Below are 57671 nucleotides of genomic sequence, written 5' to 3'. Positions count from 1 at the left end.
AGGCGTACCACAGCCTTTTACTAGCTATTAAGCATGAGGTTGGCGATTGCCGGGAAACAATTGTTGCTCCAAGATGCGGATCAAGAGTTCTAAGATGTAAATGGTCGGCATTTGCGAAGCGGCATCATAGATTCCATGATTACGGGGAATCGTGTGCTTGTGGACAAAAACATAATCTGATAGCTGGGCAATGGGACTGGTTTCATCGCTAGTGATACAGGCAGAGGTAAAATCGGGTAGCGGCTTAAAATAAGCAGCGCTGTCTAAAAGATCCACCGTTTTACCGGAATTCGTAATATAGATCAACATATTTTTAGGGGAATGCTGTAAGCGCGTGTGGAGGGGATAGTATAGATTGTCTAAAGCAAAGCTATTTAGCCCTAGCGTCGCCAAGCGCAGAGCGCCATATTCGGCGATGACTCCGCTGATACCGATGCCAATCAAGACGATGCTATCCATTTCTTGTAACTTCTGGGCAAAGGCAGTTAGGCGGTCCTCTAAATTAGTAGAAAAGTTATTTTGATCTAGCAGTTGCATAACCGCTGTCCGGTAATCAGGCTGTCCAGAATCATCTGTTTTAGGTTGATTTTTTAGGTAGGTCTTTAGTTCTGGAAAACTGTCAAATCCTAATTTGCGAATCAAACGCATGACCGATGACGTGGAAGTATGGGTCTCTTGCGCAATTTCCCGCAAGGTTTTTTCTGGAATCGTTCGGTGTTCCAGAATGATATAATTATAAATGGAAGCATCGGTTTCAGAAAATTGAGGGATCTTATCAAAATGTTCGAAAAGCATCAAACTCACCTCGTTCTAGTAGACTGTTCTGAGTGTATATGTAATAGCCGTGGTGCGGCTAATCTTAGTAGCATCATACCACATTTTTTTTAAGTCACGATTGCTTTATCAAGTAGGATAGAAAAAATTCACAAAACAATATAATTTTTCCGGATGATTTGTTATAATGTTATAAAAGAAAGAGGGTTGTATGATGTACGAGGTAGTGATCAAGCATGGTCGCACGATTAAAGGCGAGCCCTTAGAGATTGCCTTGCAGGGTGATAAAATCGTTCGGGTTGCCAGTGAGATCCCAGAAGCAGCGACAACGATTGTGGATGCAAGCGGACTGTACCTCTCTGCTGGCTGGATCGATGATCATGTCCATTGTTATGAGAAAATGACGCTTTATTATGACAGTCCTGATGAAATAGGGGTTAAAAAGGGTGTTACCACCGTCATTGACGCGGGGACGACCGGAGCAGAAAATATTGGCGATTTTTATCCATTAGCACAGGCTGCGCAGACCAATGTTTATGCGCTGTTGAATATCTCAAAATGGGGTATCGTCGCACAAGATGAGTTGGCCGATTTGAGCAAGGTACAAGAAGCGCTAGTACGAGAAGCTTTAGCAACCTATCCTGAGTTTATTGTAGGAATCAAAGCTCGCATGAGTAAAACGGTGGTAGGTCAAAATGGCATCAAGCCACTAGAGTTAGCTAAGACGATTCAAGGAGAAAATCGGCATCTGCCTTTAATGGTCCATATTGGTTCGGCTCCGCCAACCTTAGCAGAAGTGCTGGCACGTCTAGAAACTGGCGATATCATGACCCATTGCTTTAATGGCAAAACCAACGGCATCTTGGACCAAGAAACAGACCAAATCAAATCATTTGTTTGGGATGCTTACCGGCGTGGCATCATCTTCGATATTGGTCATGGTACCGACAGCTTCAACTTTCATGTAGCGGAGCAAGCGTTGAAAGAAGGGTTGAAGGCGACGTCCATCAGTACCGATATTTATCATCGCAATCGCGAAACAGGGCCAGTCTATGATTTGGCAACGACGATGGAAAAGCTCTATGTGGTAGGGTATGCTTGGGATGAAATCATTGACCGTGTGACGCGGGTACCGGCAGAAAGCTTCCATTTGCAAGGTAAAGGTAGTTTAGTAGAAGGCTATGATGCAGATGTGACCCTTTTCCGTTTAGTGGCAGAATCTAAAACGCTGACGGATTCCAATGGTGAGACCCGAGTGACTGATACGGTGATTCAACCAGTTAAAACGATTATTGGAGGAACGATTTATGACAATTGATTTAGCGAAGTTTGATTTGCGAGAAGTCATCAATGCCTCAGGCCGGATGACGATCTTAGGTGTTTCTAAAGTTTCTGAATCTGTTTTGGCAGCCCAACGTTTCGGCGGTGAACATTTTTTTGAAATGAGTGAACTGAGTGTCCAAACGGGTAAGTATTTAGCGCAGCTGTTGAAGGTGGAAGATGTGCAAATCGTTTCCTCAGCTTCGGCGGGAATCGCCCAAAGTGTAGCGGCAGTTATTGGAAAAGGTGACAGCTACCATGTTTATCACCCTTACAGTGAACGAATCAGCCAACGTGAGATTATCCTGCCTAAAGGACACAATGTGGATTATGGAACGCCGGTAGAAGTCATGGTAGCTCAAGGTGGCGGTAAAGTAGTGGAAGCAGGGTACGCGAATATGTGTACACCAGAGCATATCCAACAGATGATTACACCAGAAACAGCGGCAATTTTATATATTAAGAGCCATCATACTGTCCAAAAATCAATGTTGACGGTATCAGAAGCAGCCGAAGTTGCCCATCGCCATCAGTTGCCATTAATCGTTGATGCCGCGGCAGAGGAAGATTTGTTTAAATATACCCAAGCTGGTGCCGACTTAGTTATCTATTCTGGGGCTAAAGCAATTGAAGGTCCCAGTGCGGGGATGGTAATCGGTAACGGGAAACTTGTCGGCTGGGTTCGGCAGCAAGGTGCCGGCATTGGGCGGGCGATGAAGATTGGCAAGGATAATATTCTGGGCTTTACGCAAGCGGTGGAAGATTATCTCGCCCACGGTCCGGAAGATGGTGAATCCATGCAACAACGCTTGACACCTTTTGTGGAAGCCTTGGGGCAAGTCCCGCACTTAAGTGCTAAAGCGGTTCAAGATAGTGCTGGTCGAGAAATTTACCGAGCAAGTGTGACCGTCAGCGGTCCTAAAACTGCTAAAGAAGTCATCAAGGAACTAAAGGCGGAGGATCCAGCCATTTACACCCGCGAGTATCAGGCCAATAATGGCATCATCGAATTTGATATCCGCTCCGTCAATGCTACAGAAATGGAAAAAATCGTACAACGGTTACGAACAATTATGGGGGAATAGAAAATGTCATTAAGTCCAAATTATTTAGAAGAACGTATTTGTTTAAATGTATTAGCTAATTCAGTTGAAAATGCCCAAGCTTGCTATGCTGCTGCTGAAGGCCACGTTGTGTTAGGTGTCCTGTCTAAAAATTATGACAGCGATGAAGCGGCGATTGCAGACATGAAAAAGTATCAAGCAGTAACTAATAATGCTCTTTCTGTCGGCTTAGGTGCTGGTGATCCCAATCAAAGCCAAATGGTTACACGTATTTCAGAAGTTTTGCAACCGCAACATGTCAATCAAGTATTTACGGGTGTCGGGGCATCACGGGCTCGTCTTGGTCAAAAGGAAACAGTCATCAATGGTTTGGTTTCACCAACTGGCAAGGTTGGCTACGTGAATATCGCTACAGGTCCGCTAAGCTCACAAGCGCCAAGTGGTGAAGTGCCAATCGAAACAGCCATCGCGCTGTTGAAAGATATGGGTGGCAGTTCTATTAAATACTTCCCAATGAAAGGTTTAGCTCATAAGGAAGAATACCAAGCAGTTGCCGAAGCTTGTGCCAAACATGATTTTTACTTGGAACCAACTGGTGGGATTGATTTAGAGAACGTGGAAGAAATCGTCCAAATTGCGGTAGACGCCGGCGTGAAGAAAATCATTCCCCATATTTACAGCTCCATTATCGACAAAGAAACAGGCGATACGCGTCCTGAAGATGTGGCAACACTTTTAAACATCATGAAAAAAACTTTGCAAAAATAATTTGATTTCCCGTTTGCCAAGACAGGCAGGCGGGTTATTTTTTGCTATACTGGGGATAGTTTGAAAGGAGAGATTTGGATGTATGCAGTAACATGGGATTTGGATTCGATTTTCCCTGGCGGTAGTGATTCACAAGCCTTGAGAGAACGTCTAACAAAATTAGCGGCGCAAGTGGCGGAATATCAGGCCCTCGTCTCTGACTGGGAACCACAGCAGGCGACAGTCTTGCCAACACTGATAGAAAAACAAGCGGTGGCCCAACGAGGCTTTAGCCAATGCGGCAGTTTTATCAATGGTTTACTTTCGGCGAATGTCAATGATAGTAAAGCCAAGATATTAATGGGCGACTTGATGAAAATGACGCCAAAATTTCAATTGGCAGATACGATTTTAATGAAAAAATTCAGTGAAGTAGCAGATACAGATTGGCAAAAAGTTATGGCGGAACAAAGTCCCGGTTTAGCTTTTCGTTTGAATGAATTGCGCCGCGATGGAGCACGTTTATTATCAGAAACAGAAGAAAATATCATCAATACGTTAGCCCTGGATGGTTTGAATGCTTGGAGCCAACATTATGATACTTTAGTGGGCACCATCCAAATCCCTTATGAAAAAGACGGGGAAACGCAATGGTTGTCAGCTGGTCAAGCCTTTAACAAAATGATGGGGGATCCAGATAAAGAAGTTCGGGCTGATTTGTTTGCTAAATGGGAAAAAGCTTGGGGCGAAAAAACCGATTTATTTGCGGATACCTTGAATCACCTCGACGGTTCGCGTCTTTCTGGCTATCATTTCCACGGTATCGAGGATTATTTAGAGGAGCCGCTAGAGTATAATCGCCTCCAAAAAGAAACCTTAGAGGTTATGTGGGCGACGATTCAAAAGAATAAACAGCCTTTTGTGGATTATTTGACCCGCAAAGCTCAACTTTTTGGTAAAGAGAAAATGGATTGGCAGGATCAAGATGCTCCAATTATTTTGGGGGATTTAGAGGAAAAAACCTTTACCTTTGATGAAGCAGCCGATTTTATTATGACGAATTTCACTAAATTCAGTCCCAAAATGGCTAGCTTAGCTAAGACAGCCTTTGATAATAGCTGGATTGAGGCAGAAGATCGTCCCGGAAAACGTCCGGGGGGCTATTGTACTGAGTTTCCAGAAAGTCAGGAATCACGTATTTTCATGACCTACAGCAACTCTATCAATGAAGTAGCAACTTTAGCCCATGAATTAGGCCATGCTTTCCATAGTAGTGTCTTGTGGGATTTACCGCAATTAAACCAAGACTATGCCATGAACGTAGCCGAAACTGCCAGCACCTTTGCGGAGTTAGTAGTGGCGGATGCTACCTTGAAGGAAGCACAAACACCAGAAGAAAAGATCAATTTGATTGATACGAAGATGCAAAATGCGATTGCGATGTTTATGAATATCCACGCGCGCTTTATTTTCGAAAATAAATTTTATAGCGCCCGTCAAAAAGGTTTGGTCAGTGGCGAAGAGATTACCGAAATGATGCTGGCGGCTCAAAAAGAAGCTTATGCAGAAGGCTTAAACAGCTATCATCCGCATTTCTGGGCAGCGAAATTGCACTTCTTTATTGATGATGTGCCATTCTATAATTTCCCTTATACCTTTGGTTATTTGTTCAGCATGGGCATTTATGCGTACGCGAACCAACAAGGTTCGGATTTTGAAGACCAATATATCGCCTTGTTAAGAGATACTGCTTCTATGACAACGGAAGAGTTAGCTCAAAAACATCTACAAGTTGATTTAACGAAACCAGATTTCTGGCAAGCTGGTATCGACTTAGTTCTGAAGGATGTCGCCGATTTTATGGAATTGACGGAAAGCTATTTATAAGAAGTAAAGCAACCTATAACAAAAAATGGACCCGATCTTTGTGATCGAGTCCATTTTTTATGGTTAAATTATTCAGCTACTTTAACTTCGCCGCTTACAGAAGCGCCGTCTTTGTCAAGAACTGCTGAGTCTTTAAATTCTTGTTTGTCGAAAGTAATGTTACCTTCTACTTTAGAGCCATCTAATACAAAGCCGTTTGCTTTAACTTCAATGTCGCCTTTAACAGTTCCGTGAACGATGTTCAAGTTTTCTGATTCAACGACTACTTTAGGAGCAGTGATAGTATATTCAGCTGTCACTTTACGGTTTTCGTCTTGTGCATACAAGGCTAATTTACGGTAGATTGCGTTAGCAGCGTCCCCTTTGTCATGGAATTCGCCTGCGATAGTCAAATCTTTATCAAAAGTAATATCGCCAGTTACCCCAACAATCCAGTTTCCGTCAGCGCTTAATGCTTTTTCAATAACGTCTGCTTTGTCGCTTACTGAAGCACTTGTTGTTACGTCAGATGAAGCGGCTGTGCCTGATGATGCCATTTCAGTAGATGAAGCTGAAGAAGCAGATGAGTCAGAAGAGTTGTTGTTGCCACCACATGCTGCTAATAATCCTCCTGCTACAAATAATGAAGCTGCTAATGTCACTAATTTCACGCGTTTCATATAAAAGTCCCCTTTTACTATTTTTTACTGCACTTCTAGTGTAGCACGTCTGAAATAATAGTCCTAAAGGTATGCTTGCGTCAACTGAAAAGGTCTAGAACTTAAGAAAAAATATAGAAAGTTTTCTTTTGTGAAATCATTTGTGAAAATAGCGTTGCAATTCGCAATGTGTCATACTAACAGTGGAGGGAAAATATATGAAGATTTTAATTGATGGAGATGGTTCGCCAGTCAAAGAGGCGACGATTGCTTTAGCCAAGCAATATCAGGTGCCAGTCCAACTGGTCACGACCTTTGATCACTATAGTCAAAAAAACGCGGCGGAGGATGTTGACGTCATTTATGTCGATCGCGGAGCAGAGGCGGCTGATTACAAAATTGTAGGGCTGGTGCAAAAAGGCGACTTAGTGGTAACACAAGACTATGGGTTAGCTTCGCTAGTGTTAGCCAAAAAAGCACGGGCACTACATCAAAATGGTCAGGAATATTTGCCGGAAACCATTGATTTTCTACTGGTCCAACGCTATGAAAGTGCCATGATCCGTAAAGCGGGCAAGCATACCAAAGGTCCCAGAGCGTATACGGAAAATGACCGTGAACAGTTTAAACAAGCCTTGATCCAGATTTTAGAGGAGTTGACGGCTAAATGAAAAGAGACTATATAATCAGACCATTACGGGAAAATCCTGAAGAACTGCCTGTTTTAGCTCGCTGGTTCCATGAAAAGTGGCAGGTTCCCCTAGCTGCCTATGAAGCAAGCATGGCGCAAGTCGGAACAACTGGGATTCCTCAATGGTATGGTGTTTGGCAGGAGAACCAGTTGATTGCCGGAGCCGGTGTGATTGCCAATGATTTTCATGAACGTCTGGATCTAACCCCTAACATTTGTGCGGTTTACGTTGAACCGCAAAATCGTGGTGAAGGAATTGCCGGCGAATTATTAGCCTTCATTTGCGCCGACCTGAAACGCATGGGTTTTCAACAGTTGTATTTGTTGACGGATCACACCGATTTTTACGAACGCTATAACTGGCACTTTTTAGAAATGGTGGCCGAAAATGGTGATACCTTTGCGCGGATGTATCAAAAAAATTTGCTAGAGTAAAAAACGACTAACCCCTAGAGGTTAATCGTTTTTTTTAAACCTTAAAAGTTTCTCGCAAAATTTGATAGATTCGTTTAGTGTCTGTCGGTGTGCCTCGTAACTCATAGTCTGCCAAGACGGGTACAGCAAATTTTTCGGCGTATTGCTTAGCCGTAAGGCAATATTGCCAATTGAAATTTTTATTGCCACTGCCGACAATGCCTACGCATTGGGCCGCATTGGTGCCAAATTCGATATATTCACCTAGCGCATTGGTAATGATTTCGTCAGTACCGTTATCTAAGCCATTACCGCCATCTAAATAAGTCGGGACAAAAGCGGCGAAGGGTTCAGTTTCCTGCGCTGGGGGTGTTTGGTCGCTAATTTCAGTTGCATGAATCAAAGGTGCTTTTTCATCTTCCTCGTGGGCTTTTTCAGCGTAAGCGGTCAAGGAACGAATAAAGGCACGGGTATTGCCGGACATGGAAAAATATAAAATATTCATCAAAAAACGCCTCCTGTTCCAGATTGTACCATAGAACGGGAGGCGAGAAGCTTAATGAAGAATTTTCTCAATTTGGGTTAATTCTTCGTCAGAAAAAGTCGTATTTTTTAAGGCAGCTAAGTTATCATCAAAGTGCGGAATTGTCGTCGTACCGACAACTACTGAAGTCATGGTTTCTTTCCGTAAAAGCCAAGCCAGCGCCATTTGTGAGAGGGTTTGCCCCCGTTGTTGCGCCAAGTCATACAGATCATGGAGCCGCTTTTGAGTCTTCGCTTGACTGTCACCTTGTAAAATATAGGCGTTAGTCCGGTGAATCGGAAAATCATCTGGAATTTTTTGACTGAATTTATCACTTAAAAGTCCTTCAGCAAGTGGCCCGTAAGCAATGGCACCTAGCTGATGTTCTTCCAGCAAATCAAACAGTCCGTCCTCTTCCACTTCACGGTTCAGCATATTATAAGACATTTGATGGATCACAAAAGGCGTGCCCTTTTTTTCAAATAAGGCAATCATCTTTTTAGTATCTTCGGTAAAGTAATTGGAAATGCCGATGTACAATGCTTTTCCTTGGCGGACTAAGAGATCCAAGGTTTCGGCGGTTTCTTCAAAAGGCGTGTTGGGATCAGGACGGTGGCTGTAAAAGATGTCCACATAATCCAAGCCCATCCGTTTTAGACTGGCGTCCAAACTAGCGTAGAGATACTTCTTCGAACTAAATTCGCCGTAAGGACCAGGGTGCATGTAGTAACCAGCTTTGGAGGAGATAATCAGCTCATCGCGGTAAGGCATCAAGTCAGATTTTAGAATTGCACCAAAATTAGTTTCAGCACTGCCGCGACTAGGTCCATAATTATTGGCTAAGTCAAAATGAATGATGCCCTCATCAAAGGCGTGGAGAACTAAATCCCGCGTGTTGGCTAAAACACCTTGGTCACCGTGACCGCGCCAAAGGCCTAAAGAGACTGGTGGCAATAAGAGTCCGGAGTTCCCCGCTCGGCGGTAAGTCATGTGGTCGTAACGATTTTCGTTTGCAAGATACATCTTCATGCTCCTTTCTTTTCTCCCTTTAGTCTACCATGTTCCGCAAGAAAACAGTTGTCTGAAAATTTCTCCGTGTCCCTCAGGCAGATTTGTGCTAAAATGTGTTAGAAACTGAATAGTGGGAGGAAAACCTTTTGAAAATTGTGCTCTTATATGGCGGAAAAAGCGCAGAACATGAGGTATCAATCTTATCGGCTTTCTCAATCTTACAAGCCATAAGTTATAACTTTTATGAAGTCCAATTGGTGTTTATTGCCAAAGATGGCCGTTGGTATAAAGGGCCGTTGCTGACTGAAAAACCAGTGGACGATAGTGTGATGCAATTAGCGGATGGTCAGGAAATTGCCCCTTGTGCAATCAAGTCAGAAAATACGATTGTCTTTCCCGTCCTTCATGGACCAAACGGTGAAGATGGTACCATCCAAGGCTTCTTGGAAACGCTGGATATGCCTTATGTCGGTGGCGGTGTTTTAGCGAGTGCTTGTGGAATGGATAAAATCATGACCAAACACCTGCTGCAAGTAGCGGGGATTCCCCAAGTACCATACGTACCGGTGATCCGTAATGTCTGGCGAGAAAATCCAAAGCAAATCTTTGAACAATGCGAAGGTTCGCTAATTTATCCAATGTTTGTTAAGCCTGCTAACATGGGTTCTAGTGTTGGTATCAGCAAGGTTGAAAACCGGGAAGAGCTGCAAAATGGGTTGTTGGAAGCGTTCCGTTATGATCAACGAGTAATCGTGGAACAAGGAATCGATGCTCGAGAGATTGAAGTAGCAATTTTAGGCAACGAAGATGTTCGGACGACCTTTGCCGGTGAAATCGTTAAGGAAGAAGCCTTTTATGACTATAATGCGAAATACGTGGATAATACGATCAAAATGCAGATTCCGGCTGAAATTCCGGAAGAAGTGCAAACCAAGGCACGAGACTATGCCAAACGGGCTTATATGATCTTAGATGGGGCAGGCTTGAGTCGTTGCGATTTCTTCTTGACCCATAAGAATGAGCTGTTCTTAAATGAGTTGAACACCATGCCTGGTTTTACTGAATTCAGTATGTATCCCTTGTTGTGGGAAAACATGGGCATCCAATACAACGACTTAGTGGAAGAAATCATCCAATTAGGTCTAAACCGTTACAACCAACGAAAAAATTTAGTGATTGAACACTAATAGCACAGGCTGGACCAATAGGTTTGGCCTGTTTGATTATGGAGGGAAAACTGATGGAACTATCTTTTTATGAGATCGCGGGGGCAGTCGGCGCCACCAATGATTGGCAAGCTTGGCCAGATTTTTCAGTAACCGGCGCAGAATTCGATAGTCGCAAATTGGCTCAGGGGGGGCTTTTTGTCCCTTTAGCCGGTACCCGCGACGGGCATGATTTTCTAGCGGCGGCGGTAGCCAAGGGTGCCGCTGCAACCTTGTGGAGCCGCGAAACGGCGCCTGAATTACCTTATTTACAGGTGGAAGACGTATTGACGGCGCTTCAACAATTAGCAAAATATTATTTGCAAAAAGTCGCACCCCAAGTGATTGCGATTACCGGCAGTAACGGTAAAACTACCACTAAAGATATGACGGCGTCCGTCTTAAGTACCGCTTTTAACACTTATAAAACTCAAGGAAATTACAACAATCAAATCGGGGTTCCTTATACGATACTGCAGATGCCCGCTGCAACAGAATGCTTAGTATTGGAAATGGGCATGGATCATGCAGGAGAAATCAATGAGCTAAGTCGTTTAGCTGAGCCGGACATCGCCGCAATCACGTTAATTGGAGAATCTCATTTGGAACATTTTGGTAATCGTAGTGGAATCGCCAAAGCCAAGATGGAGATTGCCAATGGCTTAAATGAACTGGGGGTTTTGATTGTACCGGCGGACGAACCACTGTTAGCGCCGTTAATGGTGGATTTAACCCATCCTTTGATTACCTTTGGCTTAGATGAAGTGGGCGATGCCTCCGCAACGGTAACGGAACAAGCGCAGTTTCACACCAAATTTACCATGACGCGCTTTCCAGGGACAGAGTTCACTATCCCGCTACCTGGCGTCTACAATGTGCGCAATGCCTTAGTAGCCGGTATTATTGGCAGTCAATTAGGTCTGACGGCGTCGCAAGTTGCAGCCGGTTTAGCCAATATCCAAGTTACGAAAAATCGGACGGAGTGGGTCAAACGTCACGATGGTCTGGAGATTTTAAGCGATGTTTATAATGCCAATCCAACCGCAATGGCGCTAGTCTTGGATAGTTTCAGTGACATCGACGCCCCTGCTAGAAGAATAGCCGTTTTAGGAGATATGTTGGAATTAGGGCCGGATTCTGCAGCTTTACACGGTGGTATGGTGGATCACTTAACGCCAGAGAAGATTCAATTGGTCTATTTATATGGCCGGGAAATGGCGCATCTTTACCAACGATTAGTCCCCATCTATGGCAAGCAAGTGCAGCATTTCCTAGACAAAGAAGCGCTGATTGCTAGCCTGAAGACGGTTGTTCAGCCCACAGACCGCTTAGTGGTCAAAGCCAGCAATGGTATGGGTCTCAATGAAGTGGTGGCGGCTTTAATGGCGGAATGAAAATAGCTTTGAAAAAGATTGATATTTTCAAGAAAATATGTTAATATGATGTGTTGCTTATTTTTCAGGAGTATTCGTAGCGGACGAGTGCTCTCGGGCAGCTCGTTTCCAATCAGGAAATGGAAAAGAATACTTAGGAGGATAACATTTGAAATTTAAAGAACTTGGTTTACAACCAGAATTATTATCAGCAATCGAACGCTCAGGTTTTGAGGAAGCAACCCCAATTCAGGAAGCAACAATCCCTTTGGCTTTAGCAGGCAAAGACGTGATTGGACAGGCCCAAACAGGAACTGGTAAAACAGCAGCCTTTGGTTTGCCAATGCTTCAAAAAATCGACGCAACGGAAGCTGTTTTACAAGGATTAGTCATTGCCCCAACACGGGAATTGGCGATTCAAACACAAGAAGAATTATACCGCTTAGGTCGTGATAAAAAGATTCGGGTCCAAGCTGTTTACGGTGGTGCCGACATCGGCCGTCAAATCCGTGGCTTGAAAGACCGTCCACATATCGTTGTAGGGACACCAGGTCGTCTATTAGACCATATTAACCGCCGTACTTTAAAATTAGGAACTGTGGAAACATTGGTTTTAGATGAAGCCGACGAAATGTTGAACATGGGCTTTTTAGAAGATATCGAAAAAATCATTCATGAAGTACCGACTGAAAGACAGACGTTACTATTCTCCGCTACTATGCCAGATGCTATCAAACGCATTGGTGTGAAATTTATGAAAGAGCCTGAACATGTGCGCATCAAAGCCAAAGAAATGACGGCTGACTTGATCGACCAATTCTATGTACGGGCGAAAGATTACGAAAAATTTGATATCATGACCCGCTTGTTAGACGTGCAAACACCAGAATTGACTATCGTTTTTGGTCGGACAAAACGTCGGGTAGACGAATTAGCTCGTGGTTTGGAAGCTCGCGGTTACCGCGCAGAAGGTATCCACGGCGACTTGTCTCAACAAAAACGGATGAGCGTTTTGCGTTCATTCAAGAATGGTAACCTAGACATTTTAGTGGCAACAGACGTAGCTGCTCGGGGCTTAGATATCTCAGGCGTCACTCACGTGTACAACTACGATATTCCTCAAGATCCTGAAAGTTATGTTCACCGTATCGGCCGTACAGGTCGGGCTGGTAAAGGCGGGATGTCCGTAACTTTTGTTACGCCGAATGAAATGGGCTACTTACATGTGATCGAAAACCTAACCAAAAAACGGATGACACCTTTGCGTCCACCTAGTGAAAAAGAAGCCTTTAAAGGACAACTAGGCCAAGCAATGGAAGAAATCACGGATAAAATGGCAGAAAACGGCTTAGAACGTTATCTGAAATCAGCTGAAGAGTTGTTGGAACAATACAGCGCCGCTGATTTGACAGCATTATTGTTGAAGACGATCTCTAAAGATCCAGCAGATGCAGTACCAGTGAAAATCACGCCTGAACGTCCATTACCACAAACAAAACGCAGTGGTGGTAAAGGTGGCGGTTATAAAGGCCGTGACAATAATAAACGTGGCGGCGGTCGCGGTGGTAACGGCGGTGGCAGTGGTCGTTATCAAAAAGACAATCCTCGTGGCAAGGGCCGCAACTCTAACGGTTACAAGAAAAATAACCGTAAAGGTTCTGACAAAGGATTTGTAATTCGTAATAACGCACAATAGGAATAAGCAACAACAACAGTCTTCGTGAAATCGCGAAGACTGTTTTTTTGATGCAAAATAAGACAATGCCGTGGCTGACTGGGCAAGCATTGTCTTAGTAAGTTTATGGTGAGGCTTGTTATGGTGATTAGCTGTTCTTTCGCAGCACTGGCTGTTCAAAATGGCGATACAAGTGATGTCCTGCTAACCCGAAAAGGAGTGGGCCGGCTACTAGCCAGAGGCTTTGCGTATAATTACCTGCCATCATGGGTTCATATAGTTGGAAGCCCACCGCGACTAAAATCGAGGAGCAAACTGCTAAACTGAGGCAACATGCTTGATAGTAATGGCGACTTTTTTTCATAAAGAAAGGATAGCTAAAGGCAACCACAAAGTAAGGCAATGCCCGGGCGATATTGGTCATATAGGTTAATTGATTAAATAAGTGACTCATTAATGGATTATTTAGGGAAAGAATCAAAATGCCAATGGCGATGGCGGCCGCTTGGACCCATAAAGCAGCGGCTGGCATCTGTTGGGAATTTAGCCGAGTCCAACGAGTGGGCCAGATAGCTTTTGGTGTGCCTTGAATCAAACTTTTTAAAGGGGCATAGGTGATCGAGGACAAAAGTCCCAAATAAGAAATCACCAAGGTTAAAGCCGTATAGCGAATGAAAATTTGGTAAAGCAGTTGGCTGCTATTCGTTGATAAGTGCAGGCTAGTAGCTAACGACTGGGCCAGACTGCCCATTAAGCCGTACATTAAATTACCTAGATGTAGTTGATCCGTTTGTCTAAGAGAAGTTAAATCATTGGCGCCACTCCAAAGAATGATACCGGCAAAATACAGTAAAACAATGGCCCCAGCGCTAATAATCAAGGCCCGGGGAAACCGACGCTTGTCGCCGCCAGTTTTATCGGCCAGGCTAGCTACGGTGTCTAGCCCGCCAAAGGCTGTGATGGCAAAAATAAAAAACGGCAACTGCGAAAGTAAGGAATCGCCTGTTCCGGCAAAAAAAGTAGGTGCTTGAAAACTTTGTTGCAGATTACGCAAAAAGGAGGCCGGCTGTTGTACAATAAGGATAGCATTTGCCAGAGTTGAAAGTAGTAAAAGGCCCAGCATGACAATCCCACTGCGAAGTAAAAAGCGCAGGACGGTTTGAAAGCCGCGACTAATCAAATAGGTCAAGCTAAAGACCGCCGTGATGGCGAGAACCGCAATCCAAATATTGGTAGGCAGGCCAAACCAGGTGGCTTGCTGGGTGATATCTTGTCCAAAAAATAAAATTGATAAAGGAATCAATAGCTTCATAAACAAGCTGACGATCCAGGTGAAATAGCTGCAATACCAAAGAAAGGCGGTAATAAAGGCTGCTTTAGGAGATAAGGAATCTTTTAGCCAGTCATAGATTCCGCCCGCCTGTTTTGCGTAAGTGCGGGTATAGCTAGACACAATCAAAGTATACGGGATAAAATAGCAGCAACTGCTAATGAGGAACCACAGGAGAGACTTGGTCCCCATCATAAAGAAAGCTGTTGTCATACTTGAAAATGAAAAGACCGTCGTGGTGATGATCAACACGAGGGTTTGCATAGATAAGCGCTGATTCAATGCGGAAACCTCCAGGGAGATGATGCCCTCATCTTAGAGGGTTTTTACAAGAGAAGCAAGCGCGTTGGGAAAAATTAGGGAATTGGAGTAGTGAATAATGTCACAAATACAAAGCTGGCTGGATCAGCACCTTGCAGCAACTACATATGATTTTTTAGGAGTCGCTACCAATATCGCCCCGGCCGCTGCTCCGAAAGTGATTCGTTGGCAATATGTCGCCGGCAATCAATCCAGTGCCTATCAAGGGATTCGGCTGCAAGTCGGCCGCGGAATCGCCGGCATGGTATGGCGCACAGCCCGTTACCAATTGGATGAAGATATTTTTCAAGACCGGGAAAAATTGATTGAATATCCCATTGCCCGTTTAGAATCCTTAGATGCGGCTCTAGGAATTCCAGTGATTGTGGCCGAAGAAGTGGTGGCCATTTTTCTGATTGGGATGCGTACCAGCTATCACTTTACGACAGCTGAAATCCAACAAGGGCTGGTCTGGGCCAAGGAGCTGTCAGCTTTGTGGGAGGCAGAACATGCTTGATACTACGTTACTGACGAAACTGCAAAGTCCGGTATGGCTGTTACAAACCACGGGAACTTTCGCCAATCCAGCAGCCCAACAGTTTGAAACCCAGTATCTTTTCTCGATAAAGGCGGTCCTAAAAGCAGCCCAGGCCGAGAAAATAACCGCGTTACAGGAAGGGAGCGCCTTCCCGCTATTCTTGGAGAAACGCAATGGCGATATGAGCCGCTTTACTGCTTATTTGACACCAGTGGGGTCAGACACTTTGTTGGAGATTCACGGTTATCAAGACGGCCATCGTTTACTGGACCGGGTTATGATTGATTATATGAATGAGGCGCGGGAAAAAGAGCGGAAAAAGATTGCTCAAGATTTGCATGATGGCATCGCGCAGTCTATTTACAGTTTGATGCTGGAGACCCGTAACCTTCGCTGGACGGCGCCGGAGCAACAAAATGAACATTTTAAAAGCATTGACCGTCATTTTAGCGAAGTGTTAGCTGAAATCAAGCAAATCGCAAAGGAACTGCGGCCTACGATTCTGGATGATTTAGGTTTGATTCCGGCGTTGGAACAGTTGGTAGAGCAAGTCCGGGAACAAACGGGCTTTGTGATTGCCTTTGAGCGGCAAGGTGCTATTCATCCTTTGTCCAAAGATGCGGAAGTTGCAGTGTATCGAATCGTTCAAGAGGCCGCCAGTAATGCCATTAAGTATTCGGGAGTTAACGATGCGCGTTTGACCTTGTTTTTCCAAACGCAGCAGTTATTGATCAGTTTTACGGATCAAGGCCGCGGCTTTATCATCGATCAGCAACCAAGCCTAGGCTTACGTAATATGGAAGAGCGCGCTCATGCCATTGGCGGGACCTTTGCAATTGCAACACAGCTGGAAAAGGGTACTCATTTGACGATTACAGTCCCTTATCAGGAAGGAGAAGTAATATGAAATTATTCATAGCAGATGATCACGCGCTAGTGCGGAACGCCCTGAGTTTTCTACTGAATGCCCAGCCTGATATGGAAGTAGTGGGGGACGCTGCCGACGGACACGAAGTTTTCATGAAATTAGAACAGCTGCCGGTGGACCTCGTTTTGATGGGCATCAGTATGCCCCCTGGCGAGAATGGTCTACAAACGACGCGGCGCATCAAAGAAGTATTACCTAAGGTCAAAGTGCTCATTTTAACGATGCATGACGAAGAAAACTATGTCAAAGAAGCCTTAAATGCTGGGGCAGATGGCTATTTATTGAAGCATGCTGACGATGATGAGCTGCTGAAAGCCATTCGGACAGTTTACGCAGGTGGTCAATACTTTTCTGGGTATACGGAGGAATCCTTAGAAGCACTGGATCATGCGGAGATTGATCCTTTGTATGACTCCCTCTCTAAACGGGAAAAGGAGATTTTACCGTTAGTGGCCTTGGGCTATAATAACCGTGATATTGCGGAGCGGCTCTTTATTTCAGTTAAAACCGTGGAAGTCCATAAAGCCAATATTCGCAAGAAGCTGAAAGTCGACAGTTACGCCAGTTTGTTACAATACAGTCTGAAACATCATTTGATCGATTTTTAAGGAGGCGTCCCATGAAAAAAACAGGCATCTTATATGTTTTACATGGTCGCACCACGGGAACTGTGCAGCATAATGTGGCTTTAATCAAAGCGGTAATGGCTACTAGACCGGAACGGCAAGCCATCGCTTATCTGGAAGGCGAAGCACATTCGCTGGAGCAGGAAGTGAGCAATTTTAGCGATCTAGATGAAATTGTGATTTTGCCGGTATTACTATTTGCGGCTACCCATTATCGGGAGGATTTACCGCAACGACTGCAACAAATTTTACCAACCCATAACTGGCGTATGTTAGACGTCTTAAGTACCACGAAAGCCGTGGAGGACTTTGTCCAGGCGCAAGTAAAGCAGGCGCAAACGAAATGGCCGGAACGCGCTATTTTACTGGTGGGGCATGGCACGACGCACTATCTTGAACCTAGGCAGCAATTGGCCCGCTTGGCTGAAGAGGTTGTGAGTACCAAGCCTGTTGTCAGCGGAAATTATTTAGGCGAACCCTTTTATTTGACGCAACTGGCCCGCCTCAACTCACCGGTCGTCCTACCCTTGTTTCTGACTAATGGCTACCTGGTAGAGAAAATCAAAACACAACTGTTAGCGCAGGACCCAACAATTGTATTTCTACCAACTTTGGAGGACTCCGCTTTTTTAACCGCGGCTTTACTAGAACGATTGGAGGAGATTTGATGTATCCAATTCTTTTATCGCTGAAAGAACGCGCAATCCTAGTGATTGGGGCCGGCACAATTGCGACTCGTAAAGTTCGCGAGCTCATTACAGCTGGTGGTCAGCCTGTGGTGGTGGCGCCCACCGCTAGTCCTTTGATCCAAGAGTGGGCGGCAGCTGGCTTGATTCGCTGGCAGGCACGGCCTTTTCAGGTGAAAGATCTTAGGGGTATCCAATTGGTTTTTTTGTGTACCGCAGATCAGGAGGTCCAAAAGCAAGTCCTTCAAGCAAAATTGCCAGAGCAATGGCTGAATGATACCACGCAACAAGCCCATAGCGACTTTTTTAATATGGGGATACTGCGGGAACCAGATTTCTTGTTGGCCATCTCCACTTTAGGGAAAGATCCCAGCAAAGCCAAAGCACTCAGACAAGCGCTGCAAGTGTGGCTTAAAGAAAATGAATCGTTATTTTAAGGTATGCTTATTTTGTGAAGCATATCTTTTTTTGTATGCTTGTTGCAACTTTCATACCGATATGCGTTGTTTTATCGGTGGTAGATCTCGTGAAGGGCCATACAAAAAAATAGAGATTAGGCTTTTCCCTAATATCCATAGGTTATTTTTTATTGTATTGTGAAATTAATAACAATAGCCATGGAAGGGGCACACACATGAAAGAGCGTTTAGTCGTTATCGGAAACGGCATGGCCGGCGTCCGCACAGTGGAAGAAATTTTAGAACGCGATCCTGCGCGTTATGACATTACCATCATTGGAAAAGAGGAATATCCCAACTATAATCGGATCATGTTATCTAATGTTTTGCAGAACAAAATGATCGTGGATGAAATCATCACTAATCCCTATAGTTGGTACGAAGAAAATCAGATTCGTTTAATCAATCATGATCCCGTCACAGCTATTGATCATGCACAAAAAGTGGTAACCACGAAAGCTGGTATCAGCGTAAACTATGACAAATTATTGTTTGCCACCGGCTCACATCCCTTCATTTTGTCGATTCCAGGGGCCGACTTGCCAGGCGTTCTGGCGTTTCGAACCATTGAAGACACCGCGCAAATGCTAGATGCTTCAATCAAATATAAAAAAGCAGTGGTAATTGGTGGGGGACTTTTAGGTCTTGAAGCTGCCAAGGGGTTGCAGGACCAAGGAATGGACGTAACGGTAGTTCATTTGGCAAAATGGTTAATGGAAACCCAGCTAGATGAAAAAGCCGGCAAGCTACTACAAGCTGATTTGGAAGCGCAAGGGCTAAACTTCTTGATGGAACATGCCACTTCGGAAATTTTAGGCGAAGAACGGGTGACCGGCTTACGCTTTAAAGATGGTTCGGAAATCGCAACTGATTTAGTGGTTATGTCTATTGGTATTCGCCCAGCTGTTGAATTGGCTCGTGAGATTGGCGTTGAAGTCAACCGCGGTATCGTGGTTAATGACATGATGGCAACCAACTTACCGGATGTCTACGCTGTTGGGGAATGTGTGGAGCATCAGGGCATCGTTTATGGGTTAGTGGCACCCTTATTTGAACAAGGCAAGGTTTTGGCAGATTTATTGACAGAGCAAGCAGAAATCAAGCCTTATCAAGGCTCTAAGACCTTTACTTCTTTGAAGGTATCCGGTTGTGACCTTTATTCTGCGGGGAATATTTTAAATACCGAAGGCTTAGAAAGTATCGAAGCCTTTGATAGTATCAACAAAACCTATAAAAAAGTCTTCGTTAAAGATAACAAAATTGAAGGTATTGTGTTATACGGTGAAACCGAAGATGGTAGCCGTTACTACAATATGATGAAAAAAGGGCAAGAAATCACGGATCTGCAATCCATTGCCGTCTTGACGACCGCCGATGGTAGTGACGCCGGCGATGATGTGGTTACTTGGGCGGATGATGAAACGGTTTGTGGCTGTAACGGGGTAACGAAAGGCAATATTTTACAAGCCATCCGGGAAAAAGGTCTGACCAGTGTAGCCGAAGTAGGAAAAGTTACGAAAGCCGGGACTTCTTGCGGGAAATGTAAAGGTCAAGTTCAGAGCTTACTAGAACATGAATTAGGTGGTGTCGTGACAGCCGCAACAGGGATTTGTGGTTGTACCGATTTGAATCGTGATCAAATCATGACCCAAATCTATGCCAAACATCTAACGACCACCGCAGCTGTTTATGAAACACTAGCCTTTACCAATCCGGAAGGCTGTAACAAGTGTCGCCCAGCCATCAACTTCTATCTGGGAGTGGCTTGGCCCCATGAGCACCAAGATGAACGGGAATCCCGTTATGTCAATGAGCGGATGCATGCTAACGTTCAAAAGGATGGTACCTTCTCAGTGATTCCGCGGATGCGAGGTGGAAAAACTTCGCCGCAGCAATTATTGAAGATTGCTCAAGTCGCTGAAAAATACAATGTACCTTTGGTGAAAATCACCGGCTCACAACGCATCGGCCTGTATGGCGTCCGCAAACAAGACTTGCCAGCAATTTGGGAAGAGTTGGACATGGTAGCGGCACAAGCTTATGCGAAAGCCTTCCGCTCCGTCAAAACATGTGTTGGGAAGAACTTCTGCCGCTTTGGGACCCAAGATTCCATGGGCTTAGGTATTAAGTTGGAAGAGCGCTTCGAATATATCGATACACCGCACAAATTCAAGGTCGGTGTTTCCGCATGTCCTCGTAGCTGTGTAGAATCGGCAGTGAAGGACTTTGGTGTGATTGGTGTCGAAAATGGCTTCCAAGTTTATATCGGCGGTAACGGTGGGACTGAAGTCAAAGAGGCAGAATTATTGACGACTGTGGAAACCGAAGCTGAAGTGATTGAATTATGTGGCGCCATGATGCAGTATTACCGGGAAACAGGCATCTACGGAGAACGAACCGCGCCTTGGCTAGAGCGACTAGGGTTTGAATCTGTTAAAGCAGTCTTGCTAGATGAGGCGAAACGTCAAGCCTTAGTAGCAACTTTGGAAGAGGCAACAGCGGCTAAACGCCAAGATCCGTGGCATCAAATTACCGCAGATCGTGATTTGCGAGAAAAAATGTATTCCATCGATTATCGAGAATTAGTGGGAGCAGGTGAAAAAGCATGAGTGCGATTGTATTGACAGAAGTAACGAAATTAATGCCTAAAGTAGGGCGCTCAGTGGTGGTTAATGGTCAGAAAATCGCCGTTTTTCAAATGAGCAATGGTGAGATTGCGGCCTTAGAAGACTATTGTCCCCTGACAAATGGTCCCATTTTGGAGGGAACAGTTTCTGGTCACTATGTGTATGAACCAATGCGGGATTACAAGATTTCGCTATTAGATGGTCAAATCCAAGAACCAGATGAAGGACAAGTCAAAGTTTACCCGGTTTCCATCCAAGACGGCGTGGTCATTATTGAAGGGATTGACTTATGATTCATTTCGTTGGTGCCGGGTCGGGGGATCCCGAACTACTGACGATTAAAGGACAACGAATATTAGCACAAGCCGAGGCGGTCATTTATGATCGCCTCGTTCATCCTTTGCTGCTGTTTCATTGTCCTAGTAACTGTCAGTTTATTTACGTAGGCAAGACGCCCTATCAGTCCTCTATGACGCAAAGTGAGATCAATTCGCTTTTAGTAGCGACAGGACAAAAATATCAGCAAGTGGTGCGCTTGAAGGGGGGCGACCCGGGAATCTTAGGCCGTTTGACAGAAGAGCTGACGGCGGTAACGGCAGCGGACCTTGCGTTTACCATTGTTCCGGGAATCACCGCCGCTAGTGCGGCTGGTGCTTATAACGGCATTCCCTTAACTGAGCGCGGCACAGCAGTAGGCGTGACTTTCATGACGGGGCATTTTCAAAAAAATCAAAAACAAGACTTTCTGACCCTCACGCAAGCGCAAACCATCGCTTTATATATGGGTTTAGAGGCCTTGCCCGATTTTATTGCCACGCTTAAAACGCAAAACTTTGCTGAAACGACCCCAATTGCGGTGATTCGCTGGGGGACGCTAGGTCGTCAAGAAAAAGTGATGGGCCCGTTAAAGACGATTGTACAGCAGGTGGCAACGGCCGGTATCAAAAATCCGGCACTGATTTTGATTGGCAAGGTAGTCGGAAATAGTGAACGCTTTGCTTGGTTTACCCAGCAGCCTCGTTTTGGCGAGCGTCTGTTATTGGTGGCGACACGACCGCCAAAATTAACGGAAATCTATGACTATACGAGCCAAGGAATCGACCTGTGGTGGCACCAAGTGGGACCAGAGCGTGATCAGCGCTTTGATACCATTAGTGAGCGTTACTTAAGTGAACAACACTTTACCACAATCCAGTTTTTAGATGCGGAGGCCCAAGCTGCTTACGAAGCGTCTGGACTGGTCAAGTAGGCAACGAAAATCTATACTGAAGGCAGGAGGTGTCTTATGCGAAAATTAAAAGTAGGGACACGCAAAAGTCCCTTAGCCATGCGTCAAACTCAGCTAGTGATTGCGGCCTTAGAACAGGTAGCACCTAATATAGAAGTCGAAATCGTGGGGATTTCCACCAAAGGGGACCGGCTGCAGACAGCTTCTTTAACAGCGATTGGCGGTAAAGGCGTCTTTGTTAAAGAAGTGGAACAGCGCCTGCTGCGTCAGCAAATTGATTTTGCGGTTCATAGCTTAAAAGATATGCCCGCTATTTTACCGCCAGGATTGATTTTAGCGGCGACACCACCACGGGCCGATGCAAGAGATTGTTTAGTACTGAAGGAAGCCTGGCAAGAGGGGCGACCACTAGTGATTGGCTCTAGTAGCATGCGTCGCATCAAGCAATTGCAGCGCCCTAATTTTCGCTTTGAACCAATTCGGGGAGCTATTGAGACGCGCTTAGCCAAAATGCAAGCTACCATGGACGGGACTGTGTTAGCCTGCGCCGGATTAGAACGCATGGGCTACTTGGCAGAGTTGCCTTTTGCTTATCCACTAGCAGTAGAGGACTGTATTCCCGCAGTGGGACAAGGAATTTTAGCCGTGGAATGTCGTAGTGAGGATCACGAATTACAGGAGTTGCTAAAACAAATTGACCATGAAGAGACGCGGATTCAGGCCACGGCAGAGCGGCAATTTTTAGCCGCCATGAATGGCAATTGTGATATTCCACTGGGAGGACATCTCCGGCGGCAGGGGCAGGAATGGCAATTTGCGGCCTACTTAGCCGCCAGTAGTGACGCTGTGGGGCGGCAACTATTGCTCAATGGAACGGAGCCGGAACTATTAGTTAAACAAGCGGTGGCGGCGTTATTATGAGACCAATTTTATTGACCCGTGGCCGCGAGCTGAACGCGCCTGATCAAGCTCGTTTTGCAGCAGCTGGTTACCCCACAATTGAACTTCCTTTAACGGGTATTCGCATCTTAAGGGAAAACTTGGCCAATGCTCCCCAATTAGCCACTAGTGAATGGTTGCTATTTACCAGTCAAGCGCCGGTTAAAGCCACGCTGGCTCAGTTCAAGCCAGCAGAGCCGCCTAAAATTGCGGTAATTGGCCCTAAAACTGCGGCGGCAGTTGCAGCGGCTGGCTATCAGGTTAGTTTTGTTGGTCAAGAATCTAAAGCCGCTTTAGTCCGCGATTTCCAGCAGCAGTTTCCCCAAGCGGGCCGTATTTTCTATCCTAAAAGCCAGTTGGCAGATGACTATATTGAGACGCATTTAGCCAATGTCACCAGCGTCATTGCTTATGAGAATTATTTGCCACCGGCTAGTTTGGCTCAATTGCCACGGCTTTTACAGCAGCCACTAGCGGGTATCTACCTCACAAGTCCCTCAGCGTGGCAACGAATCAGACCGTTTGTAACCACGCAGCCTTTGCTTGCGATTGGTCCTACTACGCAGCAAGCGATAGCAGCAGAGGGCTTTTCCAGCCAATTAGTAACTGAATTTTTAGCAACGAGTTGACTAGCCGATGAAATGTCGCATAGTCAGCTCTTTTTTTGTTTTCTTGATGTCGGTCAAGTTCAACGCCGGCTAAGGCCTCTATACTGAAAGCATCAAAGGGGGAGTAAAAATGAAATTTCAACGAATGTTACAAACCTATCGGGACCCACTAATGGTACTAGCTGGCGTCATGATTTTATTAGCGGGGCTTAGTCACTTATTCGCGCAAGAGCTAGCAGCCCTGCTTTTATTGGCAGCCGCGTCGATTATTGGCTTTGTACCCATCGCCTTACATGCCTACCAAGCGTTGCGGGTTAAAACTATCAGCATTGAACTTTTAGTTAGTATTGCGGTGCTGGGTGCCTTTATGATTGGCGAATTTGAAGAGTCGGCGATTGTGACCTTCCTATTTGTCTTCGGCAGCTACTTAGAGCGCAAAACATTGGAAAAGACCCGTTCTTCCATCCAAAGTCTAACGGCAATGGCACCAGCTACGGCACTGCAAGAAACCGCAACTGGTGTGACGGAAATTGATATTGATGAGGTGGCAGTGGGCGATGTGTTGTTAGTCAAAACGGGGGCACAAGTGCCGGTGGATGGCGTCATTTTGACTGGCAGTGGCTATTTGAACGAAGCCAGTGTTACCGGAGAGTCGCAAGAGGTTAAAAAAACCACTGAAGATCATGTTTATGCAGGGACTTATTTAGAAAATGGCACGTTACGGATCGAAGCTGAGCGAGTGGGGGAAGATACCACCTTTGGGAAAATTATCGAATTAGTGGAAGAAGCCCAAGATACCAAATCACCGGCAGAAAAATTTATCGACAAATTCGCCCGTTACTACACGCCAGCAGTCTTATTACTATCCTTGGTGGTAGGCTTGATCAGTCGTGACATTCGTCTGGCCATCACTATTTTGGTGCTAGGTTGCCCCGGCGCCTTGGTGATTGGGGCACCGGTTTCCAGTGTGGCTGGCATTGGTAATGGGGCTAAAAATGGGGTGTTGATGAAAGGCGGCGACGTTATGAGCGCCTTTAGTCAAGTAGATACCCTGCTATTCGACAAGACGGGGACTTTAACGAAGGGGCAAACGGAAGTCGTAGCCCAAGAAGTAATCAGTGCTGATACCACTGTTTTAGCCATTGTCGCTGCCGCTGAAGGTGAATCGGACCATCCGTTAGCGCGCGCTATCAGCAGCTACCTTACGACAGAACCAGTGATGATTGAAGAAACCACCGTCTTGAAGGGACAAGGGTTACAGGTTAAGGCGTTAGGGAAAACCGTCTATATTGGCAATGAAAAATTGCTGACGGAAGCAGGGCTTTCCTTAACGGCGGTGCGACCACTATTAACGAAGCTTCAACAGAAAGGTGTTTCTACTGTTTTAGTGGGGGATGAACAAGTGCGCTATTTGTTTGGTATCGCTGACCAAGTCAGACCTGATGTTAAAGAAAATCTTCAGACCTTACGAGCAGCTGGCATTCAACATATGGCCATGCTGACGGGGGATAATCGCCAGACTGCCGAAGCAATCGCTGGTCAATTAGGTATCGACGAGGTCTATGCAGAATTGTTGCCGGAAGAAAAAGCGGCGATTGTGGCTGAGCTGGGCAAACAAGGCCGTCAGACTGCCTTTATTGGTGACGGCGTCAATGACAGTCCCTCTTTAGCGTTGGCAGATATTGGCATCGCTATGGGTAGTGGAACCGATGTGGCTATCGAAACGTCGGATGTTGTCTTGATGCGCTCCAGCTTCAGTGAATTGGTCCATGCTTTTCGTTTGGCTAAGAAGACTATGAGCAATTTACGACAAAATATCGCAATTGCCATCGCTACGGTGGTCTTTCTATTGATTGGTCTTTTAGCAGGCTATATCTATATGGCCAGTGGCATGTTCGTTCATGAAGCTAGTATTCTAGTGGTTATTTTAAACGGCATGCGGCTCTTAAAATTTCAAACAAAACCTGTAAAAATTGATACAGATCAAGTTCTTATGCGTGAAGACTCGCTAAAATAAAGTCAAAGAGGAGGAAGAAATCATGAGCAAAGTCGTAATGAAATTAGATGAACTAACTTGTCCATCATGTTTACAAAAAATCGAAGGGGCCTTAAACCAACAAGCCGGTGTCAAAACTGCGAAGGTCCTTTTCAACGCCGGGAAAGTCAAAGCTGAATTTGATTCCACCGCGGTACAAGCTGAACAGTTGGCTGATTTGGTAGAGCGCCTCGGTTATCAAGTACAATCTGTCAAAGTACAGGAGGAAATTTAAATGACCCCTAATGAAAAATATCAAGCTGAAATTGCGCAAAGTGAAATCGATCACCATACCCCAACTGCTGGGGCGATGACTGGCCATGTACTGGCTAACTTGGCAATTCAACAGACGAAACTAAAACAAGCGGCTTTTTATGGGCAAGGTCAGACTGCTAAAGCTGACTTTCGTGCATTAGCCCTTAAAGAAGCCCAGTTGTTTGACGAATTAGCTGAATTGATGTTAGATGAAGGGGAAGTGATTCCCACCACCACAGAGGAATTCACTCGTTATACTATGTTGCAGGAATTGGGAGAAACCAAGTATCAACCGACCACCACATTGCAAGCCAATCTGGTAGCCGATTTGGATACGCAAAATATGTTTATCACCCGCGCAATCAAATTAGCCAAAAAAGAAGACAAGTTTCCACTAGCCCACTTTTTGACCGAGTTATACAGCTTTAATCAACGGCAAATTCGGCTGTTGCAGGAAGCTTTACATCGTGATTTGTGGGAAGGTCGAGAGGAGTAAATTGATGGAAAAGCACCGTTGTGTCACCCTAGTACCACTGTTTAACCATTTAGGTGAAGCCGACTTAGCCAAAATTGATCAGCTAGTTGCCCATAAGACCTATCAAAAAGGGGAGCAAGTTATTTTGCCGGATCAAGATCCCCAACTGACCATTGTGGCCCGAGGTCAACTAAAAGTGTATCAATTGTCCGCCAGTGGCAAAGAACAATTACTACGGGTGGTGGAGCCTGGGGGCTACGAAGGGGAAAATGCCTTGTTTGGGGCGGCTAATGAAAACCTTTTTGGGGAAGCATTAGCGGAAACAACGGTTTGCTTTTTACGACATCAAGATTTTTCACAACTCTTATTGCAATATCCGCAACTTAGTTTAAAGTTATTGGAGATCAATGCTAAAAAAGCTGCCGCTACGGAACATCAAGCGCAGTTTCTAGTAATGGAGGCCGTGGAAAATCGTTTGGCAGCCTATTTACTAGACTTGTCGAAGGCAACCAATAGCGAAACTTTTACCTTACCGATGAAAATGAAGGAACTAGCGGCATTTATTGGGACGACTCCCGAGACGATTTCCCGCAAGTTCAAAAATTTTGAAGCTGCTGGCTGGTTAAAACGCCAAGGCCGAGAAATCCAGTTATTAGATTTAGAAGCTTTAGAAGATTTTTAAGCGATAGACGCTCTTCAGAGTAGAAACTGGCAAGAATCGCCGAGTCTACTTTGGAGGGTGTTTTTTGGTTAAATGCAAATCAGCTAGAAAGCTATGCTGCCAGTCGGTATCAGTAGGATGCTCTTTGCCGAAATCAACAATCCAGCCATGTAGCTCTTGCGCTTGTTGATTGGTGAAATCTGTGGGCAGCAGCAGTTGTCGCTGTAAATCCCGGTAATTTTTGCTGGAGACACCAAGGCGCAGAAATAACCGGCGTGCATAAGTGTCTGCAATAAAGACCACCTTATCAAATAAATAAACTAATAGGACATCGGCTGTCTCGTTGCCAATGCCCGGCAAGGCCAGCAGTTCTTGGCGCAAAGCGGCCGTGGCTTTTGTACGAATCTTGGCTAGATCATAGTCGTAGCTGGCAAACCAGTGACTGCCGGCAATCAGGGCACGGGCCTTAGCTTGGTAAAAGCCGCTAGAACGGATATAAGGAATCAGTTCGTCAATCGTTAAATTATGCAGGGCTTGGGGTGTTAGTAATGCGGCTTGTCGTAACTGAGTTAAGCTCAGCTCAACATTGTACCAACGAGTATTTTGCACGAGAATCGCACCAATCCAAATCTCCCACAAACTATTGCCGGGCCACCAACGTTCACCAACTGGATAGTGTTGGGCAAAACGCTCATATAGCGGTTGAATGGAAAACATCATACTTGCTCCTTTGGTGATAAATTCTTGTCTTTCGCTTAAATTTTACCGTAATAGGAGCTGATTGTGGTAAAAAGAGGATTTTTTGGTAAAATAGGACTGATTGAGACTGGAGGATGGCAAATGATCAAAGGTATCGGAATAGACTTAGTCGAACTTGAACGGATTGCGGATATCATCCAAAACCGCCCCAGTTTTATTCAACGAGTTTTGACCCCCAAAGAGTATGAGACGTTTCAAGGCTTAACGCCAAAACGTCAGATTGAATATTTAGGTGGCCGTTTCGCCTGCAAAGAAGCTTTTTCAAAGGCTTATGGGACGGGAATCGGCGCGGTTTCTTTACAGGAAATCGAGATTTTAACCAATAAACGCGGGGCGCCCCAAGTGACCCGCTCACCCCACAAAGGACCAGTTCATGTGAGTATTACCCACACGGACACCTTGGCGATGGCCCAAATTATTTTAGAGGAAGAAGGTCAGCAATAATGGCGATTGGTTGGCATCGAGCAACAGCAGCGATCATTGATACCCAAGCGATCGTAGCGAATATTACCAAAGAAAAAGAACGGCTTCCAGAGGATACTGAAATTTTTGCAGTAGTCAAAGCCAATGGCTATGGCCATGGCGCCATCCAAACGGCGTTGGCGGCAAAAGAAGGCGGTGCTAGTGGCTTTTGTGTTGCGCTGCTAGATGAAGCCATTGAGTTACGAGAAGCCGGAATTGTAGAGCCTATTTTGATTTTGAGTGTTGTAGAACCGGAATATGTACCGCTGTTATTGCAGTATGACTTGTCCGTTACCGTGGCGACTGCCGCCTGGTTAAAGGAAGCCGCAACGTTTATTGAAGCTGTGCCGCTAAAAGTTCATGTCAAAATTGACACCGGCATGGGGCGCATTGGGTTTCGGGATTTCCCAGAGTTGGATGAGGCGATTAAGCTTTTAAATCAGCCGGAGTTCGTCTGGGAAGGAATTTTTACCCACTTCTCCACAGCAGATATGGCTGATCAAGAATACTATGATAAACAAGCACAGCGCTTTAAAACAGTGCTGGACCATTTGGAAAAACGCCCCCGTTATGTTCACTCTAGCAACAGTGCAGCCAGCTTTTGGCATCAGCCAGTGGGTAATGTCATTCGGTATGGTGTGGCGATGTATGGTTTGAATCCTTCTGGAACTGTGTTGACGGATCCCATCCAATTAGAACCAGCCTTGAGCCTGGTTTCTAATCTGATTCAGGTCAAAGAGTTACCAGCCGGCGAAGGGATTGGCTACGGCGAAACCTACATTACGGAAGAGCCACAATGGATCGGCACAGTGCCGATTGGTTACGCCGATGGTTGGTTACGGAAAATGCAAGGTTACGATGTCTTAGTGGATGGCGAGCGTTGTCCTATCGTTGGCCGAGTCTGTATGGACCAGTGTATGATTCGGTTGCCGCGGCAAGTCCCCATTGGCACAAAAGTGACATTGATTGGTCGTGACCAAGGTGCAGAGATCACCTTACAGGAAATAGCTGACCGCTTAGAAACGATTCATTACGAAGTTGCATGTACGATTTCACACCGCGTACCGCGTATCTATAAATAAGGAGGGATTGCATGGTCAAACGCGGAGATATTTACTTTGCTGATCTATCCCCAGTCATTGGCTCAGAACAGGGCGGCATTCGTCCTGTCCTAGTGATCCAAAACAATTTAGGAAATCATTTCAGCCCTACGATTATCGTGGCGGCGATTACTGCCAAGATGGCAAAGCCTAAATTGCCGACCCATATTGGCATCAAGTCCAATCAGACAGGGATTGAACGAGACTCAGTTATTTTGATGGAACAAATCCGCACGATTGACAAATCACGTTTGAAAGAACGCGTTTGTCATTTGGATCAAGCCATCATGCTTCAAGTAGATGAGGCGCTAAAAATCAGCGTGGGCATTACGCCGCCGCAGCCTCAATTATCTTACATAGAAGAGTCGCACTCTTAGGCAAAAAAACCGCCCAAGCATTTTAGCGTGGGCGGTTTTTTTATGCTGCAGAAGCGAAGATAATCAAATTTAGAGTATCAGAGATACAAGTTTGTAAAGTAATCCGTTCGCCGCCACCGGTACCGGTAATCTCTTCCCAGTAATCCTTTTTCGTTTTGACCTCCATGCCGGTGTCATCAACCTGCACGATATTATCTACTTGGTAAGTGGTGGTTAGTCCTTCTACATCTGTAACCGAGATGGTACTGCCTAAGCTGACTGAGAAAAGTACGCTGAAAGCCCCAGGATTATGTCCGATAAAGTGGGTATTGGCCCCATCACTACCGGAGTAAGTCGCAGCGCCACCCCACGTGGCTACCCCATTACTGCTATCTGCGTCGATAACGGCTTGCCCACTGGCTTGTCCGCTATTTTGATAGACAATAGTTTGCCCGGCAATTTGCATCTGGGTCACAGGTGTCGCGGCAACCTCCTCCGTCGGTTCTTCTGCAACCGCTGCCGTAACTGCTTCTGTGTCAGCTGCTGGTTCTGTTTCACTGGTAGCTGTGGGCTGAGTTTCGCTACTGTTACTAGTTTCTATTGGTGTTGATTCAGCGGGTTCAGCTGGCAATACCGTAATAATTCGTTCTTTACTAGCTTGTTGCGTTTGGAAAGTGACGTGATAAAGCAAGGTATAATCGCCTGGTGTACTCGTATCAACGTCCCCTTCAATGGTCAAAGCCGCAGTGATATCTTCTCCGTCTGCTGTGGCGCTGACCTCTGCAAGTGGTTCAAAAGGGTCCCCTGCCGTAATGGTTTGGTCGGCTAAGTGAATTTCTGGAGTGATGGCTGGCTGAACTTCTACCATGACAATCTTAGTCGCAATATTACCGGCAGCATCAGCTGTTGCCAATACCGTTGGAAAAATGGCGGGAACAGTTGTGGAGAATGGTTCATAATGGAGCGTTAGCCGGTGGGTTTGGTTGTCCCATAACTGGAAATGCTGCTGAAAATCAGTCTGATCCGCATTCGCTGGTAGACTTACGTAGCTAGGTCCCGTGATAGTAGGGGCTTCGAAATCGGAGAAAAAGAATTCGCTGCTGGCATCGGCCGTATCACTGAATGCCCATAAACTCAATCCGGCTAAAAAGGTTAATAATAATTTCATGATGCTCCTCCTTGAACTTGTTGTTGCCTTTATTCTAGGAGCTTAAAAAAATAATTGAAGAAAACAGCTAATAAGATAACAACTGTCAGTGGAAACTTTCATGTGAAAAGCAAGACGGGCGAGGGATTTCCTGTTCCAATCATAAATTCCCCTTCTAAGAGAACTTTTTGGAGGGCTAATAGTACGTATTTTCCTGCGATGATGATAGAATTAGAAATAGATTGGAGGATGATGAGTATGGAAGAGCTGTTAACAGCTACCACCAAACGTCAGTTGAAATTATTGGAAATCATGAATCGTGAACAACGCTGGTTGACAGCTGCTGAAATCACTCGCCTACTGGATTGCTCCCTAAAAACTTTGCAAAGTGACTTGCGCTTTTTCGGTGAGCAGTGGTCGGAATACTTCACTGTAGAAGTCTCAAAGCAAAAAGGTTTGCGGCTGGTGTTGTCGAATAAAAATAAGATTGGGAATCTTTATCGGCAGGTTATCCACCAAAATGATGCCTTTACCTTTATGGAAGAATTATTTTTTGAACCTAATCAAGATAGCGACTATTGGCAGAGGCACTGCTATTTAAGCGAGGCTTCTTTTTACCGCATGGTTAATAAAGTAGAAAAGGCCCTAGCTCGGCGCGGTCTGCAACTAGAGCGCAATCCCTTTCGAATTACGGCAACGGATGAACGACGTGTCCGCATGTTTTTCGCCTATTATTTTATGGAAAAAAACCAGCTGCATGACTGGCCATTTCCTTTTGATCGTCAGCGAATGCTATGCCTAGTGATGCGTTCACTGACAGATTTTGAATGGACATTGGATGATGCCCAAATTTTAAAATTGAGCTACCTCTTTGCTATTACAATTATTCGCAGGAACCAAGGCTTTGCGCTCAAAGAATCGTATTTTCAAGAGCCGCTAGATGTGTTGGAACAAATCCTATTGAATAATACGGCAGCCGTGAAAGCCATCGTGGCCTTGGGGCAACAAGAACTGCCGCAGTTTTGGGTCAAAGAAGCCAGTCAAACTGTTTTCTACCAGTTTTATATTTGGGATAATCCTGAAGAAGAATTGCGAATCCAACGGCAAATTGCCCAAGCTTTGCATAAAGCCGCAACGGTAGCGGATATTCCGATAAAAATTACGGATGTGGAAAGTATCAGTGACCGCTTAATGGATCTTTATGGCAAATTTAAGGCCTACCCTTATCCACATTTCGTTTTGATGGACAAGTACGCGTATACGACGCAGGGCATTTATACGAATTACCCGGTGATGTGTGCCATCCTAGAAAAAGTATTGTATCAGCTTGAAAAACAAACCAATTTCCCTTGGTACAGTGAATTTCGTTACCGCTGTATCTACTGGATATTTATTAAATGGGATCGCTTGCCATTATTAGCCGAAGCCAAGCGACGCAAGGCCCATATCCTCATCGCCAGTGACTTAGGATATGAGCATGCTCAACTATTAGCGGATATGATCGAAGGAACCTTTCAACAGCGGGTGATTGTAGCAGTCAACCAAGAGTCGTTACTATTTTTCAACCAGGAAGAACTGCGGAAGTTTGAGGACTATGATATGATTGTCGTGAATAATCCCATGTCGATTTTCCCAGAAGAAAAGCAGTTAGTGGTAGAAAATATTCCCACCATCCGTAATTGGATTGAGTTGGAAGACCAAATCATGGCTTTTCAGCGAGTACCGTTAGGAATGATCGACTTCTTGAAGGAATGGAGTCAATATGGAGCAGTTGAAACAACAAATCATTGAAGCGAGTCAGCGGATTGGTATCGACAAGATTGGCTTTACCACGGCTGAGCCCTTTGCTTATTTGGAAGATAGTTTAAAAGAACAAAAGGCCGCTGGACATACTTCAGGTTTTGAACACCAAGTTTTGGAGGAACGCCTCTACCCGGAAAAGATTTTTTCACAACCGCGCACGATTATCGCGATTGCGTTAGCCTATCCGACTAAATTAAGTCAACCAGTGAAAAAAGGCCGCGTCAAACGCGGTCAGTTTGCGCGGGCCTCTTGGGGGCTGGATTATCACACGATTTTGCGGGAGAAGATGGCTGAACTGATTACAGCAATTAAAGAGCTAGTACCGGAGACAACCTTCAAACCAATGGTGGATACCGGTGAGCTGATTGATGTAGCCGTAGCACAGCGAGCAGGCTTGGGCTTTATTGGCCGCAATGGTCTTTTGATTACACCTGAATTTGGTTCTTACGTCTATTTAGGAGAAATCATTACGAATTTGGCGTTGCCACCAGATGAGCCGCAAGAAAATCAATGTGGCACCTGTACGCGCTGTATCGATTTTTGCCCACCGCAGGCACTCTTAGGGGATGGGCGTCTAAATGCGCCCCGCTGTTTGTCCTATCAAACACAAACGAAAGGCTTTATGGCTGAAGAATTCCGTCCTATGATCAAAAATGTGATTTATGGTTGTGATATTTGTCAGCAAGTTTGCCCTTTTAACAAAGGAAAAGATTTTCACTTTCATCCAGAGATGGAGCCGGTAGTAGAAGAAGTAATGCCAGAGTTACAACCGTTACTGACCATCAGCAATCGAGAATTCAAAGAACGCTTTGGCCGCTTGGCTGGTTCTTGGCGCGGCAAAAAGCCGTTGCAGCGCAATGCTATTATTGCTTTGGCAAACACACGTGATCGTAGCGCGATACCGGCTTTACTAGCAGCCATGGAGGATACCCGTCCTGTGATTCGCGGAACGGCTGCGTGGGCAATCGCAACCATCACTCGCCAAAGCAATCAGGAATTAGTGACCTTTATGGCAGAAAAATTACAGCAGGAGACTGATGAGGAAGCCGCTCAAGAAATCAGTCAGGCTCTTGCGCGGCTGAAGGAGACACTATGATGGGCTATTTGGTATTGATTATCATCGGAATATTGCTGATTTGGCAAATCTATAAAGGCTGGCAGCGATTCAAACAGCCTGTGGGGGAAGTCCTACCTGCCTTATTAGTCGAAAAAGAAAAACGGCAAATAGCAACGCAGCAAACAGATGGCACCCAGTTGCCAGATTATGAGTATTGGCTTCATTTTGAGTCCCAAAGAGGACGCCAAAGCTTTCAAGTTTCACGAGATATTTATCTAAAAGCCGTGGAAAAACGCGGTCAGCTTCATTTCGAAGGCGATTCGTTCCTCTCATTTGAGTAGGCGAATCGTCTGTTTTTTGTAAAAGGCGAAAAATGAAGATTTTTTCATGGAAATATAGGGAAAACAGTTAGTTTGATTCTTTGACAAAGAATTTTATTTTCTCTAAAATAGTTAGGAGGCGAACATTTTTTGAAAGGAGGCCTGCAGCTTGAAATCAGTGGGAATTGCGGTAAAAAATCTGTCTAACGAGATTTTTCGGTTTATCAGTGCAACCTTTAAGCAGCATTTTGCCGGTGAATATTCACCAATGCAGATCTTATTTGTTCATTACATAGGCAACAATCAACCGGCAGTTTATCAGCGGGATTTGGAGCAAAATTTTAATATCCGCCGCTCCACCGCTACGGGTATCTTGCAGCATTTGGAAAAGTCCGCGGTGATTGAACGAACTAGCTCACCAACAGATGGGCGCTTGAAAACGATTCAGCTGACAACAACGGGAACTGAGTTGCATCAGCAGTCAGTGGCGATTTTTCAAGAAATCAACCAGCAGTTGGCCCGTGATATTTCGGCAGCAGACTTACAGACATTCTTTCAAGTGATCGACCAGATTTATCAAAATACCGAGGAGGGGATTTAATGTTAAAAACCTTACTAAGTAATGTCAAGGAATATAAGAAGGAATCCTTCTTGACCCCCGTGTTTGTAACCGGGGAAGTGATTCTAGATATCGTGATTCCATTAGTGATGGCCATGCTGATTGACCAAGGAATCGAAAAAGGCGATATGCAGAAAATCCTGATGATCGGCGGACTTTTATTTGTTCTAGCCGTTATTGCCTTGTTTTTCGGGGCCATGTCAGGACGTTATGCGGCGATTGCCTCGGCTGGGTTTGCGAAAAATATTCGTAAACGACTATTTGGTGATATTCAGGAATTTTCTTTCTCCAATATCGACCGTTTCTCTAGCTCGAGTTTAGTTACTCGTCTGACCACCGACGTAACCAATGTACAAAATGCCTATCAAATGGTCATTCGTATCTTGATCCGCAGTCCGTTGATTTTTATTTTCTCTTTAGCGATGGCTTTTGTCATTAATAAAGAGTTGGCCTGGATCTTTTTAGTAATCGTGCCATTCTTAGCAGTTGGTCTTTTCTTAATCGTGCGTTTTGCCCATCCAATTTTTGAGAAGGTCTTTAAAGTCTATGACCGCTTGAATCAAGTGGTCCAAGAAAATTTGCAGGGGATTCGCGTCGTGAAATCTTACGTGCGGGAAGACTTTGAACGGGGTAAGTTTGAAGAAGTTTCGACGGAAATGTACCAACGTTTCTCACTAGCACAACGTATCGTGGCTTTTAACAGTCCTTTGATGCAATTGTGTATGTACACGACCATCTTGTTAATTTCTTGGCTAGGTGCGAAGCTGGTAGTAAGTAATAGCATGACCACTGGCGAATTAGTCAGCATGTTTACCTATGCTATGCAAATTCTGATGGCTTTGAACATGATGTCGATGGTTTTTGTTATGGTCATCATTGCCCGCGCTTCTGCTGAGCGGATTGTAGCGGTGATGGATGAAAAAAGTGATTTGACTAATCCGGAAAATCCGCTGTTTGATGTACCTAATGGCGATGTAGAATTTGATGACGTCTGCTTTAGTTATGCCAATGATCCAGAAAAATTGGCGTTGAAGCATGCCTCCTTTAAAATCAAATCCGGCGAGATGGTGGGGATCATCGGAGGCACCGGAAGCTCCAAGTCCACCTTAGTACAGTTGATACCGCGCTTATACGATGTCACCATGGGTTCTGTGAAAGTCGGCGACCACGATGTGCGGGAGTACGACCTGAAAACATTGCGGGATCAAGTTTCTATGGTCTTACAAAACAATGTGCTTTTCTCCGGCACTATCAAAGAGAATTTGAAGTGGGGAAATGAAGACGCCACTGATGGGGACATCGAACGGGTGGCGAAAATCGCTCAGGCGGATAGCTTTATCCAAGAATTTCCAGATAAGTATGACACGGTCCTATCCCAAGGCGGCACGAATGTCTCCGGTGGGCAAAAGCAACGGTTGACGATTGCGCGGGCCTTGTTGAAAAAACCGAAGATTTTGATTATGGATGATTCCACTAGCGCTGTCGATACAAAAACCGATCGCTTGATCCGCGAAGGCTTGAAAAAGGAAATTCCGGGAACTACGACCTTTATCATTGCACAGCGAATCAGTTCAGTGGAAGATGCTGACAAGATTATTGTGTTAGATCGTGGTGAAATCAATGCTATCGGAACCCCGGCAGAATTGATGGAAACCAACCAGATTTACCGCGAAGTATATGAATCTCAACAGAAAGGATTTGGTGAACATGGCGAATAAACGAACCAGTAAAAATCCTTTAGGTACCTTAAAACGTATCTTCAGCTATATGTTTGTTCATTACAAATTCCAGCTGTTGATTGTCTTTGCCTGCATTATTATTAGCGCTTATGCCAATGTCCGCGGCTCGTTATTCTTACAAGTGGTCATTGACGGCTATATTACACCGTTGTTGAATACCCCAAATCCGGTTTTTAGCGGCTTAATTAAAGCAATCGCCTCAATGGCCTTGATTTATGGGGTTGGGGTTGTCTCTACTTTGGCCTATAACTTGATTATGGTAAACGTCAGTGAAGGCACACAGAAATATATTCGTGACAGCTTGTTTAGTCACATGGAAACTTTGCCAATTCGCTATTTTGACCAACATACCTTTGGGGATGTTATGAGTCACTACACCAATGATATTGATACCTTGCGGCAAATGATCTCGCAAAGTATCCCCAACTTGATTGCGGCCTTAGTGACCTTTGTTAGTGTCTTTGTGGCGATGTTTACTATTAGTGTGCCCTTGACGATTTTCGTCATGTTCTCCGTAACTGTTATGTTTATGACAATCCGCTTTATAGCTGGGCGCAGTGGCCGTTTCTTTGGTCAACAACAGCGCGATTTAGGGATTGTTAATGGTTATATTGAAGAAATGATGCATGGTCAAAAAGTCGTGAAAATCTTCAATCATGAAGAAAAAGCTATTCAACAATTTGATGCAATCAATGAAGATTTACGGAAAAGTGCTACGCAAGCCAATGTCTACGCCAATACCTTGATGCCAATCATGATGAACTTGCTGAATATCCAGTATGTCTTAGTCGCCATCGTGGGCGGTTTGTTCTCCGTTTATGGAATCAGTGGGCTGACCATTGGGATGATTGCCTCCTTCCTACAACTAAGTCGCTCTTTGAATATGCCTATCAGCCAAATTTCTCAACAAATTAACTTTGTGATTATGGCACTGGCTGGGGCGGAACGAATCTTTGAATTGATGGATGAACCTTCCGAAGTAGATGATGGCTATGTCACGTTAGTCAATGCTAAGTGGCAAAGCGGTCAACTGGTCGAAGCACCAGAAAGAACCGGTCTTTGGGCTTGGAAGCATCCTCATGAAGACGGGACTATCACCTATACCGAACTTACAGGTGACGTGACTTTTGAAGATGTTGATTTCTCCTACGATGGCAAAAATATGATTCTGCATGATATCAATCTATACGCGAAGCCAGGTCAAAAAGTCGCCTTTGTGGGGGCAACTGGTGCCGGGAAAACCACCATCACCAATTTGATTAACCGGTTCTATGATATTCAAGACGGTAAAATTCGATATGATGGCATCAATATCAAGAAAATCAAAAAGCACTCACTACGCCGTTCATTAGGGATCGTTTTGCAGGATACCCACTTGTTTACCGGCACAATTCGCGAAAATATTCGCTACGGCAAGCTAGACGCCAGCGATGACGATGTATTAGCTGCGGCTAAATTAGCCAATGCTGATGGCTTTATTGATAATCTACCTGATGGTTATGACACCGTAATCACCGGGGATGGTGAAGGTTTGTCACAAGGACAACGGCAACTCCTAGCCATCGCTCGAGCAGCGATTGCTGACCCACCAGTGATGATTATGGACGAAGCGACGTCTAGTATTGATACGCGGACTGAGGGCATCGTTCAAAAAGGAATGGATGGCTTGATGCACGGGCGGACTGTTTTTGTTATTGCTCACCGTTTATCGACAATCCAAAACTCAGATGTCATTATGGTAATGGACCATGGCCGAATTATTGAACGGGGCGATCATGAAAGTCTGTTAGCCGAAAAAGGAATGTATTACCAACTGTATACCGGTGCAGTCGAATTAGCATAGAGGAAGCTGCGGTGCATGAAGAGCACCGCAGTTTTTTTGTGCGGATTAGTAGCGGGAGATCCTTTTAAGAGTGAGAAAAAATGGGGACAAAATTGCTGGAAAAGCAAGATAACGTTCGTCTATTTAAACTTTTTATAAGTTTTAGATAGACTTTTTGTCAAGGAGAATGCTAAGATAGAAACGTCTATGATATTTTGCAACAACTCCCTATTTTTCAGAAAGGAATCATTCAATGACTATTTTTATTATCGTAATAGGGATCTTGTTGCTGGGAATATCCGGTTACTTTTTGTATCAAAAGATTGAAGCGTTTCAAACAACTTTTGATGAACCGGAGTTGGATCGGAAACTGCGACTTTATCGCTTGACCCAAACCTCAGAACTGCAATTTGTCCTATTTGGCGGATTCATTCTGTTACTGCTTTTGTTTAGCGGTCTTTTCCTTTACCAACAGCAGCAGCAACAAGAACTCCGCACACAGATCACCGCACAGCAACAGCGCATCGAAGCGCAACAGCTGCAGCTAGATAAAGTGATCATACCCAAAGAAGAATTGACTACATACACGAAAGACACTTGGCAAACATTGTCGATTCCGTGGGAAGCCCTTTTGTTAGTGGATAACCAAGAAAAATTAGCAGACTACGAAAGTCAGATTGCGGAAGCCTTGACGCCTTACCTAGGTGACACAGATGTCCGAATTTTTGTGGATGCTAAAGAAAAAAACTATACGCTCTCACTTTACAGTCGTTTGATGGATGAGGAAAACTATCAAACTGTTCAAGCCAATTTTGAACAGCTGGCAGCCGATGCGGACCAAATCAAACCGTTAATGATGCTGGATTTTACTATGAATCATCAGAAAGAAAATCATCGAGTGAAGGATTACATGATATTTGTTCGGGAGAAACAGGGCGAACCACTGAAAAAAATTATGAATTAAAGCGAGGGAGTAGAGATGGCAAGTAAGAAAAAGTTGATCAAAAAAATCGGTGGCTTACAAACAGATACATTAAATGAGCTGACGGGAGAAACGGGACAGCCAACACAGGCTGCACCACAAGAAGATACTGTACAAGCATTAGAGCAAGAAAATCAACGTCTTCAACAAATTCGCCAAGAATTGGAAGCAGAACTAGCGCAGGCACAGACAAGTCCAGCAGTTGATACTGTTGAAACAGACAAGCTGCGTTTAGAGCTAGAGCAACTGCAAACGGAAAAAGCTCGTTTGGACCTTTCTATGACAGAATTAGAAGACGAATTAAAAGAACAGATGGAGAAGAATCGCCAATTGGAAACGAAAGCAAACAACACACCTAACCAAGATCGTACACAACAACTACAAAGTGAAATTCAACGTTTGGAAATCGAATTGACAGCTGAACGCAATCGCAATACCGCCGCTGAAAATGACAAAAAAGAATTAGAAGCGAAAGTGGAAGCGCAAAAAGACGCAGCTGAAAAAATCAGTGCCCTAGAACAAGAATTGACAACAAGCAAAGAAACTCAAGCTAAAGCACAAAATGATTTTGAAGCACAATTAGCTGCCTTGCAAACTGAAAAAGATAGCTTAGCTACTACTTTGCAAGAGCTGAAAGAAAACCAAGGTGTCGAAGACGTTGAAAAACTAAAAGAAGACTTGCTGGCAACGAAGCAACAAGTCAATGATTTGGTTGAACAAAATAAAAACCTAGTAGAGGAAAATGCTCGTTCCCAAAAAGATATCGGGGAAGTGTTGCTTTCTGCTAAGCGTGAAGCTAACAAAATCGTGGAAGATGCGAAAATCGAAGCAAACCACCTAATCAATACAGCGCAACTAGAATTCTTGAACATTGGAAATCGTGCTAAGGTAATCTCTAACCAAGTGGAAGAATCACGGGCAGAAGTATTGGCAATCTATGATGAATTACAAGATAGACTGAAACGTTTGTCTGGATTCGATGCTTAAACGAGTTATTGCTTTTTTAACGTTGTTAGTAATCTCTGTCAGTGTAGCGGTGACAGCAGTTGCGTCCAGTGCGGCCGATCCTCAATTGACGCCGGCTGAACAAACAGAAAAAATCGCAACAGAAGCGGCACAACAAGTACCAACAGACGCAACGGCAGAATCTGCCCAGCCTAAGGTTACCGAAAAAGTACAACAAGAGTCAGCAAAGAAAAAATCCGAAACAACTCAAAAGGCGGAAGTTACGGAAGAGCAAACCAAAGAGACAACTTATATAGTCAAAAGTGAGGATAATCTTTGGTCCATTGCACGGAGACATAACGTATCAGTTGAACGGCTAATGCAGATGAATCAGCTTCAGGATAGCCGCTTGTATCCGCAACAGCAATTGCTGATCCCATAACTAGCGTTGGTTTCTCGTAAATTTTTTCGCAAAACAAAAAAATAGAAAAATCGAACGGTTTTGTTCCGTTACAATAGAATTATCCTTTCAGTGGTTTCGCTTGCCATTGGGGGACCCACTAGATTTATCTACGGGAAGAAGACGCTTTCGGGCGTCTTCTTTCTTTTTGTCAAAAAAATGAAATTCACTTAATAAAAATGAGAAACAGCATATAAAGATATGCTGTTTTTTTGTTATCTAAAAAAAAGATGAAAAAATATGGAAAATTATGATGATAAAATAATTGAGTAGATAAATCAGATTACTGGAAAGGTGGGAAAACTATGTTAGGTTTTGGCAAAAAGAAAAAGTCGAAGAAAGACTATGATGAATTCGATTTTGATGACGAGGAGTTTGACGACGAAGACTTCGATGATGAGGATTTCGACGACGATGATTTTGATGAGGAAGACTTTGACGACGAGGACTTCGATGACGAAGATTTCGATGATGAGGACTTCGAAGAGGTTGAAAAACCTAAGGCGAAAAAAGCGAAGAGTAGCAAGAGCAACAAAACGACTTCAGATGACTCGCAAAAACGAATTCGTGAGCTAGAAGCAAAAAATGAACGATTAGAACAGGAGCTAGCAGAGGTTCAAGCTATCCCTAAGGATTACAGCAAGTTGAAGATGGAACGGGAAACGCAAAGTCATCGACTACGTGAATTAGAAGAGCAAGTTTCATTGGCGCAAAAACGTAATGAACGACTATTACAAAAAATTGCTCAATATGAAGCCGAGCTAAACGAACTCCAACAAGCAGTGGATAGCGGCACCGTCGACACTGACGAGGAAACCCAAGTGGATCATGAGAAATACGATCTACTTGAAAAAGAGAATATGAATCTGCGGCAACAGATTGCGACTTTCCAAGCGGGCACAGCCACAACAGCTTTAGTTAGCCAAGTGGATCCGTTGACTAAGGAAGAAATCGCCGATGTCTTCTTGGAAGCTAAGGCTTACGCAAAAGCCTTAACCCAAGGTGCTCAGGACCGATTAGTCGTACTAAGTCATGAGATTGATCAGAAAGAAGCGCATCTGAGAAAGCTGCAATTGATGGAGAACGACTACCAACGTTCTTACCAACGAATTTTAGAAGCCAAGGCAGAAACCGAGAAGGCTTTAGAAGATATGGCGAAATTACGCATCGATTAAAGGAGGCCCCAAGATGGAAAATACAACTAAACAAACACTTTTTCATCTAGGGATCCTAGGTGCATCGGTGATGACGGCCACAACAGTTGGTCCGCAGGTACAAGCGGAGCAAGTAGAGACGACAAGTTCTTCGTTAACTGCAACTAAAGAACTGGCTACAACTGAGTCAGTGGAATTAGTAACAGAGACCACGGAAACGACGGAGCCAAGTTCTAGCAGCACCACGGAAACTAGTCAGGAAAAGCCGCCACCAACGACCACCGAATCAAGTACGAGCACAAAGGAAAGTAGTGCAGAGTCTGCTAAAAAGCCAGAAACCTCTGAAACGAAAGAGACCACTAGTACTAGTAAAGATAAAACAAAAGAAACGACGAAAGAAACCACCACTAGTACTAAAGGTACAACCGCCACAACGGAGAAAAAGCAACCCGTAAAACAAGCTGCCGACAAGCAGGAAACGAGTAAGGATAAGAAGAGTCAGAAAAAGACGACAAAAGAAACATCTAAAAAGGAACAATCCGACAAAAAGAAAGATGATCAAAAAAAGGAAGAAGAAGTCTTTTTCGTTAGTCCCAACTATTCAACTCAGGCTTTTATCAAAACCATTGCCAACGACGCGCAAGACTTAGCTTGGAAACATGACCTGTATGCTTCTGTGATGATTGCACAGGCAATATTGGAAAGTGGTTCTGGCAATAGTCAGTTATCGGCGCCCCCTAATTACAATCTCTTTGGTATCAAAGGTTACTACGAAGGTGCTACCGTCCGTATGAAAACCGCTGAACATAAAAAGAGCGGTGAGACATACACCATTACCGCCGGGTTCCGTAAGTATCCTTCTTACCGTGAATCTTTAGAAGATTATGTGAAATTGTTACGAGGCGGTCTAGACGGCAGTGGATCCTTTTACCGAGGGACCTGGCGTTCTCAGACTAGCGGTTACCAAGAGGTCACAAAATTCTTAACAGGCCGATATGCAACCGATATCAATTACAATAAAAAGTTGAATGCCATTATCGATGCCTATGGATTGACTAAATATGATGGCAAACCGGGTAAAAAAGCCGTGAAAAAGGTCGTGGTGGAAACCAATGTTTTAGATAAGGTAACCGATAAAAAGGTAGCTGAGAAAGAGGCGGCTGTTGAAACATTAAAAGAGCCAACCTTGACGCAAGCACTGGAAACCGACACGGAATATCAACCAGAATATGAAGAACCGGAGACAAGCAAAGTCGAGTATGAGGAGGAATCCTCTGAAAACGAAAGCCTACAAGCGGCTCGCGTGATGCGAGAAGAAGAGATTCGACAAATGACACTTGCGCCGGTGATTGTAGACCGCAACTTAGAAACAACCCATTACTTAGAACAAGAGCATTACATGATAAAGGTGGAAGCAAGACGTAGAAAATCTTCTGGGTATTATGAAGTACAAGCGACCGATACGTTAGCTAGTATCGCGAAAAAATTTGACATTTCTGTTTCTTCGCTGCGAGCGTGGAATCATTTGGATCAATATTTCCTAACAGAAGGGCAGCTGCTCAGCATCGTGCCACCTTACTTTTTCATGATTTGACAGGAGGAGATATTGATGAAAAACATTGTCGATGTTTTTCTGCATCATTCAGCCCTCCCGGATTTAGGCGAAGTTCGTTTCTGCTTAGACAACGAAGAAGTCTTGACAGAAATCAAAGCGCTCTATGAAAGGGAAACGGGGCATAAGCTTAGCGCAGTAAATACCACCGCCGCTGAGCAGACCTTAAAACATATCCATATCAAAAAACATTTTGAGATTCAGATTTATCATGTGCAGCTGCACATGGATAGTTTAAAGGAATTATTAAATGAAATGCTGCCACAGTTCGTTTGGACCGGTATTTCGGAAGAACTGGAAGATGATTTTGCCACTTATTACTGCGAATTCATTCCGGTAGCCATTGATGGAGATAAAAATCCGTTGCTCTTCAATCTCGAAGCCAGCGTGCAGCAACAAGGTTTTATCATGAGCACACTGAGTCATGACTTGGCCCAAGATCTTTCAAAAATGATCAGCCAAGAAGGTTCCTCAGAAGGAATTCAAATCGAGTACGAACTAGATTTGGAACCAGAGCCAGAAACCTATGAAGTCATTGAAGCCGAGCCAGTCGATGTTGCCCCGCAAACCTCGCGGGAAGACAAAGATTTAATCTACCTGAAGGAAAGCTTGAAACGTGAACGGGCCGCTAAAGAACGTTTGCGGGTCGCCAAAGAAAAACTGGAGATTGAGCTTTCTAATGCGGAGCTGAGTATGTTAGCCAGCGGACTTGATCGCTTTGAACAAGCTGAGGACCTAGATGAGGAAGACAATTATAAAACCGTCAAACTCGATCTTATGAAATATGATGAACTTTACCGCAAGGCCAGATTCATCGAGCATTCCTGGAAAATGAATCGCGAACTTGTCACAATCAGCGAACGGATGACCATTCGCAAGGACGAGTTTATATACGAAAGGGCACGTGTTGAGCGGGTCAAAAAATCCGTCTCAGAAATCGAGTTGCAAAGCATGATGGAACAATGTCATGTCATCAACAATCGTGTCACCATCCGAAAAGGGTTTCTCTTTTTCAAGCCTGTCGTCAAAATGTACCGCGTTGATTATGAACAGTTGGAGAAAATAAGTGCTTTCTTCGACATCATACAAAACGAAAATCGATTGTTGGAGAGTGTCATAGACCAAAAACCTCTAAATGATTAGTGTAGCGGTACAAAAAATAGACAGACGCTGGAAAATTGAAATATAGATTTAAAAATCCCGAAACAGAGAGAAAGGAGTTGAGAATTGAATGAAAATCGGGAAAAAAGGTTTTGTTGCTTTGGCAGCAATTGTTGGGTTGTTGGGAGTAGGTAGTGTTGCAAATAGTTTTCAACCGATTTTTGCACGAGAAGAGACTCAAGGCGATGAAACTGTTGCTAGTTCATCAACAGATGTACTCAGTAATTCTGACATTTTAGAGAGTATCGATGAAACAATATCTTCTGATGAGCAACTACAAACATCAACATCTGAATCGGAAGAAACAAGTGAAACCGTTAGTGATGAAGGGAAACCGTCACGTGCGAGATTAATTAGTGCTCAAGCAGATGAAACAGCAGTCTGGGGCTCAGAAGCAGCCGCAACAAAAGTTATTGAAGTAGATAACTGGGCTGACTTTGATAAGGCAATTCGTAATGGATTTACAGGGAATGATGTAGGGAAAAATGATGCAGACTATATCAAAATAACCCAAAGCTTTGGGAATCCCCAAACTGGCACGTCTGCATCAGCCAGTAATATCACAATCCCTGTTAACCGCGTTGACTTTGTAGTCGATGGCATGAATCATACTATTGAATTTCATGGGACCTCGTATAGTTGGCGCTCTGATCGAAACGATGTCCGAAAAACTTATGTAAAAGATTTAACGATGTATGGGACGAATTATTACGGTCCATTTCGAATAGGTGATGCGACCTCGCTGGATTCGGAATTGGCAATTGAAAATGTCTACTATGAGGGTGGTCAGCTAACCGCTTCCTACCAAGCGACCATGCGCTTTATCGGAACCAATACTATCAAATCAGTTAATAGCTATGAAGACCCGTTTACCCCTGGCAGAAACATTTCGACTCAAGGGAATCAGTCGGGATTAGAGTCGTTCCGAGCAGTGTTTGAGGAAAATAGTAATACAGACGTGCAGGTAGAAAATGGGAACGGATTTATATTAGCAAGTTATATGGGAAATACTGGTTCTACGTCGGGTCAACCTGCATACGCCCTACTTAAGAATAAAGCTAAGGTAAATATTACAACTCTTGGGAGTACGGGAGAGAACTACGGCGTTGGTTATTATGTTCTAGCTTTAAATAAAGGAGACGTAACTGTTGAAGATGAGGCCGAATTAACCTTAAATACGGCAGATGGCACCACAAAAGGTGGGATTGAACTCGCAAATGGTACAAATATTGACATTTCAAATAAGGCTAAAGTGAATATTAATATCAATGGCCCGATGGGAGGAACTCGAAATGCTATTTCCATTGGGAATAATTCTAAGTTTAATGTGCGAGACGAAGGAGAATTACACATTAATCTGAAAAATCAAGGTACGGATGGTAGGGATGTTATCACCGCCGGCAATGATAGTACGTTTGAAATTGGACGGAAATCGATCTTTAATATTGCATTGCAAGATGGGACAGGCACAAGAAATTTGATAAATATTGGCGCTCGCGGAGCTTTCCGCTTTGCCGATGCGTTCTCAATTGATTTAGATGCTCGAGCTAATACGAATGCTCATTTGATTAATATGTCAAATCCTGGTCATTTTATTGCCGATGTTCAAAAGGTATCAACCTGGTTAAAATCAGATCCTAGCGTCTTGTACAAGTCATGGGCGCCGATTTATGGAGTAGATGTTACCTACAATGCTCGAAATCAGATTGGGTTAGCTGGTCAAAGTGTAACAAGTGCAATCACGAATGATTTCTTGGCAAATTATAATACGAGTGGTCGAAGTGGCAGCCAAGTTCCACCAGCAAACCATACCGGTTTCTCACGGGTCTTGTTTGAATTTATTGAGGATGTCAACATTGGATTAAATGAGATTACGGATAATCCAAATGAAGATACTCATAAGGAATTTAGTGGAATTGTCAATCCCGATCCGGAGTATGGAAATGGAACGGCTATTACTTTCTACTATGTTGATCGTGATGATTACACAGAAGATGACCCACCACCATTGGATCGCCCAGTAGGAACGCCATCTGTTGCCTCTCCTCTAGAAGGAGATGATCGTGTTTTCCATACGATTGCTGATTCGTTTACAGGTGATTATCACTTTGATGTTCCCGCAGAAGAACAAGACAAATTAGTCGCGGGTCAAAAAATAATGGCTGTTGGTTGGTTGAATGGTAAGGAAAACTATGTGATTAAGACAGTCAAAGATACTACAGCACCGACTGCCGATGGGCGTGAATATATTGTCGAAAAAGGCAGCACACCACCAGATGCTAGTGTTTTTGTAGAAAATGTACAAGACACTAATCCGATGGAGGACCAAGAATTCACTTATGCCTATAAGACGGATATTTCAGATCTAATTAATCAACCTAGTTTAGAAGGCCATACGATTGAAATTTATGTTACTGATGAGGCCGGTAATACCGCAACAATTCAAGCGAAGCTTATCGTTTATGATGTTGGTGCTGAAATTAAGGCACAGAACATTGAAATTGATGCATCTGAAATAAAGGATAAAACAGAGGATGAAATCAAACAATATATTTTATCGGAAAGTAATCCAACGGCTTTCTACTTGAGAGATGGCGCGGAAGTAGATGTTACATCAAATATTGAAATTGCCGATTTAGGAGGAATTACGACTACTCCAGCTGATTACACTGTCAAACTAATTGTTCCTGCTGACCCAGAGAATGGACTTGCAGAAAATATTGAAAAAGAAATAGTTGTGACGGTGAAAGATACAGAACCGCCAGTTGGGGTTGGTAAGCATATACTGGTACCATTAAATACACCAGAGTACCTTACTGGCAATGGGGTCGACTTATTCAAATTTTTAAGTAGCTATTCGGATAATGTAACGGAGTCGGAAGAACTTAAAATTCGTCTGGTGGAAAATGAGACCGAAATCAGTGATCTAGTCAGCTCTGTTGGCGATAAAGTGATTCATGTTATCTTGACTGATAAAGCTGATAATGACAGTGAATCCATTGAAATTCCAATTACGGTAGTTGACGGTGAAGTAAATGGCAGTGTTGCTGTCGGAGGAAATAGCTTTGTTACGGATCGTGCTGATTGGGAGAACGCTGAGAATCTGAATGATTTTATTATTGCTCAGGCAAGTGTCGTTGCGTCTGAAATGACAGAGACTGGCGTGATTAATGTAACAGATACCAGCAAGCTAACGATTGACACATCAGGTGTCACTGCAGATTCTGAACATGAAGAAACACCGATGGACATCATTCTTACTGTTTCAAACGGTGTGGATGAAGTATCTAAGACAATTACAGTAACATTCAATGACAAAACAGCTCCAACAGCTGACCCAGCGGAGGACATTCGCGTTCCACTAGGGGTACCATCTGCCATTACAGGGACGGAAGCTTCACCTAAGGATCCACGAGATTTCATTACGAATCTTAAAGATAATGTGAGTGCCGCAGATGATATCACGGTCACGCTAGATATGACAACGGAAGAAATTGAGGAACTTGTCGCAACAACGGGTACTAAGAGCTTGAAAGTCAAATTGACAGATGAGAAAAATAATAGCCAAACAATTGAAGTACCAATTACGGTCTTTGATAATAGTCTGACTGTAAGGTTTGTTGATGGTAGCGATACTGACATCGTAACCCCAGTGATGATTTCTGGTCATGCACCAGGTGATACCGTTGATTTGACGAAGGAAAAGGCGGTAACAGATAGTATTGATGCGGTTATCGAGCAAGACTATCAGTTGCTAACTAAACCGGAATCAGAGGATGCTGTTGAGGTAACTGATGATGGGAAAGTTGTTAAATATATTTTTGATGGTACTTTAATTATCAGTTCTTATCCAACGACGATGGATTTCGGTATTCGTAACGTAGGAATTTTCAATATCCGTGTGGGTAAGCCAGAAATTGATGCACCATTTACTATCAAAGATAACCGTGCGCTAAGAGATGACTGGAAATTAACGGCACGATTGGACAAAGTATTAACCTTGCAAACAGGAGATACAGATGATCCAAACTATATCTTGCCAGATGCATTAAAATACCAAACGGGTGCAGATCAAGCTTCCGAATTCACTTTAGATGGTGACGATCAAATTATTGAAACCGGAAAAAATGAAGACACTGAGGAGTACCGTTTAAGCGATGATTGGTCTGAAGAAGGAAAAGGCTTCAAGCTAGATGTTCCTGCCGGGACAGTTAACAAGCTTGGAGAGTATAAAGCAGAAATCGTCTGGACTCTTAGTGATGTCAGATAGAAAGGAAGTGGGAGAAATGCGGGTGAAGACTTTACTAAAAACGATTCTAGTGTTTTCTGTCTTTTCGATTTTTCTTACAACCTTGGGCATCACAGGGGTTGCAGCGGAGAACAAGAACCCTAGCCAAAAAACGCAAAGTGTGGTTACCGAGGGAGTTATTGTTTTTGAAGATGATAGTGTTGTACCGCCACAGTCCAGTGAAACACAAGAATCAAAAACGAGTGAATCACAGGCTACTGTGACGCCTACAAAACCATCACCAGGAAAACCTTCTGCCTCTGGCGGAGGCAAGTATCCGAGTACGGGTGAAGTTGTGAAAAAGAGTCTGATGTATAGCGGATTGGGGATTATCTTTTTAGTACTGATCCTCTTCCTGATTAGACGTCGTAAAAAGGAGGAATCACAATGAAGAAATTTGGTATAGCATTATTTTTCTTTGCTATGTTGATTCCGACTACTGCGTTTGCAGATGCGACACGCTCTCAAGGTGGAAAAGTTGAATTTGAGGATAAACAGGTGATTTATGATCCTGAAAATCCATCTACACCAGTATCCCCAGAGGGCGGAATCAAAGAGAATACTAATCCACTTCGCTTAGACTATGTCCCAGCTTTGAATTTTGGTTCGCAGCAGGCAAAGGTATCTGATCCTTATTCAGCGATTGCGCTATCTTTTTTAGATGATACAAGCGCACGGGCACATTTTGTACAAATAACGGACAATAGAGGTACTGCAGCAGGTTGGACCTTGGGTGTTAAACAAGAAACTCAATTTCGAACAGTTGCTGGGGATGAATTAGATGGTGCCATGTTGTCATTAGGGCATACTTGGGTCAACTCTATCCAGACAGAAGCGAGCACATTCCCTAATTTAAAAAATGATACGATTAATATGAAAATTGGGGAAGAACAAGAAATTGCGACTGCTAATCAGGGTAAGGGAGAAGGGACCTGGCTGATATCTTTTGGCCGAACAAGTCTAGAAAATTTCAAACCACTTATGGATGAAAATGATAATCCAATTTTACATCCAGAGTCTCAAAAACCGCTGTATGAAAATGGTTCGGTTACTTTAACAGTCCCTGAAAAGACAGTAAAGAAGATAGGAATACCGTATAAGACGGAATTGACATGGATATTGTCAGATGTTCCAAAGAGTAAGTAATTATAATGTCATTACTAATCCGTTATGGATTATTAATAAAAAACAAAAATTAGGAGGAAACAAAAATGAAAAACACACACAAAATTGCTGGAGCGTTGTTGTTAAGTACACTTGTTTTGGGCGTTGCAATGAATTCAGAAACAAAAGCTGCACCTGAACAGACAGGCGAAGGAAAGGTAGAATTTACTCAAAATACGGATTCATTAACGCCGCCAATTACACCGCCAGGAACAAATGAACCTGAAATTATTGAACCAGAACCAAATACAGATCCAATCCCATTGAAAATTGTTTCTGTAACAGACATGGACTTCGGTATGAAAGATATCTTAGCGGATGGACAAGATCAAACTTATCCAGTATTGCCTTTTGAAGCGGCAACAAAAGAAAATCCTGATGAGACTGTAACAATGGCTCACTTCGTACGTTATCAAGATGTTCGGGTTGACGGTGAAGCAAACCGTCATTCTATTACAGCTGCGTTAACAGATCAATTTGATAATGGTGGAACTAAATTAACAGGGGCTGACCTAGTGTACAAAAATGCACACTTAATGACGGCTAATAATACAGCGACTATGCCATCTGCTGCAGCACTTCAAACAACATTCCAATTAAAAGAAGACGGTGAAGCTGTACCAGTTTTGTCTAACACTGAAGAAGGAAAAGGGTTTGGTGTCTTTGATATCGCTTTTGGTGAATATGTAGAAGGTACTGATTACGATGGTGTTGATTTGAACGTTCCTGGTGCTACTGTTAAAAAAGCTGGAATTTATACTGCTACTGTAACTTGGACAATTGAAGATGCACGTACGCCAGCTCCTTAAAAAGTTATAAAAAATAGCAAAATCTGCGAGAAACTGTCTTCGGGCAGTTTCTCGTTAAAAGTTTATGAGGTGGAGAATTATGGGGAAAAACTTTAAGATTAGTCTAGTGATGCTTTACATATTCGGCTTGATTTTCGGTATGGGGACCGCAGCTTCAGCTGAAGAGGATCAACCTGATACAGGAGGATTTTCTTTTGAAGTCGTGCGGCCAGATAACCAAATCAATCCTAATGTTACCTACTACGATTTAGGTATGAAGCCTGGACAAAAACAAACAGTCGTCATGAAGTTAAATAATACATCAGATGAGGAAATCACCGTTTTAGTAGAAGCCAATCGTGGCATCACAAATAGCGGTGGTGTAATTGAATATGTGAAGATCGAAGATAAAGATCCATCATTGAAATTTGACTTTAGTGAAGTAGTCACTGTACCAGATGAAGTAGTTTTAGAACCTAATAGTAGCAAGGAACTCAACATAGAAATTAATATGCCTAAAACTTCCTTTGAAGGCTATTTAGCTGGGGGAATTCGGCTACAACAAAAAGATCAAGAATCGAATCAAAATGGCATGGTCATTAATAAATTCGCCTATATGGTAGGCATGTTACTGAGTGAAGGTAAGACAGATGGTATTCCTGAAAAAGTGGAATTTAACCGCGTCTATGCAGGAAGTTCTAACTATCGTAACACAATTTTTGTCGACTATTCGAATGTACAACCAAACTTCTTAGATAATGTTACGACTGATGTACAAATCTCTGCAGTCGATTCGGAAGAAGTGCTATATGAGGCGAAAAAGTCACAAATGAATATGGCGCCAAACTCAGCAATTAGGTTTCCTGTTAGTATGAATGGCCAGGAAATGATACCGGGCGACTATACAGCTAGAGTTTTAGTAACAACGGCTCAAGGCGGTCGTTGGGAATGGAAAGAGAATTTTACTATCACAGATGAAGAAGCAGATAAATTCAATGAGAGTGATTTGTCATTAGTGCAAGATCCTGGAATTAATTGGCGCTTGATTTTAATGATTGTAGGCGGCGCTGTCGCGCTATTTGTGATTATTTTGATCATTATTATGATCTTGAAAAAACGAAAGAAAGAAAAACAAAAAGCAGAGAGACGGAAAAGACAAGCAAAGAAAAAGACAAAAAAATAGGAATTGAGGAGGATGCAGGATGGAAATACTAGACTGGCTCTTCGTAGGACTCCTTTCCGCAGCTGTTCTTTTCGTTCTCTTAGCAATTTTATTTTTCGTGATTTGGATCAAAAATTCTGGAAAATTGAAAAAGAATCGCAAAAGGAGGCCTAGTAAAAGAAATAAGAAAAAGTGGATGAGACTGAATGCACGTTTTAAAAAGCGGGCACAGAAAGCTCGAAATCGATTTATTCTTATTCTTGTATTAGCGGGAGTGTTTTTTGCAGGTGGTTTCTACATTCGTTATTATCAATCGACTAACCTTGACGTGAAAGATCAGGAAGCGCTGGTGCAAGGGTATTTTATCATTGATGAATTGGAACAACGGATTGAAGCAATCAGTGACACAGACAATCCTCAAAAAGATCTCGCAACTATCTATGATCTTTCAGCTAGACTCGCTAATTATGGTGCTCGTGTACCAAACTCACGACTTTCCAAAGAGGGAAAAGTGATTATGTCGCAGCTGTTTGATCGGATGAAACGGCTAGGTTTAAACTTGTCAGGAATCTCATTGAAACAGTTACAAGAAGAAGAGATAGGAAACAGTTATATTGAGGATATATCTAAGGTCCAGGGATCCCAGGAAAAGGCGTTTGAGTTTTACCGTATCAACGAATCTTCACTGAAAAAATAGTGGGGTGAGCGGGATGGACGATAAACGAAAACAGAAAGCAAAACAACGATATATTGCAAGGAAAAAAGCCTATATAAGAGCAAAACGGCAGAAAGAGCGACGTAAGCAGCTTATCAAGACGATTTTGTTAGCTCTTATTTTGACGATGGGACTATCAACTGCTATTTTTTCTTTTTTATTTGGTGTGCAGAGAGTGGAGGGGTTTGGCATGACCCCCACTCTAGTGGATTCAGATTGGATCATGATATCAAAAAATAAGAAAATCAAGCGCTTTTCCGTTGTTTCCTTTAAAACACCAGGTAAAGAGAATAAATCATTTCGCCGAGTTATTGGTTTGCCGGGAGAGACAATTGAATATCGTGATGACACCTTATGGGTCAATGGGCAGGAGCAACCAGAACGATTTTTGTCAGAAGCGAAAGAAGAAGCTCGTGAAAATAACTATTCTTTGACTGAAAATTTCGATTTGAATGAAGTCACAGGTAGTCAGATGGGACAAATTCCAGCGGATATGTACCTTGTACTTGGGGATAACCGGACATTTAGTGCAGATAGCCGTAATTACGGGTTGGTATCAAAAGATGATATATTAGGTGTAGCGGAACTTTTAATGTTCCCGATACATAAGATGAGGAGCTTTTGATATGAAAATACCGGTAGAGGAAGCAACAGAGAAGAAAAAGGCGGTTCAGACGAAAAATAATAAGAAACGAAAGCGAAAAAAATTAACACCGAAACAAATTGAAAAATTAAAACGAAAAAAAAGAAGAAAAAAAATACAACAAATAGTGGAACTAGTGGGGCTTTTTATTCTGCTGATGGGTTGCTTGTGGTTTTTAATGACAATACGGTCACATACGGTGAATGGTCCGTCTATGTCACCAACCTTTGAAACAGGGGATAAATTGTTAACGAATAAAAATAAAAACGTGACACGCTATGATATTGTGACATTTTTCCATCCCGATACCAATGAAAGCTACTTGAAGAGAGTGGTAGGGATGCCAGGAGATAAGTATTATATCATTGGTACAAAAATGTATTTGTTTGCAGAATTAGATGAAAGTGTCGATATTCAAAAGCTCTATTATTCTAGTGAATTGAGAGACAGTACACAGATTTTTGAGCTAGATACAGCAGCAGCTAAAAAATTGAAATCAATGACGCAAATTCCCAAAAATGAATACTTTTTACTAGGAGATAATCGGAGCAATTCACAAGATAGCCGTGCCTTAGGCTTTATTGAGGCAGACAGTATCGAGGGGGTCGTTACACTTCGGTACTATCCACTGAACCGCTTTGGCGTTGTTCATTAGGAGGAGTGAATGAAAAAGTTAGGAATATTTTTAAAAAAAGAAGGACTAACGATTGTCTACAGTTTTGCTATTCCAGTGATTATTCTAGCGCTGGTTTATGCTCTTAGAGGGATTTTTCCGGGAGATTTATCCAAAACAATCATGGCAAGCGATAGTTATTCACAGTATTCAGTATTTCATGCTGCGTACAATCGCATGATCAAAGATGGAGAATCTTTTTTTTATGATTGGTCAGGTTCGTTAGGCCTCAATCGCTGGGCCTTTATTGCTTATTACCTCAGCGGCATTTTTACGCCATTAGTACTGTTCTTTAAAAATACACAAATAACTGATTTTCTATATTTCTACACGCTGTTTAAATTTGGGCTTATGGGTGTCAGCTTCGCGCTATTTTTAAAGTTTAATTTTGAACTAAAAAAGATAGTGCGGGTGGCACTAACAACTATGTATAGCCTCGTTGCATTTAGTGTAGCAACGTCAGAAGTAGTGATGTGGTTAGACGCTTTAATTTATCTACCCTTAATTATTTGGGGAATTCATCGCTTAGTCGATAAGAACAAAGTATTCTTATTATTCATTAGCTATTTGCTGATGTTTATTTCGAATTTCTATATGGCCTTTATTGTAGGTTTGTTTTCATTCTTGTATTACCTGGCTTATATTGCTATTGATTTTCGACAAAGAAAACGAACTATTGGACGCTATTTGCTAACTTCATTTTTAGCAGGGGGTGCGGCAATGCCCATCCTTTTACCTGTTTTATTTGATTTAAGAAATAATGGTGAAGGACTAAGCGTTATCGGGTCTTTTAAGACAGTAAATACCGGCTGGATGGATTTACTGATTAAAAATATGGTAGGGGTCTATGATTCAACGAAATTTAGCACGATTCCATTTGTTTATGTTGGATTGACTGCGCTTATTTTTACGATTTTCTTTTTTATAACAAAGAAAATCTGCCTCAGAGAAAAAATAGCATATGGTAGTTTGGTAGGTATTCTCGTACTCAGTTTCTATGTAGAGCCGTTGAATCTTTTTTGGCAAGGGATGCATACACCTAATATGTTCTTATTCCGCTATAGTTTTGTCTTTTCTTTTATGGTTATTTTCTTAGCAGCCAAAGGCTTGGTAGTAGTGCGTAAGGAAGATTTCGAACAGATTGCCTATATTGTAGTAGGATTGGTTGTTCTTTTCACATTGGTACGCTTTATAACAGATCGTGGTGAGTATAACTATCTCTATACGCAAAATTATAATTGGACTCTGATGTTTCTGTTGTTATATTTATTATTATTTTACTTGTTATGTAAGCAAACTAAGCACATAGTTTGGCTCTTACTATTAGGTGCAGTAATAATGGAAACAGGTTTTAACACTTTTGGTCTGATTCGAGGAATTGATAATGAGTGGGGATATCAATCCGGCGAAAAAATGATAAAAGAATATGAAGAAGTAACAAAACTACTAGCAAATAAAGAGACTGGTTTTATCCGTACAGAAAATCTTACACCACTTTCACAAAATGATGCTTTTTTATATGGATATCATGGCGTCGCAATGTTTTCATCTATTCGCAATCGCCATTCTTCTCAGTATTTGGATAGCCTAGGGTTTAATTCACGAGGAACGAATTTAAAGATTAGATATCGGAATAATACATTATTAATGGATACAATATTAGGTATTAAGCAAAATCTTTCGAAGGAAGATGTTCTAAAATATGGTTACCGCGAAGTCGAAAGTTTAGGTGATTATCGATTATTTGAGAATCAGAACGAAGCAAAGTTGGGCATTCTAACAGACGAGCAGATTTATGCGGAAAATGCGGTTGAAAATCAATCTGCTTTATTCAATCAACTTGCTAGCATGGATGAAGATTATTTTTCTTTTCAGGAACCTAAATTTCTTTCTATTGAAAATGGAAAATATGAGGAAAAAACAACTGAAGGAACCGAGGTCATCATGCTGACGCCAGATGATTATGGGGAGAAAATGCGTGTTACCTACGAACTAGATATCCCTCAAAATGTACAGGCGTATTTGATGATGAGTACCTATAATTATTATCTTTATAATGATGCTAATGTTCACTTTAAAGTGAATGGTAGTGATTATGTTAGTCAAGTCAATGAAGATGGTGCCTTTTATTCTGTGGGATATTTTGAGGAGAAAAATCAAGTAGAGATAACGCTTGAATTTACAAACTTAGTGAATAAATATACCGGGGAAAAGGAACCGCTAGTATTAAATTTGCCAAAACTAACACTTCTTGATATAGAAAAATATCAGGCAGGTGTAGAGGCTATTCAAAAGGAAAATGTTGATTTGAAAGTGAAGGGACGGAAAGTCTCAGGAAACGTGGAAACTAATGAGGAACGCGTATTATTTACGACGATTCCTTATGACCAAGGATGGACTGCCTTCGTCAATGGTGAGAAGACAGATATTCCATTATTTCAGGAAGCCTTCCTTACTTTACGATTGCCTGCTGGTAAAAGTAAAGTCGAGTTTGTTTATGTACCGCAAGGCCTAAAGTTAGGTGTTGTGATTAGCTTATTGTCTCTTAGCGGTTTCTTAGTATATTACTGGTTGGAGAAAAGATCTTTGTCTAAAGGAAGTTCAGGGTGATTGGATGAACAAAAGACAATCGGCATCTAATATAAAACCAGTAAACAATACGAATCATAGAGAAAAGAGCAAAAAACTATCACCCGAGCAAATTGAAAAGCGAAAAAAAATGGCACGTAAGAAACGACTCCTAGAGCTACGTGAGAAAAAGAAACAGCAACGTAAACGAAAAAAGATTCTCAATATTATTTTTAGTAGCATCTATTATGGATTGATGCTGGTAATAGCAGTAAGTTGCATTATCTTCTTTCTATCTCATAGTTTTCGAGTAGTAAGTGGTGAATCAATGGAGCCAACTTTACATTCCGGTGATCGTTTAGTAATTGCCAAGCCCGAAAAAGTTGAAAGGTTTTCTTTGATCACATTTGATGCACATGAGAGTAACAAAGAGTATGTCAAAAGAGTGATTGGACTACCTGGGGATGGGCTGATGATAGGGACCAACACTGTATCAATTATTCCAGGAAATGATCCTTCTCTAGGAGAGTATATCTTTCAAATTGATGAGACAGTTACTGATGATTTGACAGGGCTTAGAGAAATTCCAGAAGATCAATATTTCGTTATTGGTGACAACTTAGCAAATTCAAGAGACAGCCGAACCATTGGCTTGATTCATAAAGAGGATATTGACGGTATAGCAAGTTTTCGTTTCTATCCTTTAAAAAACTTCGGACCAGTTCACTAGGTCCAATCGGGGACGCCCCGCTTATATTGAGAAAAGTCGTTCTTCGGTGCTCCCCCAATCCACCTCGAGTGCCGGAGAAGGGCTTTTTTATATCGTTTAAACTGTCAATTGAAGCAAAAAAAGACTGCAGACAATCCAATGAGGACTTGGCTACAGTCTAAAATAATGGCTCTATACTTTTTGATGTTGGTGAATCTCACCAGCATCTTTTTTGTTGTAAAAAAGAAAAAGACATCTTAAAATCCAATTGAATCAATTTGGCGAACCAATTCAAAGGAGGATTTAAGATGTCCTATACTCAGCTTATCAAAGATACATTAGATATTCTAGATTTAAATATCATTTTTGAAAAAAATTGTTTAACAAAAGAAAAGTATAAAGGGGCTATCTGCATGATTTATCGTGGAAAGCTTTCTTATGCACCTA

Annotated in this window: 55 protein-coding genes and 1 pseudogene; 49 read left to right on the top strand and 7 right to left on the bottom strand. The window is 43.2% G+C overall.

The window, feature by feature from the left end; all coding sequences use genetic code 11:
* Nucleotides 1-27 precede the first annotated feature (27 nt).
* A complete protein-coding gene (locus ECA01S_RS07320; RefSeq protein ID WP_067393348.1) occupies nucleotides 28-795 on the bottom strand; it encodes a MurR/RpiR family transcriptional regulator in 768 nt (255 codons plus the stop codon).
* Between the two features lie 190 nt (nucleotides 796-985).
* Here ECA01S_RS07320 and ECA01S_RS07315 point away from each other — a divergent pair, with 190 nt between their 5' ends.
* The 4 genes from ECA01S_RS07315 (at nucleotide 986) to ECA01S_RS07300 (ending at nucleotide 5792) form a co-directional block, all read left to right on the top strand.
* Complete coding sequence (locus ECA01S_RS07315; protein ID WP_067393345.1) at nucleotides 986-2092, top strand: amidohydrolase/deacetylase family metallohydrolase; 1107 nt, start codon at nucleotides 986-988, stop codon at nucleotides 2090-2092.
* Nucleotides 2082-3179: a DgaE family pyridoxal phosphate-dependent ammonia lyase gene (locus tag ECA01S_RS07310; RefSeq protein ID WP_067393342.1), complete on the top strand. Its 1098-nt coding sequence runs from the start codon at nucleotides 2082-2084 to the stop codon at nucleotides 3177-3179. The genes ECA01S_RS07315 and ECA01S_RS07310 overlap by 11 nt, the downstream gene beginning before the upstream one ends.
* A 3-nt stretch (nucleotides 3180-3182) precedes the next feature.
* Nucleotides 3183-3926, top strand: a complete 744-nt coding sequence (gene dagF, locus ECA01S_RS07305) for a 2-dehydro-3-deoxy-phosphogluconate aldolase (RefSeq protein WP_067393339.1) — start codon at nucleotides 3183-3185, stop codon at nucleotides 3924-3926.
* Nucleotides 3927-4004: 78 nt separating this feature from the next.
* Entirely contained in the window at nucleotides 4005-5792 is a 1788-nt protein-coding gene (locus tag ECA01S_RS07300) for a M3 family oligoendopeptidase (protein ID WP_067393336.1), read from the top strand.
* A 68-nt stretch (nucleotides 5793-5860) separates the two neighbouring features.
* Here ECA01S_RS07300 and ECA01S_RS07295 read toward each other — a convergent pair whose 3' ends face one another.
* Nucleotides 5861-6451, bottom strand: coding sequence for a bactofilin family protein (locus ECA01S_RS07295; protein WP_067393333.1), 591 nt, complete (start codon nucleotides 6449-6451; stop codon nucleotides 5861-5863).
* A 197-nt stretch (nucleotides 6452-6648) separates the two neighbouring features.
* Between ECA01S_RS07295 and ECA01S_RS07290 the strand changes: the two genes are divergently transcribed.
* The gene (locus ECA01S_RS07290; RefSeq protein ID WP_067393330.1) at nucleotides 6649-7101 is read left to right on the top strand and encodes a YaiI/YqxD family protein; all 453 of its coding nucleotides are present in this window, start codon (nucleotides 6649-6651) and stop codon (nucleotides 7099-7101) included.
* A complete protein-coding gene (locus ECA01S_RS07285; RefSeq protein WP_067393328.1) occupies nucleotides 7098-7556 on the top strand; it encodes a GNAT family N-acetyltransferase in 459 nt (152 codons plus the stop codon). Before ECA01S_RS07290 ends, ECA01S_RS07285 begins: the two co-directional genes overlap by 4 nt.
* Nucleotides 7557-7590: 34 nt before the next feature.
* Here the strand turns inward: ECA01S_RS07285 and nrdI are convergent, their stop codons facing one another.
* Both nrdI and ECA01S_RS07275 read right to left on the bottom strand, forming a co-directional pair.
* Nucleotides 7591-8040 (bottom strand): class Ib ribonucleoside-diphosphate reductase assembly flavoprotein NrdI, encoded by a 450-nt coding sequence (gene nrdI / locus ECA01S_RS07280; protein WP_067393325.1) that lies wholly within the window; start codon nucleotides 8038-8040, stop codon nucleotides 7591-7593.
* A gap of 51 nt (nucleotides 8041-8091) precedes the next feature.
* Nucleotides 8092-9081, bottom strand: a complete 990-nt coding sequence (locus ECA01S_RS07275; protein WP_067393322.1) for an aldo/keto reductase — start codon at nucleotides 9079-9081, stop codon at nucleotides 8092-8094.
* A gap of 134 nt (nucleotides 9082-9215) precedes the next feature.
* On the opposite strand from ECA01S_RS07275, the gene ECA01S_RS07270 reads away from it, so the two are divergent.
* From ECA01S_RS07270 to cshA, 3 genes are all read left to right on the top strand, one after another.
* Entirely contained in the window at nucleotides 9216-10256 is a 1041-nt protein-coding gene (locus ECA01S_RS07270) for a D-alanine--D-alanine ligase (protein ID WP_067393320.1), read from the top strand.
* A 53-nt stretch (nucleotides 10257-10309) separates the two neighbouring features.
* Nucleotides 10310-11668 carry a UDP-N-acetylmuramoyl-tripeptide--D-alanyl-D-alanine ligase gene (locus tag ECA01S_RS07265; RefSeq protein WP_067393317.1) on the top strand — a complete coding sequence of 453 codons (1359 nt, stop codon included), beginning with the start codon at nucleotides 10310-10312 and terminating at the stop codon, nucleotides 11666-11668.
* A 148-nt stretch (nucleotides 11669-11816) separates the two neighbouring features.
* Nucleotides 11817-13343, top strand: a complete 1527-nt coding sequence (gene cshA, locus ECA01S_RS07260) for a degradosome RNA helicase CshA (protein WP_067393314.1) — start codon at nucleotides 11817-11819, stop codon at nucleotides 13341-13343.
* A gap of 127 nt (nucleotides 13344-13470) precedes the next feature.
* Here the strand turns inward: cshA and ECA01S_RS07255 are convergent, their stop codons facing one another.
* Entirely contained in the window at nucleotides 13471-14934 is a 1464-nt protein-coding gene (locus ECA01S_RS07255; RefSeq protein WP_067393311.1) for an amino acid permease, read from the bottom strand.
* A gap of 97 nt (nucleotides 14935-15031) precedes the next feature.
* Between ECA01S_RS07255 and ECA01S_RS07250 the strand changes: the two genes are divergently transcribed.
* The 14 genes from ECA01S_RS07250 to ECA01S_RS07185 all read left to right on the top strand — a co-directional run bounded on the left by ECA01S_RS07250 (nucleotide 15032) and on the right by ECA01S_RS07185 (nucleotide 27037).
* The gene (locus ECA01S_RS07250) at nucleotides 15032-15469 is read left to right on the top strand and encodes a GAF domain-containing protein (RefSeq protein ID WP_067393309.1); all 438 of its coding nucleotides are present in this window, start codon (nucleotides 15032-15034) and stop codon (nucleotides 15467-15469) included.
* Nucleotides 15462-16397 (top strand): sensor histidine kinase, encoded by a 936-nt coding sequence (locus tag ECA01S_RS07245; RefSeq protein WP_067393306.1) that lies wholly within the window; start codon nucleotides 15462-15464, stop codon nucleotides 16395-16397. Before ECA01S_RS07250 ends, ECA01S_RS07245 begins: the two co-directional genes overlap by 8 nt.
* Nucleotides 16394-17026, top strand: a complete 633-nt coding sequence (locus ECA01S_RS07240; RefSeq protein WP_067393303.1) for a response regulator — start codon at nucleotides 16394-16396, stop codon at nucleotides 17024-17026. Before ECA01S_RS07245 ends, ECA01S_RS07240 begins: the two co-directional genes overlap by 4 nt.
* A gap of 11 nt (nucleotides 17027-17037) precedes the next feature.
* Nucleotides 17038-17712, top strand: a complete 675-nt coding sequence (locus ECA01S_RS07235) for a sirohydrochlorin chelatase (protein ID WP_067393300.1) — start codon at nucleotides 17038-17040, stop codon at nucleotides 17710-17712.
* Nucleotides 17712-18167, top strand: coding sequence for a precorrin-2 dehydrogenase/sirohydrochlorin ferrochelatase family protein (locus ECA01S_RS07230; protein ID WP_067393297.1), 456 nt, complete (start codon nucleotides 17712-17714; stop codon nucleotides 18165-18167). The genes ECA01S_RS07235 and ECA01S_RS07230 overlap by 1 nt, the downstream gene beginning before the upstream one ends.
* Nucleotides 18168-18364: 197 nt before the next feature.
* A complete protein-coding gene (gene nirB, locus ECA01S_RS07225) occupies nucleotides 18365-20797 on the top strand; it encodes a nitrite reductase large subunit NirB (protein WP_067393295.1) in 2433 nt (810 codons plus the stop codon).
* On the top strand, nucleotides 20794-21108 hold the full coding sequence (locus ECA01S_RS07220; protein WP_067393293.1) for a nitrite reductase (NAD(P)H) small subunit: 315 nt from the start codon (nucleotides 20794-20796) through the stop codon (nucleotides 21106-21108). The genes nirB and ECA01S_RS07220 overlap by 4 nt, the downstream gene beginning before the upstream one ends.
* Nucleotides 21105-22064: a uroporphyrinogen-III C-methyltransferase gene (gene cobA / locus ECA01S_RS07215; protein ID WP_067393291.1), complete on the top strand. Its 960-nt coding sequence runs from the start codon at nucleotides 21105-21107 to the stop codon at nucleotides 22062-22064. The genes ECA01S_RS07220 and cobA overlap by 4 nt, the downstream gene beginning before the upstream one ends.
* Nucleotides 22065-22100: 36 nt before the next feature.
* Complete coding sequence (gene hemC, locus ECA01S_RS07210) at nucleotides 22101-22964, top strand: hydroxymethylbilane synthase (protein WP_067393289.1); 864 nt, start codon at nucleotides 22101-22103, stop codon at nucleotides 22962-22964.
* Nucleotides 22961-23611 carry a uroporphyrinogen-III synthase gene (locus tag ECA01S_RS07205; RefSeq protein WP_067393287.1) on the top strand — a complete coding sequence of 217 codons (651 nt, stop codon included), beginning with the start codon at nucleotides 22961-22963 and terminating at the stop codon, nucleotides 23609-23611. Before hemC ends, ECA01S_RS07205 begins: the two co-directional genes overlap by 4 nt.
* A 109-nt stretch (nucleotides 23612-23720) precedes the next feature.
* Entirely contained in the window at nucleotides 23721-25607 is a 1887-nt protein-coding gene (locus ECA01S_RS07200; protein WP_067393284.1) for a heavy metal translocating P-type ATPase, read from the top strand.
* Between the two features lie 22 nt (nucleotides 25608-25629).
* Complete coding sequence (locus ECA01S_RS07195) at nucleotides 25630-25860, top strand: heavy-metal-associated domain-containing protein (protein WP_067393281.1); 231 nt, start codon at nucleotides 25630-25632, stop codon at nucleotides 25858-25860.
* Entirely contained in the window at nucleotides 25861-26376 is a 516-nt protein-coding gene (locus tag ECA01S_RS07190; protein ID WP_067393279.1) for a ferritin family protein, read from the top strand. It begins immediately after the preceding gene.
* Between the two features lies 1 nt (nucleotide 26377).
* Complete coding sequence (locus tag ECA01S_RS07185; RefSeq protein ID WP_067393276.1) at nucleotides 26378-27037, top strand: Crp/Fnr family transcriptional regulator; 660 nt, start codon at nucleotides 26378-26380, stop codon at nucleotides 27035-27037.
* A gap of 45 nt (nucleotides 27038-27082) precedes the next feature.
* Here the strand turns inward: ECA01S_RS07185 and ECA01S_RS07180 are convergent, their stop codons facing one another.
* Entirely contained in the window at nucleotides 27083-27733 is a 651-nt protein-coding gene (locus ECA01S_RS07180) for an endonuclease III domain-containing protein (RefSeq protein WP_245631202.1), read from the bottom strand.
* A 123-nt stretch (nucleotides 27734-27856) separates the two neighbouring features.
* Between ECA01S_RS07180 and acpS the strand changes: the two genes are divergently transcribed.
* Genes acpS through ECA01S_RS07165 form a run of 3 tightly spaced genes read left to right on the top strand, consistent with a single transcriptional unit; the run spans nucleotide 27857 to nucleotide 29714 of the window.
* The gene (acpS, locus tag ECA01S_RS07175) at nucleotides 27857-28219 is read left to right on the top strand and encodes a holo-ACP synthase (RefSeq protein ID WP_067393271.1); all 363 of its coding nucleotides are present in this window, start codon (nucleotides 27857-27859) and stop codon (nucleotides 28217-28219) included.
* Nucleotides 28219-29319 (top strand): alanine racemase, encoded by a 1101-nt coding sequence (gene alr / locus ECA01S_RS07170; protein ID WP_067393268.1) that lies wholly within the window; start codon nucleotides 28219-28221, stop codon nucleotides 29317-29319. The genes acpS and alr overlap by 1 nt, the downstream gene beginning before the upstream one ends.
* An 11-nt stretch (nucleotides 29320-29330) precedes the next feature.
* Nucleotides 29331-29714 carry a type II toxin-antitoxin system PemK/MazF family toxin gene (locus tag ECA01S_RS07165; RefSeq protein WP_067393265.1) on the top strand — a complete coding sequence of 128 codons (384 nt, stop codon included), beginning with the start codon at nucleotides 29331-29333 and terminating at the stop codon, nucleotides 29712-29714.
* Nucleotides 29715-29754: 40 nt separating this feature from the next.
* Here the strand turns inward: ECA01S_RS07165 and ECA01S_RS07160 are convergent, their stop codons facing one another.
* Nucleotides 29755-30861 carry an immunoglobulin-like domain-containing protein gene (locus ECA01S_RS07160; protein WP_067393263.1) on the bottom strand — a complete coding sequence of 369 codons (1107 nt, stop codon included), beginning with the start codon at nucleotides 30859-30861 and terminating at the stop codon, nucleotides 29755-29757.
* Between the two features lie 237 nt (nucleotides 30862-31098).
* Between ECA01S_RS07160 and ECA01S_RS07155 the strand changes: the two genes are divergently transcribed.
* From ECA01S_RS07155 to ECA01S_RS07045, 23 genes and pseudogenes are all read left to right on the top strand, one after another.
* Nucleotides 31099-32631 (top strand): AcpB/EbpR/MafR family transcriptional regulator, encoded by a 1533-nt coding sequence (locus ECA01S_RS07155; RefSeq protein WP_067393260.1) that lies wholly within the window; start codon nucleotides 31099-31101, stop codon nucleotides 32629-32631.
* Nucleotides 32603-33739, top strand: coding sequence for a tRNA epoxyqueuosine(34) reductase QueG (gene queG, locus ECA01S_RS07150; protein ID WP_067393257.1), 1137 nt, complete (start codon nucleotides 32603-32605; stop codon nucleotides 33737-33739). The genes ECA01S_RS07155 and queG overlap by 29 nt, the downstream gene beginning before the upstream one ends.
* Nucleotides 33739-34041: a DUF2500 family protein gene (locus ECA01S_RS07145; protein ID WP_067393255.1), complete on the top strand. Its 303-nt coding sequence runs from the start codon at nucleotides 33739-33741 to the stop codon at nucleotides 34039-34041. The genes queG and ECA01S_RS07145 overlap by 1 nt, the downstream gene beginning before the upstream one ends.
* Nucleotides 34042-34198: 157 nt before the next feature.
* Nucleotides 34199-34621, top strand: coding sequence for a MarR family winged helix-turn-helix transcriptional regulator (locus tag ECA01S_RS07140; RefSeq protein ID WP_245631209.1), 423 nt, complete (start codon nucleotides 34199-34201; stop codon nucleotides 34619-34621).
* Nucleotides 34621-36357, top strand: a complete 1737-nt coding sequence (locus ECA01S_RS07135) for an ABC transporter ATP-binding protein (RefSeq protein ID WP_067393251.1) — start codon at nucleotides 34621-34623, stop codon at nucleotides 36355-36357. The genes ECA01S_RS07140 and ECA01S_RS07135 overlap by 1 nt, the downstream gene beginning before the upstream one ends.
* Nucleotides 36347-38221, top strand: a complete 1875-nt coding sequence (locus tag ECA01S_RS07130) for an ABC transporter ATP-binding protein (protein ID WP_067393249.1) — start codon at nucleotides 36347-36349, stop codon at nucleotides 38219-38221. The genes ECA01S_RS07135 and ECA01S_RS07130 overlap by 11 nt, the downstream gene beginning before the upstream one ends.
* Before the next feature lie 232 nt (nucleotides 38222-38453).
* Entirely contained in the window at nucleotides 38454-39164 is a 711-nt protein-coding gene (locus tag ECA01S_RS07125; protein ID WP_067393246.1) for a hypothetical protein, read from the top strand.
* 15 nt (nucleotides 39165-39179) lie between these two features.
* The gene (locus ECA01S_RS07120; protein WP_067393244.1) at nucleotides 39180-40169 is read left to right on the top strand and encodes a coiled-coil domain-containing protein; all 990 of its coding nucleotides are present in this window, start codon (nucleotides 39180-39182) and stop codon (nucleotides 40167-40169) included.
* Nucleotides 40162-40569 carry a LysM peptidoglycan-binding domain-containing protein gene (locus ECA01S_RS07115; protein WP_067393241.1) on the top strand — a complete coding sequence of 136 codons (408 nt, stop codon included), beginning with the start codon at nucleotides 40162-40164 and terminating at the stop codon, nucleotides 40567-40569. Before ECA01S_RS07120 ends, ECA01S_RS07115 begins: the two co-directional genes overlap by 8 nt.
* Before the next feature lie 323 nt (nucleotides 40570-40892).
* A complete protein-coding gene (locus tag ECA01S_RS14355) occupies nucleotides 40893-41762 on the top strand; it encodes a hypothetical protein (protein WP_169792767.1) in 870 nt (289 codons plus the stop codon).
* A 13-nt stretch (nucleotides 41763-41775) separates the two neighbouring features.
* Nucleotides 41776-43335, top strand: a complete 1560-nt coding sequence (locus tag ECA01S_RS07105) for a glucosaminidase domain-containing protein (RefSeq protein ID WP_067393238.1) — start codon at nucleotides 41776-41778, stop codon at nucleotides 43333-43335.
* A gap of 15 nt (nucleotides 43336-43350) precedes the next feature.
* Nucleotides 43351-44496 carry a hypothetical protein gene (locus ECA01S_RS07100; RefSeq protein ID WP_067393236.1) on the top strand — a complete coding sequence of 382 codons (1146 nt, stop codon included), beginning with the start codon at nucleotides 43351-43353 and terminating at the stop codon, nucleotides 44494-44496.
* Between the two features lie 88 nt (nucleotides 44497-44584).
* Nucleotides 44585-48784, top strand: a complete 4200-nt coding sequence (locus ECA01S_RS07095; RefSeq protein WP_067393233.1) for a pectate lyase-like adhesive domain-containing protein — start codon at nucleotides 44585-44587, stop codon at nucleotides 48782-48784.
* 22 nt (nucleotides 48785-48806) lie between these two features.
* Nucleotides 48807-49193 carry an LPXTG cell wall anchor domain-containing protein gene (locus ECA01S_RS07090; protein WP_169792768.1) on the top strand — a complete coding sequence of 129 codons (387 nt, stop codon included), beginning with the start codon at nucleotides 48807-48809 and terminating at the stop codon, nucleotides 49191-49193.
* Entirely contained in the window at nucleotides 49190-49948 is a 759-nt protein-coding gene (locus ECA01S_RS07085; protein WP_067393227.1) for a WxL domain-containing protein, read from the top strand. Before ECA01S_RS07090 ends, ECA01S_RS07085 begins: the two co-directional genes overlap by 4 nt.
* A 65-nt stretch (nucleotides 49949-50013) precedes the next feature.
* Entirely contained in the window at nucleotides 50014-50775 is a 762-nt protein-coding gene (locus ECA01S_RS07080) for a WxL domain-containing protein (RefSeq protein WP_067393224.1), read from the top strand.
* 79 nt (nucleotides 50776-50854) lie between these two features.
* Nucleotides 50855-51937, top strand: a complete 1083-nt coding sequence (locus ECA01S_RS07075; RefSeq protein WP_067393221.1) for a WxLIP family cell surface protein — start codon at nucleotides 50855-50857, stop codon at nucleotides 51935-51937.
* 19 nt (nucleotides 51938-51956) lie between these two features.
* Nucleotides 51957-52613 carry a hypothetical protein gene (locus ECA01S_RS07070; RefSeq protein ID WP_067393218.1) on the top strand — a complete coding sequence of 219 codons (657 nt, stop codon included), beginning with the start codon at nucleotides 51957-51959 and terminating at the stop codon, nucleotides 52611-52613.
* Nucleotides 52614-52626: 13 nt separating this feature from the next.
* On the top strand, nucleotides 52627-53256 hold the full coding sequence (lepB, locus tag ECA01S_RS07065) for a signal peptidase I (RefSeq protein WP_067393215.1): 630 nt from the start codon (nucleotides 52627-52629) through the stop codon (nucleotides 53254-53256).
* 1 nt (nucleotide 53257) lies between these two features.
* The gene (lepB, locus tag ECA01S_RS07060) at nucleotides 53258-53929 is read left to right on the top strand and encodes a signal peptidase I (protein ID WP_067393213.1); all 672 of its coding nucleotides are present in this window, start codon (nucleotides 53258-53260) and stop codon (nucleotides 53927-53929) included.
* 9 nt (nucleotides 53930-53938) lie between these two features.
* Entirely contained in the window at nucleotides 53939-56557 is a 2619-nt protein-coding gene (locus tag ECA01S_RS07055) for a YfhO family protein (RefSeq protein WP_067393210.1), read from the top strand.
* Between the two features lie 4 nt (nucleotides 56558-56561).
* On the top strand, nucleotides 56562-57245 hold the full coding sequence (gene lepB / locus ECA01S_RS07050) for a signal peptidase I (RefSeq protein WP_067393207.1): 684 nt from the start codon (nucleotides 56562-56564) through the stop codon (nucleotides 57243-57245).
* Between the two features lie 287 nt (nucleotides 57246-57532).
* Nucleotides 57533-57671 (top strand): annotated as a pseudogene (locus ECA01S_RS07045) (ISL3 family transposase); the annotation flags it as partial.

Origin of the sequence: Enterococcus canis NBRC 100695 (assembly GCF_001544375.1) — a bacterium.
GTDB lineage: Bacteria > Bacillota > Bacilli > Lactobacillales > Enterococcaceae > Enterococcus_H > Enterococcus_H canis.
This window is presented reverse-complemented; position numbering and strand designations above follow the sequence as displayed.

Excerpts from the sequence above, each read along its gene's own strand:
- lepB (WP_067393213.1), top strand. The coding sequence starts at position 53,258 with ATGAAAATACCGGTAGAGGAAGCAACAGAGAAGAAAAAGGCGGTTCAG.
- ECA01S_RS07200 (WP_067393284.1), top strand. The coding sequence starts at position 23,721 with ATGAAATTTCAACGAATGTTACAAACCTATCGGGACCCACTAATGGTA.
- ECA01S_RS07095 (WP_067393233.1), top strand. The coding sequence starts at position 44,585 with ATGAAAATCGGGAAAAAAGGTTTTGTTGCTTTGGCAGCAATTGTTGGG.
- ECA01S_RS07230 (WP_067393297.1), top strand. The coding sequence starts at position 17,712 with ATGTATCCAATTCTTTTATCGCTGAAAGAACGCGCAATCCTAGTGATT.
- ECA01S_RS07125 (WP_067393246.1), top strand. The coding sequence starts at position 38,454 with ATGACTATTTTTATTATCGTAATAGGGATCTTGTTGCTGGGAATATCC.
- ECA01S_RS07135 (WP_067393251.1), top strand. The coding sequence starts at position 34,621 with ATGTTAAAAACCTTACTAAGTAATGTCAAGGAATATAAGAAGGAATCC.
- ECA01S_RS07315 (WP_067393345.1), top strand. The coding sequence starts at position 986 with ATGATGTACGAGGTAGTGATCAAGCATGGTCGCACGATTAAAGGCGAG.
- ECA01S_RS07220 (WP_067393293.1), top strand. The coding sequence starts at position 20,794 with ATGAGTGCGATTGTATTGACAGAAGTAACGAAATTAATGCCTAAAGTA.
- cobA (WP_067393291.1), top strand. The coding sequence starts at position 21,105 with ATGATTCATTTCGTTGGTGCCGGGTCGGGGGATCCCGAACTACTGACG.
- ECA01S_RS07285 (WP_067393328.1), top strand. The coding sequence starts at position 7,098 with ATGAAAAGAGACTATATAATCAGACCATTACGGGAAAATCCTGAAGAA.
- ECA01S_RS07250 (WP_067393309.1), top strand. The coding sequence starts at position 15,032 with ATGTCACAAATACAAAGCTGGCTGGATCAGCACCTTGCAGCAACTACA.
- ECA01S_RS07320 (WP_067393348.1), bottom strand. The coding sequence starts at position 795 with ATGCTTTTCGAACATTTTGATAAGATCCCTCAATTTTCTGAAACCGAT.
- dagF (WP_067393339.1), top strand. The coding sequence starts at position 3,183 with ATGTCATTAAGTCCAAATTATTTAGAAGAACGTATTTGTTTAAATGTA.
- lepB (WP_067393207.1), top strand. The coding sequence starts at position 56,562 with ATGAACAAAAGACAATCGGCATCTAATATAAAACCAGTAAACAATACG.
- ECA01S_RS07085 (WP_067393227.1), top strand. The coding sequence starts at position 49,190 with ATGAAGAAATTTGGTATAGCATTATTTTTCTTTGCTATGTTGATTCCG.
- ECA01S_RS07290 (WP_067393330.1), top strand. The coding sequence starts at position 6,649 with ATGAAGATTTTAATTGATGGAGATGGTTCGCCAGTCAAAGAGGCGACG.
- acpS (WP_067393271.1), top strand. The coding sequence starts at position 27,857 with ATGATCAAAGGTATCGGAATAGACTTAGTCGAACTTGAACGGATTGCG.
- ECA01S_RS07115 (WP_067393241.1), top strand. The coding sequence starts at position 40,162 with ATGCTTAAACGAGTTATTGCTTTTTTAACGTTGTTAGTAATCTCTGTC.
- ECA01S_RS07240 (WP_067393303.1), top strand. The coding sequence starts at position 16,394 with ATGAAATTATTCATAGCAGATGATCACGCGCTAGTGCGGAACGCCCTG.
- ECA01S_RS07155 (WP_067393260.1), top strand. The coding sequence starts at position 31,099 with ATGGAAGAGCTGTTAACAGCTACCACCAAACGTCAGTTGAAATTATTG.
- ECA01S_RS07245 (WP_067393306.1), top strand. The coding sequence starts at position 15,462 with ATGCTTGATACTACGTTACTGACGAAACTGCAAAGTCCGGTATGGCTG.
- ECA01S_RS07100 (WP_067393236.1), top strand. The coding sequence starts at position 43,351 with ATGAAAAACATTGTCGATGTTTTTCTGCATCATTCAGCCCTCCCGGAT.
- ECA01S_RS07120 (WP_067393244.1), top strand. The coding sequence starts at position 39,180 with ATGGCAAGTAAGAAAAAGTTGATCAAAAAAATCGGTGGCTTACAAACA.
- lepB (WP_067393215.1), top strand. The coding sequence starts at position 52,627 with ATGGACGATAAACGAAAACAGAAAGCAAAACAACGATATATTGCAAGG.
- ECA01S_RS07205 (WP_067393287.1), top strand. The coding sequence starts at position 22,961 with ATGAGACCAATTTTATTGACCCGTGGCCGCGAGCTGAACGCGCCTGAT.
- ECA01S_RS07195 (WP_067393281.1), top strand. The coding sequence starts at position 25,630 with ATGAGCAAAGTCGTAATGAAATTAGATGAACTAACTTGTCCATCATGT.
- ECA01S_RS07235 (WP_067393300.1), top strand. The coding sequence starts at position 17,038 with ATGAAAAAAACAGGCATCTTATATGTTTTACATGGTCGCACCACGGGA.
- ECA01S_RS07190 (WP_067393279.1), top strand. The coding sequence starts at position 25,861 with ATGACCCCTAATGAAAAATATCAAGCTGAAATTGCGCAAAGTGAAATC.
- ECA01S_RS07055 (WP_067393210.1), top strand. The coding sequence starts at position 53,939 with ATGAAAAAGTTAGGAATATTTTTAAAAAAAGAAGGACTAACGATTGTC.
- ECA01S_RS07275 (WP_067393322.1), bottom strand. The coding sequence starts at position 9,081 with ATGTATCTTGCAAACGAAAATCGTTACGACCACATGACTTACCGCCGA.
- ECA01S_RS07180 (WP_245631202.1), bottom strand. The coding sequence starts at position 27,733 with ATGTTTTCCATTCAACCGCTATATGAGCGTTTTGCCCAACACTATCCA.
- ECA01S_RS07160 (WP_067393263.1), bottom strand. The coding sequence starts at position 30,861 with ATGAAATTATTATTAACCTTTTTAGCCGGATTGAGTTTATGGGCATTC.
- ECA01S_RS07295 (WP_067393333.1), bottom strand. The coding sequence starts at position 6,451 with ATGAAACGCGTGAAATTAGTGACATTAGCAGCTTCATTATTTGTAGCA.
- queG (WP_067393257.1), top strand. The coding sequence starts at position 32,603 with ATGGAGCAGTTGAAACAACAAATCATTGAAGCGAGTCAGCGGATTGGT.
- ECA01S_RS07070 (WP_067393218.1), top strand. The coding sequence starts at position 51,957 with ATGGAAATACTAGACTGGCTCTTCGTAGGACTCCTTTCCGCAGCTGTT.
- nrdI (WP_067393325.1), bottom strand. The coding sequence starts at position 8,040 with ATGAATATTTTATATTTTTCCATGTCCGGCAATACCCGTGCCTTTATT.
- ECA01S_RS07075 (WP_067393221.1), top strand. The coding sequence starts at position 50,855 with ATGGGGAAAAACTTTAAGATTAGTCTAGTGATGCTTTACATATTCGGC.
- ECA01S_RS07265 (WP_067393317.1), top strand. The coding sequence starts at position 10,310 with ATGGAACTATCTTTTTATGAGATCGCGGGGGCAGTCGGCGCCACCAAT.
- ECA01S_RS07310 (WP_067393342.1), top strand. The coding sequence starts at position 2,082 with ATGACAATTGATTTAGCGAAGTTTGATTTGCGAGAAGTCATCAATGCC.
- ECA01S_RS14355 (WP_169792767.1), top strand. The coding sequence starts at position 40,893 with ATGTTAGGTTTTGGCAAAAAGAAAAAGTCGAAGAAAGACTATGATGAA.
- ECA01S_RS07145 (WP_067393255.1), top strand. The coding sequence starts at position 33,739 with ATGGGCTATTTGGTATTGATTATCATCGGAATATTGCTGATTTGGCAA.
- ECA01S_RS07300 (WP_067393336.1), top strand. The coding sequence starts at position 4,005 with ATGTATGCAGTAACATGGGATTTGGATTCGATTTTCCCTGGCGGTAGT.
- nirB (WP_067393295.1), top strand. The coding sequence starts at position 18,365 with ATGAAAGAGCGTTTAGTCGTTATCGGAAACGGCATGGCCGGCGTCCGC.
- hemC (WP_067393289.1), top strand. The coding sequence starts at position 22,101 with ATGCGAAAATTAAAAGTAGGGACACGCAAAAGTCCCTTAGCCATGCGT.
- ECA01S_RS07165 (WP_067393265.1), top strand. The coding sequence starts at position 29,331 with ATGGTCAAACGCGGAGATATTTACTTTGCTGATCTATCCCCAGTCATT.
- alr (WP_067393268.1), top strand. The coding sequence starts at position 28,219 with ATGGCGATTGGTTGGCATCGAGCAACAGCAGCGATCATTGATACCCAA.
- ECA01S_RS07080 (WP_067393224.1), top strand. The coding sequence starts at position 50,014 with ATGAAAAACACACACAAAATTGCTGGAGCGTTGTTGTTAAGTACACTT.
- ECA01S_RS07130 (WP_067393249.1), top strand. The coding sequence starts at position 36,347 with ATGGCGAATAAACGAACCAGTAAAAATCCTTTAGGTACCTTAAAACGT.
- ECA01S_RS07105 (WP_067393238.1), top strand. The coding sequence starts at position 41,776 with ATGGAAAATACAACTAAACAAACACTTTTTCATCTAGGGATCCTAGGT.